The 57,671-nt window shown below is 55.5% G+C and carries 50 protein-coding genes and 1 tRNA gene (1 of these 51 running past the window's edge); 29 read left to right on the top strand and 22 right to left on the bottom strand.

Annotated features, from left to right (window positions below; all coding sequences use genetic code 11):
• The 7 genes from RQ738_RS01290 to RQ738_RS01260 form a co-directional block, all read left to right on the top strand.
• On the top strand, positions 1–122 hold the 3' portion of the coding sequence (locus tag RQ738_RS01290; RefSeq protein ID WP_314161569.1) for an SHOCT domain-containing protein. 109 nt of this gene lie to the left of the window's left edge; the window shows 122 of its 231 coding nt (coding positions 110–231); the start codon falls outside the window, past its left edge; the stop codon is at positions 120–122.
• 181 nt (positions 123–303) lie between these two features.
• Positions 304–1,650 carry an APC family permease gene (locus RQ738_RS01285; protein WP_314161568.1) on the top strand — a complete coding sequence of 449 codons (1,347 nt, stop codon included), beginning with the start codon at positions 304–306 and terminating at the stop codon, positions 1,648–1,650.
• Positions 1,651–2,108: 458 nt separating this feature from the next.
• The gene (locus tag RQ738_RS01280) at positions 2,109–2,531 is read left to right on the top strand and encodes a hypothetical protein (protein ID WP_314161567.1); all 423 of its coding nucleotides are present in this window, start codon (positions 2,109–2,111) and stop codon (positions 2,529–2,531) included.
• Between the two features lie 119 nt (positions 2,532–2,650).
• The gene (locus tag RQ738_RS01275) at positions 2,651–3,910 is read left to right on the top strand and encodes a TolC family protein (RefSeq protein WP_314161566.1); all 1,260 of its coding nucleotides are present in this window, start codon (positions 2,651–2,653) and stop codon (positions 3,908–3,910) included.
• The gene (locus RQ738_RS01270) at positions 3,907–5,157 is read left to right on the top strand and encodes an efflux RND transporter periplasmic adaptor subunit (protein ID WP_314161565.1); all 1,251 of its coding nucleotides are present in this window, start codon (positions 3,907–3,909) and stop codon (positions 5,155–5,157) included. Before RQ738_RS01275 ends, RQ738_RS01270 begins: the two co-directional genes overlap by 4 nt.
• An 11-nt stretch (positions 5,158–5,168) precedes the next feature.
• A complete protein-coding gene (locus tag RQ738_RS01265) occupies positions 5,169–8,321 on the top strand; it encodes a CusA/CzcA family heavy metal efflux RND transporter (RefSeq protein WP_314161564.1) in 3,153 nt (1,050 codons plus the stop codon).
• Positions 8,322–8,382: 61 nt separating this feature from the next.
• Entirely contained in the window at positions 8,383–8,778 is a 396-nt protein-coding gene (locus RQ738_RS01260) for a hypothetical protein (protein ID WP_314161563.1), read from the top strand.
• A 138-nt stretch (positions 8,779–8,916) separates the two neighbouring features.
• Here the strand turns inward: RQ738_RS01260 and RQ738_RS01255 are convergent, their stop codons facing one another.
• Together RQ738_RS01255 and RQ738_RS01250 are read right to left on the bottom strand one after the other, a co-directional pair.
• Complete coding sequence (locus RQ738_RS01255; protein ID WP_314161562.1) at positions 8,917–9,591, bottom strand: TVP38/TMEM64 family protein; 675 nt, start codon at positions 9,589–9,591, stop codon at positions 8,917–8,919.
• Between the two features lie 233 nt (positions 9,592–9,824).
• Positions 9,825–9,901, bottom strand: a tRNA-Arg gene (locus tag RQ738_RS01250).
• A 275-nt stretch (positions 9,902–10,176) separates the two neighbouring features.
• Here RQ738_RS01250 and RQ738_RS01245 point away from each other — a divergent pair.
• Entirely contained in the window at positions 10,177–10,671 is a 495-nt protein-coding gene (locus tag RQ738_RS01245) for a c-type cytochrome (RefSeq protein WP_314161561.1), read from the top strand.
• A 200-nt stretch (positions 10,672–10,871) separates the two neighbouring features.
• On the opposite strand, the gene RQ738_RS01240 is transcribed toward RQ738_RS01245, so the two are convergent.
• The 3 genes from RQ738_RS01240 to RQ738_RS01230 all read right to left on the bottom strand — a co-directional run bounded on the left by RQ738_RS01240 (position 10,872) and on the right by RQ738_RS01230 (position 13,498).
• The gene (locus RQ738_RS01240; protein WP_314161560.1) at positions 10,872–11,630 is read right to left on the bottom strand and encodes an alpha/beta hydrolase family protein; all 759 of its coding nucleotides are present in this window, start codon (positions 11,628–11,630) and stop codon (positions 10,872–10,874) included.
• Between the two features lie 62 nt (positions 11,631–11,692).
• Positions 11,693–13,207 (bottom strand): YifB family Mg chelatase-like AAA ATPase, encoded by a 1,515-nt coding sequence (locus RQ738_RS01235; RefSeq protein ID WP_314161559.1) that lies wholly within the window; start codon positions 13,205–13,207, stop codon positions 11,693–11,695.
• 45 nt (positions 13,208–13,252) lie between these two features.
• A complete protein-coding gene (locus RQ738_RS01230) occupies positions 13,253–13,498 on the bottom strand; it encodes an accessory factor UbiK family protein (protein ID WP_314161558.1) in 246 nt (81 codons plus the stop codon).
• Positions 13,499–13,775: 277 nt separating this feature from the next.
• Between RQ738_RS01230 and RQ738_RS01225 the strand changes: the two genes are divergently transcribed.
• The 13 genes from RQ738_RS01225 (at position 13,776) to RQ738_RS01165 (ending at position 25,208) form a co-directional block, all read left to right on the top strand.
• Positions 13,776–14,474, top strand: a complete 699-nt coding sequence (locus RQ738_RS01225) for a TorF family putative porin (RefSeq protein ID WP_314161557.1) — start codon at positions 13,776–13,778, stop codon at positions 14,472–14,474.
• A gap of 61 nt (positions 14,475–14,535) precedes the next feature.
• Entirely contained in the window at positions 14,536–14,874 is a 339-nt protein-coding gene (gene glnK, locus RQ738_RS01220) for a P-II family nitrogen regulator (protein WP_314161556.1), read from the top strand.
• Positions 14,875–14,891: 17 nt separating this feature from the next.
• Entirely contained in the window at positions 14,892–16,163 is a 1,272-nt protein-coding gene (locus RQ738_RS01215; protein WP_314161555.1) for an ammonium transporter, read from the top strand.
• A 525-nt stretch (positions 16,164–16,688) separates the two neighbouring features.
• Positions 16,689–16,970: a type II toxin-antitoxin system mRNA interferase toxin, RelE/StbE family gene (locus tag RQ738_RS01210; protein ID WP_314161554.1), complete on the top strand. Its 282-nt coding sequence runs from the start codon at positions 16,689–16,691 to the stop codon at positions 16,968–16,970.
• Between the two features lies 1 nt (position 16,971).
• Positions 16,972–17,232, top strand: coding sequence for a helix-turn-helix transcriptional regulator (locus RQ738_RS01205; RefSeq protein ID WP_314161553.1), 261 nt, complete (start codon positions 16,972–16,974; stop codon positions 17,230–17,232).
• A 510-nt stretch (positions 17,233–17,742) separates the two neighbouring features.
• Positions 17,743–19,641, top strand: a complete 1,899-nt coding sequence (locus tag RQ738_RS01200; RefSeq protein ID WP_314161552.1) for an adenylate/guanylate cyclase domain-containing protein — start codon at positions 17,743–17,745, stop codon at positions 19,639–19,641.
• 41 nt (positions 19,642–19,682) lie between these two features.
• Entirely contained in the window at positions 19,683–20,240 is a 558-nt protein-coding gene (locus RQ738_RS01195) for an SH3 domain-containing protein (RefSeq protein WP_314161551.1), read from the top strand.
• Positions 20,241–20,242: 2 nt separating this feature from the next.
• A complete protein-coding gene (locus tag RQ738_RS01190; RefSeq protein ID WP_314161550.1) occupies positions 20,243–21,142 on the top strand; it encodes a M48 family metalloprotease in 900 nt (299 codons plus the stop codon).
• A 221-nt stretch (positions 21,143–21,363) separates the two neighbouring features.
• Positions 21,364–21,981, top strand: coding sequence for an ATP-binding cassette domain-containing protein (locus RQ738_RS01185; RefSeq protein WP_314161549.1), 618 nt, complete (start codon positions 21,364–21,366; stop codon positions 21,979–21,981).
• Positions 21,978–22,769 (top strand): ABC transporter permease, encoded by a 792-nt coding sequence (locus RQ738_RS01180; RefSeq protein WP_314161548.1) that lies wholly within the window; start codon positions 21,978–21,980, stop codon positions 22,767–22,769. The genes RQ738_RS01185 and RQ738_RS01180 overlap by 4 nt, the downstream gene beginning before the upstream one ends.
• A gap of 67 nt (positions 22,770–22,836) precedes the next feature.
• Positions 22,837–23,811: a hypothetical protein gene (locus RQ738_RS01175; protein ID WP_314161547.1), complete on the top strand. Its 975-nt coding sequence runs from the start codon at positions 22,837–22,839 to the stop codon at positions 23,809–23,811.
• A 32-nt stretch (positions 23,812–23,843) separates the two neighbouring features.
• Positions 23,844–24,299, top strand: a complete 456-nt coding sequence (locus tag RQ738_RS01170; RefSeq protein ID WP_314161546.1) for a DUF4124 domain-containing protein — start codon at positions 23,844–23,846, stop codon at positions 24,297–24,299.
• Between the two features lie 24 nt (positions 24,300–24,323).
• Entirely contained in the window at positions 24,324–25,208 is an 885-nt protein-coding gene (locus tag RQ738_RS01165; RefSeq protein ID WP_314161545.1) for an NAD(P)-dependent oxidoreductase, read from the top strand.
• A 31-nt stretch (positions 25,209–25,239) separates the two neighbouring features.
• On the opposite strand, the gene RQ738_RS01160 is transcribed toward RQ738_RS01165, so the two are convergent.
• The 3 genes from RQ738_RS01160 to RQ738_RS01150 all read right to left on the bottom strand — a co-directional run bounded on the left by RQ738_RS01160 (position 25,240) and on the right by RQ738_RS01150 (position 29,909).
• Entirely contained in the window at positions 25,240–25,797 is a 558-nt protein-coding gene (locus tag RQ738_RS01160; RefSeq protein WP_314161544.1) for an SPOR domain-containing protein, read from the bottom strand.
• Positions 25,798–25,814: 17 nt separating this feature from the next.
• Positions 25,815–27,584 (bottom strand): arginine--tRNA ligase, encoded by a 1,770-nt coding sequence (gene argS, locus RQ738_RS01155; protein ID WP_314161543.1) that lies wholly within the window; start codon positions 27,582–27,584, stop codon positions 25,815–25,817.
• 114 nt (positions 27,585–27,698) lie between these two features.
• The gene (locus tag RQ738_RS01150) at positions 27,699–29,909 is read right to left on the bottom strand and encodes a primosomal protein N' (RefSeq protein WP_314161542.1); all 2,211 of its coding nucleotides are present in this window, start codon (positions 29,907–29,909) and stop codon (positions 27,699–27,701) included.
• A 552-nt stretch (positions 29,910–30,461) separates the two neighbouring features.
• On the opposite strand from RQ738_RS01150, the gene RQ738_RS01145 reads away from it, so the two are divergent.
• Complete coding sequence (locus RQ738_RS01145; RefSeq protein WP_314161541.1) at positions 30,462–32,132, top strand: HDOD domain-containing protein; 1,671 nt, start codon at positions 30,462–30,464, stop codon at positions 32,130–32,132.
• 26 nt (positions 32,133–32,158) lie between these two features.
• Here the strand turns inward: RQ738_RS01145 and RQ738_RS01140 are convergent, their stop codons facing one another.
• Entirely contained in the window at positions 32,159–33,349 is a 1,191-nt protein-coding gene (locus RQ738_RS01140; protein ID WP_314161540.1) for a response regulator, read from the bottom strand.
• A gap of 269 nt (positions 33,350–33,618) precedes the next feature.
• Between RQ738_RS01140 and RQ738_RS01135 the strand changes: the two genes are divergently transcribed.
• The 5 genes from RQ738_RS01135 to RQ738_RS01115 all read left to right on the top strand — a co-directional run bounded on the left by RQ738_RS01135 (position 33,619) and on the right by RQ738_RS01115 (position 37,045).
• A complete protein-coding gene (locus tag RQ738_RS01135; protein ID WP_314161539.1) occupies positions 33,619–34,215 on the top strand; it encodes an HNH endonuclease in 597 nt (198 codons plus the stop codon).
• 26 nt (positions 34,216–34,241) lie between these two features.
• The gene (locus tag RQ738_RS01130; protein WP_314161538.1) at positions 34,242–35,129 is read left to right on the top strand and encodes a fructosamine kinase family protein; all 888 of its coding nucleotides are present in this window, start codon (positions 34,242–34,244) and stop codon (positions 35,127–35,129) included.
• Between the two features lie 126 nt (positions 35,130–35,255).
• On the top strand, positions 35,256–36,251 hold the full coding sequence (locus tag RQ738_RS01125; protein ID WP_314161537.1) for a tetratricopeptide repeat protein: 996 nt from the start codon (positions 35,256–35,258) through the stop codon (positions 36,249–36,251).
• A 148-nt stretch (positions 36,252–36,399) separates the two neighbouring features.
• A complete protein-coding gene (locus RQ738_RS01120) occupies positions 36,400–36,825 on the top strand; it encodes a response regulator transcription factor (protein ID WP_314161536.1) in 426 nt (141 codons plus the stop codon).
• A 16-nt stretch (positions 36,826–36,841) separates the two neighbouring features.
• Positions 36,842–37,045 carry a LuxR C-terminal-related transcriptional regulator gene (locus tag RQ738_RS01115; RefSeq protein WP_314161535.1) on the top strand — a complete coding sequence of 68 codons (204 nt, stop codon included), beginning with the start codon at positions 36,842–36,844 and terminating at the stop codon, positions 37,043–37,045.
• A gap of 121 nt (positions 37,046–37,166) precedes the next feature.
• Here RQ738_RS01115 and hemE read toward each other — a convergent pair whose 3' ends face one another.
• From hemE to RQ738_RS01050, 13 genes are all read right to left on the bottom strand, one after another.
• On the bottom strand, positions 37,167–38,231 hold the full coding sequence (gene hemE, locus RQ738_RS01110) for a uroporphyrinogen decarboxylase (RefSeq protein ID WP_314161534.1): 1,065 nt from the start codon (positions 38,229–38,231) through the stop codon (positions 37,167–37,169).
• Positions 38,232–38,358: 127 nt separating this feature from the next.
• The gene (locus tag RQ738_RS01105; RefSeq protein ID WP_314161533.1) at positions 38,359–39,759 is read right to left on the bottom strand and encodes an FAD-dependent oxidoreductase; all 1,401 of its coding nucleotides are present in this window, start codon (positions 39,757–39,759) and stop codon (positions 38,359–38,361) included.
• 28 nt (positions 39,760–39,787) lie between these two features.
• A complete protein-coding gene (gltB, locus tag RQ738_RS01100) occupies positions 39,788–44,257 on the bottom strand; it encodes a glutamate synthase large subunit (protein ID WP_314161532.1) in 4,470 nt (1,489 codons plus the stop codon).
• Between the two features lie 181 nt (positions 44,258–44,438).
• On the bottom strand, positions 44,439–46,028 hold the full coding sequence (locus RQ738_RS01095) for an AAA family ATPase (RefSeq protein WP_314161531.1): 1,590 nt from the start codon (positions 46,026–46,028) through the stop codon (positions 44,439–44,441).
• Positions 46,025–46,282: a WGR domain-containing protein gene (locus RQ738_RS01090; RefSeq protein ID WP_314161530.1), complete on the bottom strand. Its 258-nt coding sequence runs from the start codon at positions 46,280–46,282 to the stop codon at positions 46,025–46,027. The genes RQ738_RS01095 and RQ738_RS01090 overlap by 4 nt, the downstream gene beginning before the upstream one ends.
• 31 nt (positions 46,283–46,313) lie before the next feature.
• Positions 46,314–47,480: a deoxyguanosinetriphosphate triphosphohydrolase gene (locus RQ738_RS01085; protein WP_314161529.1), complete on the bottom strand. Its 1,167-nt coding sequence runs from the start codon at positions 47,478–47,480 to the stop codon at positions 46,314–46,316.
• A 3-nt stretch (positions 47,481–47,483) separates the two neighbouring features.
• Positions 47,484–48,578, bottom strand: coding sequence for a 3-dehydroquinate synthase (gene aroB / locus RQ738_RS01080; RefSeq protein WP_314161528.1), 1,095 nt, complete (start codon positions 48,576–48,578; stop codon positions 47,484–47,486).
• A gap of 70 nt (positions 48,579–48,648) precedes the next feature.
• Entirely contained in the window at positions 48,649–49,164 is a 516-nt protein-coding gene (gene aroK, locus RQ738_RS01075; protein WP_314161527.1) for a shikimate kinase AroK, read from the bottom strand.
• Positions 49,165–49,218: 54 nt separating this feature from the next.
• Entirely contained in the window at positions 49,219–51,342 is a 2,124-nt protein-coding gene (pilQ, locus tag RQ738_RS01070) for a type IV pilus secretin PilQ (RefSeq protein ID WP_314161526.1), read from the bottom strand.
• An 11-nt stretch (positions 51,343–51,353) separates the two neighbouring features.
• Positions 51,354–51,905 (bottom strand): pilus assembly protein PilP, encoded by a 552-nt coding sequence (locus tag RQ738_RS01065; protein WP_314161525.1) that lies wholly within the window; start codon positions 51,903–51,905, stop codon positions 51,354–51,356.
• Entirely contained in the window at positions 51,902–52,501 is a 600-nt protein-coding gene (locus RQ738_RS01060) for a type 4a pilus biogenesis protein PilO (RefSeq protein WP_314161524.1), read from the bottom strand. Before RQ738_RS01060 ends, RQ738_RS01065 begins: the two co-directional genes overlap by 4 nt.
• Positions 52,498–53,070, bottom strand: coding sequence for a PilN domain-containing protein (locus RQ738_RS01055; RefSeq protein WP_314161523.1), 573 nt, complete (start codon positions 53,068–53,070; stop codon positions 52,498–52,500). Before RQ738_RS01055 ends, RQ738_RS01060 begins: the two co-directional genes overlap by 4 nt.
• Complete coding sequence (locus RQ738_RS01050) at positions 53,070–54,140, bottom strand: pilus assembly protein PilM (RefSeq protein WP_314161522.1); 1,071 nt, start codon at positions 54,138–54,140, stop codon at positions 53,070–53,072. The genes RQ738_RS01055 and RQ738_RS01050 overlap by 1 nt, the downstream gene beginning before the upstream one ends.
• Before the next feature lie 201 nt (positions 54,141–54,341).
• Between RQ738_RS01050 and RQ738_RS01045 the strand changes: the two genes are divergently transcribed.
• Positions 54,342–56,918 carry a penicillin-binding protein 1A gene (locus RQ738_RS01045; protein ID WP_314161521.1) on the top strand — a complete coding sequence of 859 codons (2,577 nt, stop codon included), beginning with the start codon at positions 54,342–54,344 and terminating at the stop codon, positions 56,916–56,918.
• Between the two features lie 58 nt (positions 56,919–56,976).
• The gene (locus RQ738_RS01040) at positions 56,977–57,609 is read left to right on the top strand and encodes a hypothetical protein (RefSeq protein WP_314161520.1); all 633 of its coding nucleotides are present in this window, start codon (positions 56,977–56,979) and stop codon (positions 57,607–57,609) included.
• Positions 57,610–57,671 lie beyond the last annotated feature (62 nt).

Raw genomic sequence — 57,671 nt, 5'->3', positions numbered from 1 at the left:
GTGGCAGTGGTAGTAAACCCACGCAAGATGAGTCACCAATGGAGATATTAAAGAAGCGTTATGCGCGTGGCGAAATAGATGAAGAAGAGTTTGATCGGCGACGCAAGGAACTGGAATCATGATATTTATAGCTGAAGGTAATCAGAAAAAAGAGTGAATAATGGCAAAAGAGCATGCCGGTTGCACGTGGATAATAGTGGCATTTAATGTTGGAGCGTTAGAAATTCTGTGTCAATTGCGTAAAGCTGGTAAAAAGAGAGAACTAACACACCGATTAACAAGTTAGGCAACATAGGCGATATAGTGAAAGACCCGCAGGACCGAACCACGAAATATCAGGCTAATAGCTTGACCCTGATTGGGGCTGTGTCCCTGGGCACGGGTGTAATGATCGGTGCCGGGATATTCGCGTTGACCGGTCAGATGGCCCAGATGACCGGGGTGCTGTTCCCTTTGGCATTTCTTTCGGCTGCATTGATCGTTTCATTCAGCGCTTACTCATACGTGAAGATGTCTAACGCCTTTCCATCGGCAGGTGGTATCGGCATGTATCTCTACAAGGCTTATGGTAGCTCCCTAGCGACTGCTTTTAATGCATTGCTAATGTATTTTTCCATGGTGATTGCTCAGAGTTTCCTGGCCCGCACGTTCGGATCATACACAGTTCAGCTTATTGAAGCGGGCGATCATAGCATACTCGTTCCGGGGCTGGGTGTTGGCCTGTTGCTCGTGGCCTTCGTTATTAATTTGTCCGGGAACCGCCTGATTGAAGGGGTAGCCTCATTCATTGGCTTTCTGAAAATCAGTGGCATTATTCTTTTTGGCGTGGTTGGTGTATGGCTGGCAGACAGCCTCGCGGTGGATTTCACACAACCAACCCCCGAGTCAACGACCACCGGCTTTCTTGCTGCCACGGCGCTGGGCATTCTCGCGTTTAAAGGCTTTACTACAATTACCAATAGTGGATCGGAGCTTAAGGACCCCCATCGCAACGTTGGTCGGGCCATTACGATTTCAATTGCATTGTGCGTGGTCATATATACCCTGGTAGGCTTAGCGGTTGCCAGTAACCTGTCACTCAGTGAGATTGTCGCCACGCGAGATTATTCGTTGGCCGCAGCCGCAAAGCCGGCATTGGGAGAGTATGGCCTTTGGTTTACAGTGATTTTGGCAATGATGGCTACAGCTGGCGGAATCATTGCCAGCATTTTTGCGGTATCAAGAATGCTTGCCATGCTCACGGAAATGAAACTGGTGCCCCACAGTCATTTCGGCATGCCAGGCACTATTCAAAAGCACACTCTGGTTTACACCGTGCTACTGGGTCTGGCATTGACGGCGTTTTTTGATCTGACGCGAATTGCGGCGCTAGGCATCATTTTCTACCTGGTCATGGATATCGCCGTTCACTGGGGCGTACTGCGCTATTTACGCAAAGAGATTGGGGCCAGGATATGGGTCCTCATCACAGCCATTGTGCTGGATTTCGTCGTGCTCGCAGGGTTTGTCTGGTACAAGCTGGCTTCGGATTTCTTGGTTGTCGGCGTGGCTGGTGCTGCCATGGTACTGATACTGGTTTTTGAAGGTGTTTTTCTCGGCCGTCGGGCAGCGGCAGAAACCCATGCGCATCATGATCATAAATCAGAATGAAAACATGGACCTAAACCAGGAGGAGAATAATGATGTACGTTATCTGTAATAACGGGTTCACCCATAAGTCGTTTGCTGTCCCATATTTTCGTCATACCTGCGTTGGCCGGAACCTTAATGCTTGATTGCATTGCTTAATCAGTTGCTTACTGGATACCAGCTCGCGACGCTATAACATTAATGATATTGCCCTGGTTGATATGTGGGACAGTAGTGAGGTTAACGTTATCGGAACTAGTGATATATTTCGAAGGCCGGATAGATAACGTGCTGGATATTTAGACAGTTTCGCTGACACAGCATTTTGAACGCTCTCACCACGGATGACGAAAATATGTAAAACATAGTAGGAACCTTCCTGATTAGTTTGAGTCTTAGATTCTATCTACTCGGGGGATTGACATAGTCCTGCTCTGTCACTTAATCTCCTTTTACTGGAATTTTAACCATAATTAACGATGAACCTTACACTGCGCAGCATGACTACCCCAAAGAAAGCATTCAGCTGGTTACTGATGCTGGCCTTTCTGTCATTGGTGTTGTTTCCATACCATTATCACTTGCATCATACTGACACAATGAATGACGCAGGTATGCCTGCAACGACGCACGTTCTGGATACGCATTTTTATTCAGGTGCTAATGCTTTAGATGAGCATCCTGATGATCATGATGAAAGACATACCATTGAACATTCTTCTGATATCACGATTAAGTCCTACAAACTGCAGTTTCCTGTTCTTGCATTACTGCTTTTCATCTCATTACTGATTACGCTTGATACGCGTAACAAGCGCTTGCCACGTCCAACACCGGGTAAAACTCGTCCGCCATTAATCCCCTTTAGCACACCTCTTCTACGCGCCCCGCCGCAATCCTGACAAACATCTCTCTGATTCTTCGGTACTGACCGGGAACATCTGTTGAACACCAGCAGTTGTGTCGGTGCCGTTTGTTCACTTATTAATTGGGCCGACTGACGGTCTAAGGAAGTGTATCCATGCGATTATTGTTAGGGGCTTGTGCCCTGATCTGGGTGGTATCTGCTACAGCCGCCCCAAACATGACGGCGGAAAAGCCATTAACAATGAGCCAAGCCATTGCGATGGTTCTGGAAAACAATCCACAGTTACAGGCTGCTGATTTTGATAGCAATGCGGCAGCCGACCGCGTTAGGCAACGGAGTCTAACTTCACCATGGGAGTTGGGTGTCGAGTTTGAAAATCTGGCCGGCGGCAACGGGGTTAGTGGTAGCAGAAACCTGGAAACCACGCTTAGTCTGGGACGTGTGCTGGAGCTGGGAAACAAGGCTCACTTGCGTGGTGAAGTTGCTCGCTTCGAACTCGGTGTATTGCACCATGAGCAAGATGCACGGCGTCTGGACTTGCTTAGCAATGCGGCGAGACGTTTTCTCGATATTGTCCGGGTACAAGGTGAACGAGACCTGAGTGAAGAGCAGGTTACGTTGATGCAGCGTACCTTGCAGGCGGTAGAGAGACGCTACGAGATAGGCAAGGCGCCAGAGGCGGAACGTAGCCGGGCACAAATTAATCTGGCAAAAGCAGAGCTGGCCCGGGAGGAAACAGAGCATTTACTTGCCAATGGCCGTCGGCAGTTATCTGTGCTTTGGGGGGAGTTGGAGCCCGGTTTTAGTAGTGCGCAGGCTGATCTTTTTCGACTTCATGATGAGCCAGATTACGCGACACTGGAACAACGCATTGAACAAAATCCGGTACTGGCACGTCTAGCCACTGCAGAGCGCCTGGCCAATGCGCGGCTACAATTGGCTCGCTCCAAACGTAACAGCGATGTGGATATTAAGGTTGGCATGCGTCATTTCAATGCCAGTGACAACCTTGGGCTCACCCTGTCCATGAGCATGCCCCTGGGTAGTGGTGGACGCGCACGACCTTATGTATCTGAAGCTGAAAATTTACAACAACGAGAGCCATATTTGGCTCAACAACAGCATATGGCCTTACGTGCTACGCTTTTTGAACTTCACCAGGAATTGCTGCATGCCCGTGACCGACTAATTGTTTATCAACAACGTATTATTCCGGCTGCTGAAAAGGCGTTGGCCGATTACAGCCGGGGTTATACCGCCGGTCGTTACTCATTGTGGGAATTAACCTCAGCGCAGGAAATATTGCTGGAAGCGCGTCGCGAGATTCTGTCCGCAGCTACTGAACATCACATGATCGGAATTGAAATCATTCGCCTTATTGGCGCTACACCTGCTACCGGAGTTAACCCATGAACCGCAATAACTTTCTTACCCTGCTGGTAGTGAGTGCTGCCGCTATTAGCATCTGGCTAATAATAAATAACACCGATTCGTATGATCATGCAGAAGAATTGCACCAGGATTCTGTTGTAGAGATCCCCAAAGGTCCTCACGGCGGCAAGCTTTTTACAAAAAATGATTTCGCTATCGAGTTGACCTTGTACGAGACAGGTGTCCCTCCAGAGTTTCATGTCTATGCCTACAATGGCGGTAAGGCCCTGGCACCTGATGCAATTGACCTGCAGGTTGAGCTGACTCGCCTGGACGGTCAGGTTGATCGATTTACCTTTGAACCGCTAATGGAGTATCAGCGCGGTCAGCCTGAGGTCGCCGAACCACATTCTTTTGATGTATCTATCGTCGCAAGATACAAGGATAAGTCATATCAATGGAAGTTTTCGAGTTATGAAGGCCGCACAGTAATCCCCGGGGTTATGGCCAAACAGGCAGGTGTTGAAACAGAGCCTGCTGGGGCGGCAGTGCTGACGGAAACCCTGTCACTCACCGGGCGTGTACAGGTTGACCCAACACGCATGGCTCAGGTACGCGCTCGTTTTAACGGCGTTGTACAACGTGTTAATCGTAATCTTGGCGAACGGGTCAAGAAGGGTGATGTGCTGGCTACGGTGCAGAGTAACGAAAGTCTTCAGGTTTATTCGGTTAAAGCACCTATTGATGGTTTGATTCTGCGCCGTGATGTTCAGGTTGGCTCAATAACGGGTGATAGTCCCCTATTTGTAGTCGCCGGGCTATCTCAGGTATGGGTAGAGCTGGATGTGTTCAGCCGTGATATGTCGCGGGTTAAACCGGGACAGGATGTAACCATTGAAACACTTGATGGGAAAAGTATCACCGGCAGCATCGAGTGGGTATCACCACTGGCGGCTCATGCCAGCCAGAGTGTGCAGGCACGAGTGGTGTTGGACAACGTTAATGGTCAACTGCGTCCCGGTCAATTCGTTCGCGGACAGTTAACAGTAGCTGAACACCCTGTCGCATTGGCTGTACGTCAGTCAGCTATTCAGGGCTTTCGCGATTTCCAGGTTGTATTTGCCCGCATTGGAGATACCTACGAAGTACGTATGCTGAAGCTTGGTCGTCAAAATGACGAGTGGGCTGAGGTACTTGGAGGACTCAAACCCGGCACCGAATATGTCACGAGTAATAGTTACCTAATCAAGGCGGACATTGAAAAGTCCGGTGCCAGTCACGACCACTGAGGAGTAGCACGATGTTGAATCGTATCATTTCCGCCTCACTGGCCCACCGTTGGCTGGTATTGGTGATCACCCTCGGGCTTATGGCCCTGGGAATATACAACTTTAGCCGTTTGGCCATTGATGCCGTGCCGGATATCACTAACGTTCAGGTGCAGATCAATTCTGAGGCCCCGGGTTATTCGCCACTGGAATCAGAGCAACGCATCACCTTTCCTATAGAGACAGCGATGGCTGGCTTGCCGCGGTTAACCGAGACGCGTTCAGTATCACGTTACGGCCTCTCTCAGGTTACCGTGGTTTTCGAGGATGGGACTGATATCTATTGGGCACGCCAGTTGATTAGTGAGCGTTTGATAGAAGTAAAGGAGCGCCTGCCGCAAGGAATTGAACCGGCGATGGGGCCTATCGCTACAGGCCTGGGCGAAATCTTCATGTACACGGTTGCGGCCAGGGAGGGATCGGAACTGACGCCAATGGAGCTGCGCACAGTACAAGACTGGATTGTGCGACCACAATTGCGCCAGACCCCGGGTGTAGTAGAGGTCAACACCATCGGCGGTTATACCAAGCAGTTTCATGTGCTGCCTGACCCTGACAAATTGCTGGCCCACGACCTGACATTGCAAGACCTGATGGCAGCTTTAGCGCGCAATAATCTGAACACTGGAGCGGGTTATATCGAGCGTTTTGGCGCGCAGTATCTGATCCGCTCGCCGGGCCAGTTGGCCAACCTGGATGAAATCCGGGGTCTTGCCGTCGCCATGCGCAACGGTGTGCCGATCCTGCTCGCCGATGTTGCCACGGTCACCCTGGGACACGAATTGCGTACCGGTGCAGCCACCCAGAACGGCAAGGAGGTGGTACTCGGTACTGTCTTCATGCTGGTCGGTGAAAACAGTCGCGTGGTATCACAGGCGACAGCCGCACGTCTTGAGGCAATCAAGCCTTCGCTACCTGAAGGGGTGGAGCTGACCCCGCTGTATGACCGTACCACGTTAGTAGACAAGACCATCGCAACTGTGCAGAAGAACCTTGTCGAAGGGGCGCTGTTGGTGATCATAGTATTATTATTGTTGCTTGGTAATTGGCGAGCGGCACTGATTACAGCCGCCGTCATCCCTGCAGCAATGCTAATGACCATCACAGGCATGGTGGAATCGCAGGTGTCTGCCAACCTCATGAGTCTGGGGGCACTGGACTTTGGCCTGATCGTGGACGGCGCGGTAATCATCGTCGAGAACTGCCTGACGAGGCTGGCAGCCTACCAGCGTATGCACGGTTCCTTGCCCGATCTGAAGGAGCGTCTTCGCCTGGTGCGCGAGGCTACCGTCGAAGTGGTACGGCCGAGTGTATTCGGTGTGTTGATCATCCTGATCGCCTACCTCCCGATCTTTGCCCTCACTGGTATCGAAGGCAAGATGTTCCACCCGATGGCCTTTACCGTAGTAACAGCATTACTGGCAGCATTAGTATTGTCCGTCACCGCAGTCCCTGCCGCCGTGGCCCTGTTCGTTAGTGGAAAAGTCAAAGAACATGACAATCGCTTGATGGCGGGTTTGCGTCGTGCATATGAGCCTGCATTATATATGGCTTTAAGCAATCGCTGGCAAGTAGTCATGGTGGCCATCAGTCTGGTGGTCGTGTCGGCAATTTATGCCGGACGCATGGGTGCCGAGTTCGTGCCTAACCTCGACGAAGGCGACATGGCTGTGCATGCCCTGCGCATTCCCGGTACCAGCCTCTCTCAGGCAGTAGCGATGCAAGAGGCATTGGAATCACGAATAAGCGAGTTCCCGGAAGTGTCACATGTATTCGCCAAACTAGGCACAGCTGAAGTGGCTACTGATCCTATGCCGCCGAACGTGGCTGACACCTTCGTTATGTTAAAGCCGCGTGAGCAATGGCCGGATCCGGACAAGCCCAAGGCACAATTTGTAGAAGAGTTAGCTGCGGCTGCGCGTGCCATTCCTGGTAATAACTATGAATTCACCCAGCCCATCCAGATGCGTTTTAACGAGTTAATCTCCGGGGTGCGTTCGGACCTCGCAGTGAAAGTCTACGGGGATGACTTCGATACGCTGGTGGAACTCGCAGAACAGGTAGAAAAAGTGTTGGCAACCGTGCCCGGTGCGTCAGATGTACGTATCGAGCAAGCCACCGGTTTGCCAACCTTAATGGTGATGCCTGACCGCGAACGGCTGGCTCGCTACGGACTGAATGTCACAGCAGTGCATGAAACCCTGCGCATTTCAATGGGCGGCGAGAAGGTAGGCCAGGTGTTTGAAGGAGATCGCCGTTTCGATCTGGTGGTGCGCTTGCCTGAATTGTTGCGTACCGACCTGGAGCATCTGTCCCGCCTGCCCATACGATTACCGGAAGATAGTGGTGATGAGGTGAGTGGCGATGCAGATGTGATGAGAGTGGCTCGTGTTACGCCGCACAGCATTCCATTGGGTGAGGTTGCAGATATTTCATTCACTCAGGGACCGAATCAAATTAGTCGCGAGAATGGCAAGCGTCGCATCGTGGTGACTGCTAATGTGCGTGACCGTGACCTCGGGGGGTTCGTTGCCGATGTGCAAAGTGCAGTCGGTGAACGTGTGCAATTGCCCGCCGGGTACTGGCTGGATTATGGTGGCACCTTCGAACAACTTATCTCTGCCTCTAAACGACTCTCGGTAGTGGTGCCACTGACCTTGTTGATCATCTTCGGACTGTTGTTTATGGCGTTCAACTCAATCAAAGATGCGGCACTGGTATTCAGTGGTGTGCCGCTCGCGCTTACCGGTGGCGTGGCCGCTCTTGCACTGCGTGACCTGCCACTGTCTATCTCGGCAGGAGTGGGTTTTATCGCTCTCTCCGGCGTCGCGGTACTCAATGGCGTGGTAATGCTGTCTTTCATACGCGACCTGCGGATTCAAGGCATGGCACTGGAACCTGCCATTGTGCAGGGGGCGCTTAGACGCTTGCGCCCGGTACTGATGACCGCGCTGGTGGCCAGCCTGGGTTTCGTTCCTATGGCCCTGAACGTTGGCACTGGTGCTGAAGTGCAGAGACCTCTGGCAACTGTAGTGATCGGCGGCATTGTGTCATCGACCCTGCTTACTTTGCTGGTGCTGCCAGCGTTATATCGTATGGTTTATCGGAACGCCAAAGATAGCTAACCGAATCGGATAGTTTGAACATAGACAACATGCATAACGGATAAAGCATCAGGAGATGCGAATGAAAGGTTATTTATCCATATTATTGTCAACCATTACGTTGAGTGGATGCGCAATGTTTGCAGGAATTGAAGATTCTGTTACCGATAGTATTATCATCGAAAAAGTCGACTCCCGGTTGGCGAGTGTTGGCAACGTCACAGTCACACAAATAGAGTCTGCGTTGCGCGTGCGTGGTGAGGTAATACGAAAAATTGCAGGCAGAGGCCCTATATACGGACATATACACATCGAGGTTCTTGGGGCTGATGATCGCCTTTTGCTTGACATTGGAGGTGATTACCGACGCCGCAATACCAAAGTGCGGTCAGCCGGATTTTCCGAGATGCTAAACATAGATGCGGCTGCGGCAAAGAAGGTGGTGGTCACACACCATGCGCGGCGTCACAATTATTGATTAAGCAGCATTAAGGGCTGTGGACGATGTTCACATATTGGCCACAGCCCTTCGCCATCAGCAATCTAACCGGTTTTTTTTGGCGATGAGAGGTGATTCTGGTAATGATAAGAAAGAGGCTTACTGATTACGAGAGAATTATTTCCGGTGGTCTGAGAATCGTTTAATAACAAAAATGATGAGTGATATGGCGCTAAGTAACAATATCGTTAATCCGATGCGTTGGCTTTCAGCGGTGGCGAGCTCGCTGCCAAAGTGGGCTAATAAAAAACTTGCCGGAATAATTCCGGCAAGTGTGGCAATCGCGAAACGCCAGTAACTCAATGAGGTGACCCCCGCCGCATAGCTGATCATATCGAAAGAAATAAAGGGTAATAAACGCGAAATAAATACAATAAACATAAGCATGTTATGGGTGCCGCTCAAACTTTTTCCGTAATTATTACCCAGCCATTTACGCGTAACATCAATGCCTGAAATTCGCGCAATATAAAATGCAGCAGTTGCACCAAGAACCGAGCCAATGGCAATATAGATTGTGCCTATGGTATGGCCATAAATTGCCCCGGCAGCCAGCGCTATCGGTGCGCTTGGTACAGGACTCATGATGATGGCAATCATCATTAAGCCGATAATGAGAAAAGGGCCGACGGGTCCTTGTTGTTGTATCCATGGCCTCAGGTTGGCAGTGTTTTCCAGAAAGGCCAGCGCCCCTGCTTGTTCGAGTACGAAATAGAGAGAGATAAGCGCCGCTAAAATTATGCCAATATAAATTAACCGTTTAGTGGAGTAATTTGTTTTTTTGTGAGGCATAGTACGTATGGAATTTATTGACTCTTGAATTTCTGTATATAGCCAGGAGTATATCCAATATTTTCCATTTCAGTAGGGCGTTCCGGGCCAGTGAGATACGTTGAGCTCATAACTTAAAGCTACTAATTACCCCTGTAGTGGAAACCCGGTTAAGAATGAGGTCTTCGCTGGGCACAATATGGGCACAGACAATTTTCGGTGAAGTTAGATTGTCGCTAACTACTTGATTTAAATGGTGCGCTCGGCGGGAGTCGAACCCACGACCTTTGGCTTCGGAGGCCAACACTCTATCCAGCTGAGCTACGAGCGCATAATGTAGAGCTTATTCCCGGTTAACGAGAAGGGTTATTCGTGATAACCCCTGTATTATCTCGGGATGAACTTCGTTCTCCGGCCACAGGAATGACCGGAGCGTGGCAAGCATACCGTTGTGGACTCGCGACGTCTATCTTTGATGGGTATATCACTTATTTTTCCGTAGTTTAGTATTTTATGACGGCCCGATTGTGGCATACTCTGGCCCTGATTTTTCACTGGTGGCCATGTTCGCGGCCACTGTAGCCTACATTTTCAAGGGGAAAGACCATGGGACAGCAAGATAGCCATGTAATGAAGACCCTGACGCAGTTTATTCTGGGTCTGGTCGCGTTTGCCATACTGATTTTTGTCGTCGCACAGTTCATGACGGGCGGTTTCTATAATAACGACCAGTCAGCCACAGGTGAGGCTGATGACTCGGCAATTGCCGAGCGGATTGCACCGGTTGCCGAAGTGACTGAAGCCGGCGATACGGCAGCAGCCGGGGGTGACGAGGTTGCGGCTACCGAGCAGAGTGGCAAGGATGTTTATGCTTCTGCCTGTTTTGCCTGTCATGGTACAGGTGCCGCCGGTGCGCCGAAGTTGGGTGACAAGGCTGCCTGGTCAGACCGCATTGCCAAGGGCATGGATGTGCTGGTTGGCCACGCCATCAACGGCTTCACCGGCGACAAGGGCGTGATGCCGGCCAAGGGTGGTAACCCGGCCCTGTCTGACGATGCCGTCAAGTCTGCCGTGGAATATATAGTGGAAGAAGGCAAGTAATGCCCTGAACCTTCGGTACGAAGGTCAGGGAACTCGAAAAGGTCAGCCTCGGCTGGCCTTTTTTAGTGTCAGTTGCTCTACCATACTGACACTTATAAGGGTTATGTTAGTGTCAGTTGCTCTACCATACTGACACTTATAAGGGTTATGTTAGTGTCAGTTGCTCCACCATACCGACACTTATGTGGGTTTTTTATTGCCTAGAGATAACGACCCGCCCAGGCGCAAATGATATTGGCAAGATAATGCGAGTCCTGCTGGAGCTTGAGGAGGTGGTCGGCGTGTTCGAGGCTGACGATCGAGGCCGGTTTGCCGGCGTGCCGATAAATGTTCTCGGCATGCTGGAAGTCGAGTAATTCATCGTCATGCGACTGGCAGATTAGCAAGGGTTTCTGGTAGGTGCGCAGACTGGAGCCGTCATCCGGATAGGCAAGGTCCTGGAAAAACTTCTCGCCCACCTGGAAATGCATGCCGCCTACGGTAATTTCAGCCTTGCCGGTCTTGTTGACCTCGGGCCGCTTGCCGATGAAGTGGCGCGCGACATGGCCGGGGTCGGCGGGCGCGGCGAGTGTGACCGCGGCCGTGCAGCTGGGGATCCGGCCGGCGGCATGGAGTATGGCCGTGCCCCCCATCGAGTGGCCGATTAACAATTTAACCGGCGCATAGTTGGCGGCCATGTAATCGGCGACGGCGATAATATCCTCAACATCGCTGGCAAAGTTGGTTTGGGCGAAGTCGCCGTCACTGTCACCAATGCCGGTAAAGTCAAAGCGCAGTACACCGATACCCTGTTTCGCCAGCTCTTCACAAATGACATGAAAAGACTTCAGGTTGCGGGAACAGGTAAAGCAGTGACTGAACAGGGCGTAAGCGCGTGGCTTGTTATTTTCCGGCAGGTCAAGTTCAGCGCCAAGCGCCTTGCCCTGACCGCCCGGTATACGGAGTCGCTTTTTTAGCATAAGTGAGGATGTCGGGAATATTTACTGACGCAATGATAAAGCAAAACGCAACCGATTGCAGTTTATCCCCGGCCGCGAAGGGGCCGATCAAGGCGACGATAACCGATAGCTTCCTGCAGATGCGGGGTGGCAATGTCCTCACTCCCCGCCAGGTCAGCAATCGTACGCGCAAGCTTGATGATGCGGTGCCAGGCGCGGGCGGAAAGGCCAAGCTTCTCGATGGCGCTCTCGAGCAGAAGGGCGTCGTCAGGCCGTAGCCGGCAACAGGTGTCAATTTCCTTGTTGCTGAGGGTATGGTTGGTCTTGCCGCAACGCTGCAGCTGGCGTTGCCGCGCCGCCTGTACCCGCGCCCGTACCGAGGCACTGTTTTCCCCCGGCTCGCTATTATGCAGATGTTCGTGCTTGAGGCGCGGCACCTCGATATGCATATCGATGCGATCCAGCAGTGGCCCGGAAATCCGTGCCCGGTAACGCATGACCTGTTCCACGCTGCAATGGCAGCGCCCGGCCGGGTCACCGAGATAGCCACAGGGGCAGGGGTTCATTGCGGCAATAAGCTGAAAGCGCGCAGGAAACTCAGCCTGCCGCGCGGCGCGCGAGATCGAGATATAGCCACTCTCGAGCGGTTCGCGCAACACCTCGAGCACGCGCCGCTCGAATTCAGGCAACTCATCAAGAAACAGGATGCCATGATGGGCGAGCGAGATCTCGCCGGGGCGGGGCTGGCTGCCACCACCCACGAGTGCCACCGCCGAGGCGGTGTGATGCGGAGAACGGAAGGGCCGCTGACGCCAGAGGTCGGGGTCGAAACCCTGCGAGCTGACAGACAACACCGCCGCGGATTCAAGGGCCTCGTCCTCGCTCATGTCCGGCAGAATACCGGGCAGGCGTTTCGCCAGCATGGTCTTGCCGGTGCCGGGCGGGCCGATCATGATCAGGTTATGGCCCCCGGCGGCGGCGATCTCCAGCGCCCGCCGGGCATGATGCTGGGCGCGCACCTCGGCAAGGTCATCAGTGTGAAGCGGCTGACAGTTATCGGGCCGGCCGTGCCGGGCGGGCAGTCGTGCTGTGCCGTTCAGGTGCGCACAGACCTCGAGCAGGTGTTGCGCTGAATATTGCCTGGCATCCTGGATGAGGCTGGCCTCGGCGGCGTTTTCAGCGGGCAGGATAAGCTGGCGACGCGCCTGGTGGGCGGCAATGGCGATAGGCAGGGCACCGCGTATGGAGCGCAACTGTCCGGTCAGTGCCAGCTCACCGCTGAATTCATAATCAGCAAGCTCGGGGGCCTCGAGCTGGCCCGAGGCGTGGAGGATACCGAGTGCGATAGCGAGATCGAAGCGCCCGCCCTGCTTGGGCAGGTCGGCCGGTGCCAGGTTGATAGTGATGCGGCGTGCCGGGAAGTCAAAATTGGAGTTGATTATCGCGCTGCGCACGCGCTCCTTGCTCTCGCGAACCTCGGTTTCAGCCAGCCCCACAATCGAGAGCGCGGGCAGACCATTGGAGATGTGGATTTCAACACTGACCAGCGGTGCGGTGATACCGGCCGCAGCGCGGCTGTAGACAATAGCAAGCGACATACCTGACTTCCTTGTTCGTTAGCACAAGCATCCTGCCCATGCGGTTTATGTCTTGTTTTCGAGTTCCTGCAAACGTGTTATCAGCGCCTCGAGCTTTTCCCGGGTACGGGCCAGCACGGCAGCCTGAACATCAAATTCTTCACGAGTAACCAGGTCCATACGCGACACAGCAGCAGAAATGGCCAGACGCAGGGTCTCGTCGAAGTCTTCGCGCGCCGTTGCCAGGCCGTCCGGCAGGGACTCGCGTAACTGGCGTGTCAGATCATCTATAAGGTTACGTGTTTCGTTCATAAGTCCATCCAGTGTGACTGATGCCCAAGTGTAACCAAAAAATCTGGACAGTGACGATTATTTCAGCACCAAAACGGGGCACCAATATTGTGCACTGAGATTTATTGGTGCAGGTATTTCCCCATATGGCGTCCAGTGAATTGGATAACTTATTGTAATTATTAAAAAATAATTACTTGGCATAGCTTGTGCAATTAGCAGTGCAAGTGGTAAACGACTTCCACCCGGTTTCATTTGGCAGACCCTAATTTTATCAAAAGCGTCAGGAGATAGAGACATGAAAAAGACATTAACAAGCATTGCGGCAGCAACCCTCATGGCCGGCTCAGGCCTGGCTATGGCCGAGGTGGAGTTCAGCGGCAATGTGGCATTAACAACCGACTATGTATTCCGCGGCATTTCCCAGACAGATGGCCCGGCCGTTCAGGGCGGATTCGATATGGCCGTATCAAACGGCCTGTATGCCGGTATCTGGGCATCCAACCTGGACTTTGGTGACGATGCCGATATCGAGGTCGACTACTACGCCGGTTTCGCTGGTGAGCTTAGCAACAAGCTCGGTTATGACGTCGGCGTGATCTATTACGACTACCCGAGCTCTGATGCCGCCAGGGCAGGAGATTACGATTTTACCGAAGTCTATGGTTCCCTGTCTTATGACTTCGGCCCGGCCGCGGTCAGTGCCGGCCTGAACTACTCGAGTGACTTCTTCGGCGGCACCGGCGACGCGACCTACACCACCGTGGGCGTGGACATTCCGCTGATGAACGATTTCGCCCTGGGCCTGCACTACGGCTTCCAGGATATCGATGATGGTCAGGATTACGACGACTGGAAGGTCGGTCTGAGCAAGTCGATGGGCGGCTTTGATTTTGCCCTCGATTACACCGATACCGATCTGAATGACAGTACGAATTGTGGTAATGCAAATATTTGTGATGACCGCTTCATCTTCACCGTTGCAAAGAGCTTCTAAACATTAGCCATGCTTGAGCCCCGCTTGCTGCAAGTGGGGCCAACCGGCAGGAGGAATAAAAATGAAATTAGTAAGCGCAATTATTAAACCCTTCAAGCTCGATGATGTGCGGGAAGCGCTATCCGAAATCGGCGTGCAGGGGATAACAGTTACAGAAGTAAAGGGGTTCGGTCGTCAGAAGGGGCACACCGAGTTATACCGCGGGGCGGAATATGTCGTCGATTTTCTGCCCAAGGTGAAGCTTGATGTCGCCATCAATGATGATCTGGTTGAACAGGTGCTTGAGGCCATTTCAAAGGCTGCCAATACCGGCAAGATCGGTGACGGCAAGATCTTTGTCTTTGACCTGGAGCAGGCCGTCCGCATCCGTACTGGCGAGTCCGGTCCGGAAGCGCTTTAACAACAGGAGTAAGCAAGATGGAAAATAATATTTTTGAATTGCAGTATGCCATCGATACCTTTTACTTCCTGGTATGCGGCGCGCTGGTAATGTGGATGGCAGCAGGTTTCTCGATGCTGGAGGCGGGCCTGGTCCGGTCCAAGAACACAACGGAAATCCTGACCAAGAACGTCGTCCTGTTTGCGATTGCCTGTACGGCATACATGGTTGTCGGTTACGAGATTATGTATGACGGTGGCCTGTTCCTTGAAGGCATCGCCGGTGGCGAAAACCTGACCAAGGATGCGCTTGCCGCATCGGCGGCAAACGGCTTCGGTGGGGATTCGGTATATTCCAGCGCCTCTGACTTTTTCTTCCAGGTGGTGTTCGTGGCAACCGCCATGTCTATCGTCTCTGGTGCCGTTGCCGAGCGCATGAAGCTGTGGGCCTTTATCCTGTTCGCCGTTGTCATGACTGCCTTCATCTACCCGATGGAAGGTGCCTGGACATGGGGTGGCAAGTCAGTATTCGGCATGTTCAGCCTGGGTGATGATTTCGGCTTCTCCGACTTTGCAGGTTCAGGCATTGTGCACATGGCCGGTGCTGCAGCCGCACTCGCCGGGGTACTGTTGCTTGGCCCGCGCAAGGGCAAGTACGGCCCAGACGGACACGTCAATGCGATTCCAGGTGCCAACCTGCCGCTGGCCACGCTGGGGACCTTCATCCTCTGGATGGGCTGGTTCGGCTTTAACGGCGGTTCGGTGCTGAAGCTGGGTGATATGGCAAGCGCCAACTCCGTGGCCATGGTGTTCCTGAACACGAATGCCGCTGCCGCCGGTGGTGTCATTGCCGCGCTCATCATCGCCAAGCTCATGTTCGGCAAGGCCGACCTGACCATGGCCCTGAACGGTGCCCTGGCTGGCCTGGTCGCCATCACTGCCGAGCCTTCCACACCAACCGCGCTGTCTGCCACCCTTATCGGTGCTGCCGGTGGTGCTCTGGTCGTGTTCTCGATTGTCGCTCTCGACAAGATGAAGATCGATGACCCGGTCGGTGCCATCTCGGTTCACGGTGTCGTCGGTATGTGGGGGCTTATGGCCGTACCACTGACCAACAGCGGCGCAACCTTCGGCGGCCAGTTCGCCGGCCTGTTGACCATCTTCATCTGGGTCTTTGCTGCCAGCCTCGTAACCTGGTTCGTGATCAAGGCCGTGATGGGAATCCGCGTCAGCGAGGAAGAAGAGTACGAAGGTGTCGATCAATCCGAATGCGGCATCGAGGCCTATCCGGAGTTTGTATCCACTAAATAATAAAAGCTAAACCTCTCGACCCTCGTGGTTGAATTCAACGGGCGCTTCGGCGCCCGTTTTTTATGCCTCGAACCATCGGAGATGGTTGAGGTTGCCCTGACGCTGGAAGCGTAGGGTACTCACAATGGAGCCGACAGGATCCTGTGAGACAGCATAATGAACCCCCGTAGGGTGGCTCATAGAAGCTTTTCAAGCTTCATTATGAGTACCCTATTCCACTGTCCCAGTGTCATCAGGGTATCTTTGAGTGGTGAAATTATCAGCCACAGATGCCTATATAAACGCAAAAACCTAAAGCCCCACGGACATCGGAGATGGTTGAGGTGCTTATAATTGCCTCGACTCATTGGAAATGGGTGAGGTATCCATAATGAACCTTACAGGACAAAACGTATTTCCAAATAAGGGCTAACAAGGCGTTTGCTGGAGCTCATTTCGTTGCGCTTGGTTTGTTCGGTTTATGGGTAACGTTATGCGTAAAAATGTCATTGACATACCATTATTGGTATATATACTAATAATGGTATGTGGTCCATATATGAACATAGGCGCGTTCCCAAACAACTTGGTTCAATACCAAACGACGTACTTAAACGGTACGAGAAATGGAAGGATATCGTGAGCCTGTCCGGCTCTCAGGGGTTACGTAAAATCAAGGGGTTTCACGACGAATCGTTAAGCGGGGATTGGAAAGGGCATAGGTCATCCCGTTTAAATCAACAATTCAGAGTCATATACAAAGTAGAGAAAGATAGAATTCTCGTCGAAGTTGTAAGCGTGACACCTCACGATTATCGGAGGAAGTAACATGAGAGAGTATTCCAAAGCCAAAAAACGCATCGATGTTTCCGTAGGAGAATCTGTTAAAATCCTGCGCGAATTGCAGGAGCTCAGCCAAAACGAACTGGCTGAATTAACTGGTATTCCGCAGTCAACGATCTCCGCTATTGAAAATAATCGTATTCAACTCGGAGTTGAAAGAGCCAAAGTATTGGCGAGAGCACTGAATTGCCATCCGGCTGTACTGGTCTTTCCTGGCTGGGATGCTGAACATGAATCAGCCGCATAACAACTGCTTCCACGCGACCATCTGCGCTGGCGGTCTTGAAGATCGAGAGTCGCAGTTACGAATTCCATCAGTAATTGCGAGTTGATGTAGAACCGGATAATAGACAATAAGGAGTAGGCATGAATCTGAATGAAAACTCCCGAACGGCATCCTTCTTTTTGACTTTCTTTCTCGGACCATTAGGCCTTCTGTATTCCTCAGTAGTCGGCGGAGTTATTTTAATCGTAATGGCCATCGCTTCTGCTTAGGCAATAATAGGTCCGATTATTTGCTGGATATTGGCTATTTTAATCGGCGATAGTGTAACGCATAAGCACAACAAAAACTTAGAGAAGCTTAAAGAAATGATGGCTGGAAAGGATGCCAACTAAATGTCCTGTGGGTGTAAGTCTAATGAGGAGGTGGAGTTGATGCGATCAAGGCAAGGGTGAATCCCTTGATTTGTTTGTTTGCTTCAAGCCCACCAGTCCTGTATAGAAAGAATAAAAAAACGACACCAAGGAGGCTGTTTTGCGCAACAACTACCTGCCATTGACCTATCTTGCACTAGGCGTGTTGCTGCTCGCGACCGTCGAGTATGGCCTGTTGAATATTCTCGTGGGGACAGAGAATGAACTCAGTGACAGTTTTGTGCGGGTCAACGCCGAACCGCTGCAGCCTGACCCGGATATCATCATTGTCGATATTGATAATTACAGCCTCGACAGAATGGCCAATGATCCGGATATCGATGCCGGACGATACCCCTGGCCGCGTGCCATACATGCCGAGTTACTGGAAGCCATACGGCAACAACAACCGAAAGCTGTTTTGTATGATGTTTTATTCACTGATTTAGACAACAGTGTCAATGCAGGCAGCGATGCGTATTTTGCCGAAGTAGCCAGTGCTACAGATAACCTCTATTTTGCTATCGCGCGGCTACCTGTTTCAGGAGACGATAAAAGCAACATCGACCTGGAGAAGGCAGGAGCGGCGCTCGGTTTTGTACCCACCACGGCGGCGTCAGCCAATGCCAACATCGCACTGGCATTGCCCATTCATATCATCGATGCCCTGCTCAGGCAGCTTGATAGTGATGTCAGCCGTATTGGTATCGTTAATTTCAATGCTGACAGCGATGGCGTTGGTCGGCGCTACGATCTCTATCAGGAGGCCTACGGCTGGCAGATCCCTTCGTTGCCCGCCCGGGTAGCACGGGATTTAGACTATCCCTTACCGCAGGGGGAGAGTATTCGCCTGCACTGGCGTGGTGGTGTGTTCGCCCACCACCGTATCGCCTTTTACGATTTATTCAAAAGCATCGATACCGACAAGGAAGATAAAAACGGCCGGCCCCAGGCACGTGACGCGCACGAACTGCGTGACAAGATCGTGGTGATTGGTGCAACGGCTACCTCACTCGGCGACTTGCGGGCGTCCCCCATCAGCAGCCTGCAACCCGGTGTTGAATTTGTAGCGACCGCCATGGATAACCTGAAAAATCAGCGCTATATGCAAGAGCCGCACAAGGCATTTGCACCGTTGTTGACAGTACTTGTCATTATGTCCCTGTTATTCACATTTCGTTATACGAACAACCATTCAAGAATCTTCTTTGGCTATGTGGGCCTGACGGGGCTTACCCTGCTGGCGAGTTACCTGGCGGTAAATGTATTGGTCATTGTGCCGGTGCTGCGCCCGCTTGTCTTTGGCTGGTTGTTCTATACCCTGGCCGCCTTATATAGCTACCTGAGTGAACGCCGCACCCGGGAGCGTTCTATCCAGATGTTTGGCCGCTTCGTTGACCCACGGGTGGTCAATGACCTGGTCAGTATGGGCGATGCTGGCCTGACGAAATACTTTAATGCACAACGTACCCAGGTCACGGTTTTGTTTTCTGATATTCGCGGTTTCACGACGATGTCCCAGCACCGTGAACCCGAGGAGATTGTCGCCTTACTGAATAAGTATTTTGGCTACCAGACGGCGGTTATATTTAAACATGGCGGCACCGTGGACAAGTTTATCGGTGATGCCATCATGGCCTTCTGGGGTGCGCCCATCAGTGACCCCGGGCATGCGCAACACGCGGTGGAAGCGGCACTGGAAATGATCGAGGTGTTACAGGCCTTCAGGCGGGAAATCGGTGGCGAAATAGGTGAGAGCTTTGATATCGGCATCGGCATACACAGTGGCGAAGCGGTGGTGGGCATGATCGGCTCCGAGAATAAACTTGATTACACCTGTATCGGCGACACGGTAAATACCGCCAGCCGCCTGGAAGGACAAACCAAGGATGTGGCGCGTATCCTGGTCTCTGCGGCGACAAAATCACAATGTGGTGATACACTCGAATTTATCGATCACGGCAGTGTTTCCGTTAAAGGCCGTGATGAGCAGGTCCGGATTTTTGAACCACGCCATTAATCATACACAATAACCACAATATGATTTAAAAGGATACGGCCGTGAATATAAATCTACTTCACACTGCGCTTATCATGCTGCTTCTCAGTACCAGCCTGGCTGCCGCTGACAGAACCGGCATCCTTACTCGTGACAGCGAGCTTCGCAATGCCCCCGGCAAGACGGCAGATTCAATCGCTACACTGGCGGCACAAAGCAAGGTGCGTATTCACCGTCGCCAGGGCGGCTGGTATGAAATCAGCCAGGGTGAAAAAACCGGCTGGGTGCGCCTGCTCACTGTGAAACACGAGAAAAACGGCAAACGGCAGAAACCGGATCCTGAGGGGAAAGGCATCGACGAGCTGATAGGTGGACTCGCCACTGGTCATGAGAAAAGCAATAAGGTTACCGCTGCCACAGCCGTAAGAGGTATCGACGAAGAAGAACTGAAAAATGCCGAACCTGATCCAGCGGCATTAGAGCAGCTGGAACACTATGCCGTGGATGCAGATACCGGGCAGGCGGCGGCTGATGAAGTCGGCTTACAGAATAAACATGTGGAGTACATTACTGCCGGGCGAAGTAAAGATAATGACGACAACCGGAGTGAGGACGAATAGCCATGAAAACATCGATTCGTGCAAGACTCATGCTCGCTGTGTTACTTAGTGCGCTGCCGGGTATGACCGCGGCATTGGATATTGGTGGTTTTGGCAGCCTGCTTGGTGGCGGCAGTGATTCAGGCAATGGGATCGACATTGGACAAGTCGTCAGTGGTATCGGCGATATTGGCCGTACCGTAACGGGCATTAGCGAAGAAGAAGAGATTGAAATTGGCCGCAATGCCGCGGCTGTTCTACTCGGTGCAGCCAAACCTGTTGATGATCCGGCACTGCAGCGTTACATCAACAAGGTTGGACGTTGGGTGGTCTCGCAGAGCGAACGACCGGATTTGCCATGGCGCTTTTGTGTTCTTGATACACCGCACCTGAACGCCTTCGCCTCACCCGGCGGCTATGTGTTTATCACCAGGGGGTTACTGCAAACCATGTCCAGTGAATCTGAGCTTGCAGGTGTGCTGGCCCATGAGGCGGCCCATGTGCTGCAAAAACATCATGTCAAAGCCATCACCAGCTTCAGCAGCAGCGGTGTGTCCGGTATCGTTAAACTCGCCAGTCAGACCAGCGGCGCTCAAGATAATTTCATGGCGACTGAACTGGTCAACGGCCTCAAGGACATGTACCTGCGCGGCCTGGACAAAGAAGATGAATATGAAGCAGACCGCATGGGCGTGGTGATTGCCGCGCGTGCCGGTTATGACCCCTACGGCCTTGCCAGCGTGTTGCAAACCCTCGACAGCGTTAACCCTGACGATGATAGTGTCTCACTTATGTTCAAGACGCACCCAACCCCGTTCGCCAGACTCGATGAGCTTACACCAGTGCTTGACCAATTAGATGATAGTGTTAGCCAGGTTGAGCCGGATAAGCGTTTTAACACCAGCGTTATGGCGCAACGTTAAGGTTATTGAACTACCCGCGGTTATCTAATCAAGGGGCAGAATACTTGAAATGTTGATCATGGCGGCTCTCGAAAGAGCGAGAGGTTCAGGCTTACAGAGCCCCATCAAGCTTCATCATAACCACCCCGCGCCAGCTTGCTAGCAGCGACACCTTCTTGGGGCTGCAGGGTTCTGCCATAATGCTGGCCTTGAATTACTGATCCGGGTTGCAACCAATAAGAATGACGCATTTACGTATAGAAGATGTCTCCACGGCGCAGGTGCCGGCGATGAGCCTGGAAGTGGGGGCCGGTGAATGCGTTGGCCTGTCGGGCCCCTCGGGGGTGGGCAAGTCATTGTTCCTGCGCAGCGTCGCGGATCTTGACCCACATACGGGACAGATCTGGCTGGATGGACAGGAACAGCAGACGATGCCGGCTACGGAGTGGCGCGCCCGGGTGGCGCTGCTGGCAGCGGAGAGTGGCTGGTGGGCAGAACGGGTGGGCGAGCATTTCACCGCGATGGATAACGGGATGTTGCAGGCGCTGGGCTTTAATGAAGACTGCATGGGCTGGACGGTGGAGCGGCTGTCCAGTGGCGAAAAACAGCGCCTCGCGCTGCTGCGCCTGTTGAGCATGCAGCCCGAGGTACTCCTGCTCGATGAACCAACCGCCAACCTCGACCCGGAGAGCGTCAACAAGGTCGAGGCCCTGATCGCCCGCTACCAGGAACAGCACGGTGCCGCGGCGATATGGGTCAGCCATGACATGGCGCAGATCAAACGTGTCGCCGGCCGGCATTACCTGTTAACCCCGCAAGGCCTGGCCAGGGATAGCGGGCCTGAGGAAATGCAGCCATGAATATCATTACACTCTCCGCCTTTGATCTGTCGCTGGCCGCTGTGCTGGTCTTGCTGCTGGCGGGCCTGAGCCTGTGGCTGCAGCTTGGCATCACGCAGCAGTTGCTGGTTGCCAGTCTGCGCACGGTCGTCCAGCTGATGCTGATCGGCGTGGTCCTGAAGGCGCTGTTTGAGAATGTCGACCTTGTCTACATGACCCTGGTTGTCAGCATCATGCTGTTGCTGGCGGGGCGCGAGGTCATGGCGCGGCAAACGCACCGCTTTGTCGGCTGGTGGGGTTTTGGCATGGGCACCCTGTCCATGTTTGTATCGACCTTTGTCGTCACGCTGCTGGCGCTGACCGTCATCATCAATACCGATCCCTGGTATACACCACAGTATTCCATCCCCCTGCTGGGCATGCTGCTGGGCAACACCATGACGGGCATCGCGCTGGGACTCGAACACCTGACACAGACTGCCCGCGAGCAACGCCGGCAAATCGAGGCGCGGCTGATGCTCGGCCACAGCGCCAGTGTCGCCATCAGCAATATTCGCCGCAATGCCATGCGCCTGGGCATGATCCCCATCATTAATTCCATGGCGGCGGCCGGTATCGTCAGCCTGCCGGGCATGATGACCGGCCAGATACTGTCCGGCACGCCGCCGATGGAGGCCGTGAAGTACCAGATCCTGATCATGTTCCTGATCGCCGCCGGTACCGGCTTTGGCACGGTGGCTGCGGTGCTGATGGCCGGGCGGCGCCTGTTTGACGGCCGGACAAGACTGCGCCTGGATCGCCTGAAATAGGTTGCCGGAACCGGCTTGACCGCTATGCTAAAGTAAACACAATCCGACGAAACCAAAAGAAGACGTGATGATAGAAAAAAACAAGTTACAGGAAGCGGCAGACCACGGCATTATCAGCAACGAGCAGGTTGCCCCGTTGCATGCCTTCTTGCACGAAGATGCCAGTGAAGAGGTGGATAGCGAGACCGGTGAGGAGCAGCTGAAGTTTGTCAGGAGCTTCGGCGACATCTTCATTACCCTCGGGGTCGTGTTTGTTGCCGTGGCGCTGAGCCGCTTTGACCTGCAGGGCTATGCCAACCTGATCCCGGTAGCCGCGTTCGCGTTGATCGCCGAGTGGCTGGTGCGGGCACGACGCCTGGCCTTGCCGGGCATCGCCATTCTTCTCGCCATGCTGTATTTCACCAGCAAGCTCGGCAGCTTCGAGACCGGCAAACATGGCCTGTTCAGTATCGGCCTGATGACCGCGGTGGCTGCTGCCTTTTACCTGCGGCACCGGATGCCGTTCAGCCTGTTGCCGATAGCGGCCGGGGTAATCGGTATCGTTACCTACTGGCTGGGCATCGATATCTCTAAACTGGCGCTCGTGCTGAGCGGCTATGGCCTGGCGCTCTTCGCGGTGGCGATGTGGTTTGATGTGCAGGATGCGGCGCGCAAGACACGCCTGAGTGACTGCGCCTTCTGGCTGCATCTGCTGGCCGCGCCCCTGATTGTGCATGGCGTCATGGTCACCCTGCTGAGCCCGGGTGGTATCGAGACACCGTTTAAGGAAATCCTGACCATTGTTTTCTTTATTGGTTTTTTCCTGCTGGCACTGTTTGTCGACCGACGCGCCTTGCTCGTCTCGAGTATTTCCTACGCCATCTACGCCGTTATCCAGTTGACCGAAGGGCATATGATCAGGGTTGAAAATATCACCCTGTTTATCTTTATGCTGTTTGGCCTCTTTATCATCTTTTTCGGTACTTACTGGTACAAGGCGCGCAGCCTGATCTTTGCGCCACTGGCCAACAAGCCTGTGTCGCGTTATGTGCCCCGCATATAAAAGCCGCCGGCCAGCCGGCATTGGAGCCTGCTATGGTGCACTTGCTTAAGCCCGTTATCTGCCTGGCGCTCGTCTTGCTGGCACCGGGCCTGCAGGCCGGGGTCTACAAGTGGGTCGATGACCAGGGGCGTGTGCATTACGGTGACAAGCCGACATCAACGAATGCCGATGAAGTCGATATAAAAGATCAGTATGGTTCCGGGCAGGCCGATCAACCAGCCAGTCGCCGTGAGTTACAGCAACGCTTCCTGCGTGCCCGCGAGGCGGAGCGCAATGAAAAGAAAAAGGCCCGGGCAGAACAGAAGCAAAAAAGAGCCGAGGCGAAGCGCAACTGCGCGCGGGCCAAAAAGGAATACGACAAATACCGATACGCCGGCAGCATCTACGTGAAGGGCAAGGACGGCGAACGCGAGTACCTTTCCCTCAAGGACCGCGCCAGCTATGAAAAATCGCTCGCCGCCAAAATCACAAAATGGTGCAAGCGATAGGATGAACAGTTCACGGGCAGGGTAATGAAAGCATCAATAATAGGTTTGGGTGCCATGGGCGCGCCGATGGCGCGGAATCTCCACCGTGCAGGCTTACTGCAAACGGTGTGGAACCGCAGCCCGGAGCGGGCACAAGAGTTCCAGCAAGACACCGGGATAACCCCGGCGGCGTCGCTGTCGGCCCTGGCCGCGCAGAGCGAGTGCATAATCACATGTGTCTCCGCCGATGAGGACCTGTGCGAAGTCATCAACACCCTCCTGCCACACCTGCACAGCGGCACCATCATCATCGATACCTCGACCGTGGCCATGACCAGGGTGCAAGAGCTGGGTACACTGCTTGCGAGCCGGGACTGTGCGCTGCTGGATGCGCCGGTCTCGGGCGGTGTCGAGGGCGCGCGCAACGCGGAGCTGGTCATGATGGTCGGTGGCGAGGAGGCGGTGCTGGAAAAGGTTCGGCCGTTGTTGATGGCTATCAGTAACCAGGCGATCTGGATGGGACCGACGGGTAGTGGTCAGGCCACCAAGGCCGTCAACCAGATCATGGCGGCGGGCATCAACCAGGCGGTGACCGAGTCACTTGCCTTTGCCGAGGCGATGTCGTTACCGCTGGACAGGGTGATTGACGTGATCGCCGGCGGTGCTGCCGGCAACTGGTTTCTCAGTAAGCGCGGCAAGAGCATGACGGCCGGTGAGTTTGCGCCGGGCTTTCGCCTGGCCCTGCACAAGAAAGACCTGGAGCTGTGCCGGAAGATGGTCGAGTCGGTCAGCGGGCATGATATGCGCCTGCCCGTACTCGAGATGACCTGCCTGCATTATGAACGCCTGATTGAACAGGGTTATGCCGATGAAGATATCTCGGCCCTCTACCGGCTGAAGCAGCAGTTGTTCAGTAAACGCGACGAGTAAACAGGGGCGGCATGATTCTGGCAGGGCGCGCCTAGGTTTTCAGTTTGAGCAACAGGGCTTCGATATTGTTTTCCTGCAGTCGTCTGCGGGCACGGTTGAGGTCATCAAGATTGTGGTAGGGACCGATGCGTACGCGGTGCCAGCTTTCCTTGTTGTTGATCGTGACGGATTCGATATTGGCCTCGAGACCTAGCAGGGCAAGGCTGGCCTTCATGCGATCGGCCTGCTCGAGTGTCTTGAAGGAGCCGGCCTGCAGGATATAGCTACCGGACGCGATCAGCGGCTTGCTCGGCTTTGCCCCCGGGGTGGTGGGCAGTTCCTCTTCCGGGACAGCGATCTCCATTTCGGGCAGGATCGTATAGAAATCGAAGCGGGTCTTTGCTGCCGGCGGCGGCGCCTGGACTGGCTTGCGCACGGCACGCGCATCGGTAGTGGCCGCGCCCTGCTGATCCGCTGTTAGCGTCATGCCGGGATAGTTATCCTTGAGGTAGACAAGAAAGGCGACAAACAGGCCTATCATCAGGCCGGTAGCCAGCCATACCCAGCCGGGCAGTGGTGCCGACCGGTTTGATTTTTTCTTCTTTGCCATTGATCTTGCCGCCATAACTACATGGTATCCGGTGCAGTAACGCCAAGCAATTGCAGGCCGTTCTTGAGGACCTGCCGGGTGGCGGTGATCAGGGCAAGGCGGGCATCGCGCAGGTCGGCATCGTCGACGATAAACTGGTGCGCGTTGTAATAGGTATGAAAGGCTGTGGCCACCTCGCGCACATAGTAGGCGATCTGGTGCGGCTCATGGTTACGCGCAGCCGCCTCAATCAGTTCCGGGTAACGGGTCAGCGCGGTCATCAGATCGGTTTCATGTGACTCGCTGAGCCTGTCGAGCCTGGCCAGGCCGTTGGCGCTGTCCCAGGTGAGGTTCTTCTCTGCCAGCTGGCGATAGACACTGCAGATGCGCGCATGCGCGTACTGCACATAGTAGACGGGATTCTCATTACTTTGTGACTTGGCCAGGTCGAGGTCGAAGTCCATGTGTTGCTCGCACTTGCGCAGCACATAGAAGAAGCGCGCGGCGTCGTTGCCGACCTCGTGGCGCAGCTCGCGCAGGGTGACGAACTGGCCGCTGCGCGTCGACATGGGGACCTTCTCGCCACCACGGTAAAGAACCGCGAACTGTACGAGCAGGACGTCGAGCCTTGACGGGTCATCGCCGATCGCCGCCAGCGCGGCCTTCACGCGCGGCACATAACCATGATGGTCGGCGCCCCAGATATCAATTACGCGATCAAAGCCGCGTTCGAGCTTTTCCATGTGGTAGGCGATGTCGGCGGCGAAATAGGTCTTGACGCCGTTGTCGCGAACGACGACGCGATCCTTCTCGTCGCCATAGTCGGTGGAGCGGAACCACAGCGCGCCGTTGTCGGCATAGACATGGCCGGATTTCTGTAAGCGCTCGATGCACTCATCGATGCGGCCGCTGGTGTGCAACTGGCGCTCGGAATACCAGTCGTCATAGAGCACGCCGAATTCGGCGAGGTCGTCGCGGATGTCCGCCGTGATGCGCTTGAGGCCGGCATCGAAGATAAGCATGTAATCCTCTTCACCAAGCAACGCGCGGCCGCGCTCGATGAGCGCGTCGATGTGTCGCTCCTTGTCACCATCCGGCTCACCTTCATCGGCGGGCAGGTCGGCAAACACGCGCTCGACGCTGTGTTCAAAGCGATCAGCATATTCACTCCGCAGGATGGTGCTGATGTCGCGGACATAATCGCCCTGGTAGCCGTTGGCGGGGAAACGGGCTTCGAAGGCCGCGTCACCAAGCTCGAGGTAACGCAGCCAGACGCTGGCGGCGAGGATGTTCATCTGCCGGCCGGCGTCATTGACATAGTATTCGTTGTGGACGTCGTAACCGGCGGCGCGCAGCAGGTTGGCCAGCGAGGCGCCATAGGCTGCGCCGCGACCGTGGCCGACATGCAGCGGGCCAGTCGGGTTGGCGGAGACAAACTCGATCTGGATGCGCTGGCCGGCACCGAGGCGACCGCGGCCATAGTCGTCAGCCTGTTCCAGGACCGTCTTCACCACCGCATTGAGGGCGTCCTCGGCGAGGGTAAAGTTAATAAAGCCGGGGCCGGCGATCTCGACTTTGGCCACGGCCGGGTCGGCCGGCAGGGCCGTGACGATCATCTCGGCCAGCTGGCGAGGATTCATGCCGGCCGGTTTGGCCAGCACCATGGCGATATTGCTCGCAAAGTCACCGTGGCTCTTGTCGCGGGCACGGTCGATGTTGATCTGATCGGGGATATCACACTTTAGCGCGTCATTGCCGGCAAGCCCGGCGAGCGCGGTGTGAATAAGATGCTGGATAACCTGTTTCATGGCAGTGAACAATACCGGAAGCTGTGGGTGGGTACAAAGTAAGGCGGCTATTATCCTTGCCTGCCGCGGGCTTGCAAGCAATCTCTTGCCCGGGGGCAAATGAATATTTGCTGCCTAGAGGGTGTCGGCAGGGTCGACGTCGATGGACCAGCGTACCTTGCGCCCCTCGGCCAGTTCGTCGAGTGCCGGTAACCAGGCGGTGAGCAAGTGCTGCAGGGGGCCACGTTGCGGGGCCTGCAAGAGTAACTGCGCACGGAAGCGCCCCGCGCGCCGTTCCATCGGCGCCGGCAGGGGACCGAGCAGTTCGACCGAGGCATCGGCCAGGCCACTGGCGAGTTCGTAGGCCTTGCTGAGAAAGCCCAGCGGTCTATCACGATCTGTTGCTTCGGCACGCAGGATGGCCATCGCCGTGTAGGGCGGCAACTCGGCCTCGCGGCGCTCGCGCAGTGCCTGCGCGGCAAACGCGGCATAACCCTCGGTGAGCAGGCTGCGCAGCAGGGGATGTTCCGGGTGATAGGTCTGCAGCAGCACCTGTCCGGGCTTGTCGGCACGGCCGGCACGCCCGGCGACCTGGATAATCAGTTGCGCCATGCGTTCGCTGGCGCGAAAGTCGGCGCCGAACAGCCCCTGGTCGGCGTCGAGGATCCCCACCAGGGTGACGCTCGGGAAGTGGTGACCCTTGGCCAGCATTTGCGTGCCGACCAGGAGTTGTTTCTCGCCGCTGTGGATGCTGTCGAGCATGGTCTGCATCGCGCCTTTGCGGCGGGTGCTGTCACGGTCGATGCGGATGACGCCGACGGCGGGAAACATTTCGGCCAGCGCCTCTTCAATGCGCTCGGTGCCCTGGCCGAGGGCGCGTAGCGCGGTGCTGCCACAATCCGGGCAACTCGGCATCAGCACCTGCTCGGTGCCGCAGTGGTGACAGCGCAGGCGCTGGTGACCGGCATGGAAGGTCAGGCGCGCATCACAGCGCGGGCAGTCGGCGAGCCAGCCACAATCATGGCAACACAGGGTTGGCGCATAGCCCCGGCGGTTCAAAAACAGCAGCGCCTGCTCACCGCGGGCAAGGTGCGCGCGCAGGGTGTCGGTAAGGGTTTTGGAAAGACCGTGCAGCAGTGGCTGGCCGCGCAGGTCGATGGTCTGTATCGGCGGCAGGGCGGCACCGGTTGCGCGCACCGAGAGCTTCAGGGACTGGTAGCGACCCTGCTCGACATTGAGCAGGCTTTCCAGTGCCGGCGTGGCGGAGCCGAGAACGATGGGTATGCCGAGGCGTCGGGCGCGGAGGATGGCTACGTCACGGGCATGGTAGCGCACGCCGTCCTGTTGCTTGAACGAGGTATCGTGCTCCTCATCAATGATGATCACCCCCGGCTGCGCCAGTGGCGTGAACAGCGCCGAGCGGGTGCCAATGACGATACCGGCCTCGTTGGCGGCGGCGGCGAGCCAGGCATCGAGGCGCTCGCGGTCGCTCAAGCCGGAGTGCAAAATCGCGATCGGGCAGGCAAAACGGCGCTGGAACCGGGCCACCGTTTGCGGGGTCAGGCTGATCTCGGGCACCAGTACCAGGGCCTGCTTGCCCTGGCGCAGTATCTCGGCAATGACGCCCAGATAGACCTCGGTCTTGCCGCTGCCGGTGACACCATCGAGCAGGAAACAGGCGAACTCCCCGGCCCGGGCCGTGATGGCCTCGATAGCGGCCTGCTGTTCGCTGTTTACCGGCAGGGGGTCTTCGACTGTGCCGTTTGAGGTGCTGAGACCATAGAGGAGGCGCTTTTCTACCCAGCCCCGTTCGATCAGGGCGCGTAACGGCGGACGCCAGTGGGTATGCTGCGCGGCAAAGTCAGGTGCCGACAGGGGCAGAGGGTGGGCATGGCGTAGCTGGGTAAACAGGGCGGCTTGCTTGGGTGCCCGCTGCAGCTCGGTGGCGCTGGCCGTGCTGCCGCTGGCGGTCAATTGCCAGCGCACCTCGGCCCTGGCCTGTGCCGGTTGCCCCTTGCGCAGCAGAACCGGCAGGGCGTTGGCGAGCATTTCGCCGATTGGCTGGTGGTAATAGTCACTGGCCCACTGCAAGAGAGCAAGCAGCTCTTCTGTCAGCACCGGGGTTTGATCAAGCACGCCAAGCACGTGTCGCAGCCGTTTCGGCTCGATGTCGCTTTCATGCCGGATAGCGAGGATGACGCCGATCTGCACCTGCCGGCCAAAGGGGATACGGACCCGCTGACCGGCCTGAAGGGTATCGATATCAACGCCTTTGGGCGGCAGGTAATCAAAACTGCGGCGCAGGGGGGAGGGGACGGCGATACGCAAGAAAGTCGGCACTGGCATGAGGCGCACTCTAGCATGATGTCCAGGCCTGGACACGGTTCAGCGGCCGGCTTACCGCGCCTAATGAAGGCCGGGGAGCAAGATGTGCCGGTAAGTTGTTGACGGATAATTGAGAATCAATCTTATGCACAAAATCTGTGGATAACTTTGTGGACAGTTTGTCGGCGAAGGCATTTTTCTGCGGGTAAAAGTGCAATTCTGTTAGATTGTACAGAAATCCAGCAATTAGAAAACTTTATATAAATCAGTGTGTTTCACGGTGTTTATAGCGTTATTACGTTATGATGACAGGCCCTGTGGCGCTAATTGCTTGATTGCAAAAGCCGCTGTGTATAAAAATGCCCAGGCACTAAAATAATAGGCATGTTCCACGCAGGTCTATTTGCGGAGGGGGCGGGCTGCCCGGCGACAAATCGTGGCATGATTTGTCGTCAGCTGGCGGGATTTGATCTCATGGATCACGCCGGGCTGTCGATACACCTTATTAACAGTGTGAGGTTCTACCGCATTTTTTCATGGCAGTGTGTTCGGCGCCTGCCAGACGGATTTTTTATGCTCAACAAGACTTTCCGGGAGATCGACAGGCGTATGGAGCAGCTCGGCGATCTGCCGATCTTCAGCGCCACGGTCAACCGCGTGAATCGTGTCAGTAAAGACCAGGACAGCGATGCCATGGGACTGGCCGTGGAGGTGATGAAGGATGCCAACCTGACGGCCAAGCTGCTGCGCCTTGCCAACTCTTCTTATTATAATCGTGGCCTGGGCAAGATCTCGGCGATTTCACGCGCCGTGGTGTTACTCGGTTTCGAGACCGTGAGTAACCTCTGCCTGACCCTGAAACTCATCGACAGCTTTCATAATGAAAACCCCGGTATCGATATGAACGCCCTGCTGGTGAATGCCTTTCTTACCGGCGGTCTGATGCGCGAGGTAGCGGCCAAGGCCGGCGTCGATGATATCGAGCAAAGCTATGTCTGTGGTCTGCTGCATGGCCTTGGTGAGATCATCGTCGCCTATGCCCTGCCCGAGAAATATCTCGACATGCAGGCACTGCGCGAGAAGGGGGAGGACAGCTGGGTGGATATCCAGAAGGCCGTCCTCGGTGGTTCGTTTTCCGACATCGGCCAGCGCCTGGCGAAGAACTGGGAATTTCCGCAGACGGTGGTCAAGACCATGGAACCGGTGGAACTGAACGGGGTAATTACCCGGCGCAACCGCAATGAGATCAATCGTTCCATGGCGACCCTGGCCCAGGCCAGTCTTGATCTCGTCTATGGACGGGCTGATGCAGGCAGTGAAAGCCTCGGCGAACTGCTGTATGACATGGGTGAGCTGGCCGGCGTGCCGCGTGCCGAGATTGAAAAGTCACTGACCAAGACATTCCATACCTGTTGCGAGCTGGCGAATGATTACGGCCTTGACCCGGCCACGCTCATGCCCACCGTAGAGGAAACGGACGATAGCCTGCTCAACAAGACGACACGACAGTTTGCCTACTATGTCGGCACCCAGGCGGGAATCAACCTTGATGAGGAGCGTGAAGCGGTAAGCAAAACGGTCACAGAGAAAGGCAAGAAAAAAGGCGAGAAAAAAGACAAGGAAAAAGACCCTGAACAGGTGGCGGTAACTGCCGCGGAACAGAGCCACCTCGAGAATGCCCCCGCGGTGGCGGAGACGCTGGCCGAGAAATCGGGCACGGCAGGTAATCCCCAGGTGCAGCTGGAGATACTGCAGGAGATCACCGGCCTGATAAGTTCACAGACGGGCGTACATCATGTCTTTGCGAAGCTGGCAGAGGGCATTCAGCGCGGCGTCGGCTTTGACCGGGTGGTGCTGTGTTTGCTCAGCGCCGATCATTCACAGTTGATTGCCCGGATCAGTTTCGGCGATGGCGTGGAGGTGTTGAAAGAATACTTCAACCTGCCGGTGCGCGAGCAACGTAACCTGTTTATTCGCGTGCTGCGCGAAGGCAATGAAATGCTGGTGCAGAATGTCGGTGACAATAGCTGGAAGACGACGGTCCCGGAAGCCTACCAGAAGCACGTCGCGGCACCGGGGTTTATGATTGGCGCCATTCGCGCCGGCAAGCGGCCGGTCGGCCTGGTGTATGCGGATAATGGCCTGTCACGCAGGTTGATCAGTCCGGTTGAGAAACAGGGTTTTGTCCAGTTTATTAACCAGGGGCGCCTGGCACTGCAGATTGCCGAGTTGAACCGCGGCTAGGAGCCTGTCGGGTTTAGGGGGGCGTTTTATTTGTCGAGGCGCTGGCGTATTGCCTCGAGCGCATCGTCGATACCCAGCTTCAACTGCTGATTGCATACCTGCAAGAGCGGGTAGAGTTTACGCAGCAGGCATGCCAGGTAGGGCTGTAGGCGCGCGGCCTCATCCGTATGGCAAAGCCGGATCGCCGTCTCCAGGTCAGGCGCTGCCGCCAGCGGTTCTACGGCGGCGTTCCGCGTTATCTCATCCGCTTCGGTTGAGGCGGTCACATCGGCCTCATCCAGTACGACGCGATTACCACCACTATCAATGGCCTCGTTGAGATACCGCCGGGCAATCTTGAGCAGGTTATCCAGGCTGGTGTCGCGAGTGATGTCGATAGCCGCGATACCGGTACTGATCGTTGCGGGTAAGACAACACCACCAAATTCAACACTGAGGCCATCGATTTGTTTGCGGATGCGCTCGCCAAGCTGACGGGCACCAACACAGTTCGTCGAGGGGGTCAGAAAAGCCAGCTGGGCCACCCCGATGCGGGCCACGGTATCCTCTTGACGGACATTGTCCAGCATGATGCGGGAGACCTGCAGCAAGGTATGTTGCGCCGCCTCCTTGCCGAAGCGGGTAAAGAGCTTGTTAAAGTTATCAATCTGGATCAGCAGCAGGGCGAGTTCACCGCGGTGGCGTTTGGCAAAGGCAAGGTCCTTGTTGCCACGCTGCAGAAAGTAATTTTTGTTGGCCAGCCCGGTGACTTCATCGCGGGTGCCTTGTTCTTCCAGCTGGGTAACGGTCTTGCTGAGTTGCCGATGGGTGTCGTCGAGGCGCAAATGGGTTTGCGCGCGCGTGCGCAGCTGCACAGACTCAAAAGGCTTGCTGATGAAGTCAGAGGCACCCCGGGACAGGGCTCGCTGCTTGGTCTCCTCGTCGTCTTCCGCACCGGTAATGATGATCACCGGCAGGTTCTGGAGCTGCGGGTCATCACTGTTACGGATACGTTCAAGCAGGCCAAAGCCATCCAGGTTCGGCATGGAGAGATCAGAAAAGATCATCTTGATGTCGTTATGTTCCTGCAGGTACTGCCAGGCTTCCTCGCCGTCACCGGCCTCGCTAAGGCGGTATTCCTTGCCGAGGATTTTGATAATGGCGCGTCGCATCAGGCGCGAATCGTCCACCACCAGCAGGTGCGGCTGGTTATCGGTTGCAGGGGGTTGCGTAGTCATTCTTGTTATAAGCGCGCCATTAATAAAGTCCTGTAAAGCATAGAGCTTGCAGCGGACTCTTCAAGTAATAATTTCACATTTATAAACAGCAGGTTGTCAGCATATCAGCGCAAATATCCGGGGGAATGCCGCGGGTTGCGCCGGTGCCGGCGTTTCCCCGGCCATGCAAGGCGGCCAGACATTTTACTTGCCCGCCCCGGCGGATTTGTTCAAAATCAATGCTGTACGGCGAGGTCATCGAATCTGGAGTCACGGAGACAGGATAAGACATGATCAGCTTGAGCCAACAAGTACTACGCACAGACGCCTCGGGGATGCCGCTTGAGTGGGTGGGCTACCAGGATGCGGTGCGCCTCTATCATCTTGGCCAGGTGGCCTACAGTTGCGGCAGCCTGTTGTACCGGCTGCACGGCGGCATTAATGCCGTGACTAACCTGCGCAGTCACATCGAGGTGAGTTCGATTATTGCCACCTACGGCAACAGCCGCGCCCTGCAACGGGCACGGGCGCATTACACGCCCCCGCTGAACAACCCGGCACTGTTCAAACGTGATGCGCGTCTGTGCATGTACTGTGGTGAACACTTTCAGCGCCATGAACTGTCCCGCGACCACGTTACACCCACCAGCCTGGGGGGCGAGGATGTCTGGAGCAATGTGGTAACGGCCTGCAAGCGCTGTAATAACCATAAGGCCGGACGCACGCCAGAGCAGGCCGGTATGGAATTACTGGCCGTGCCGTTCACCCCAACACATGCTGAGTATGTCTATTTGCAGAGTAAACGCGTCCTGGCCGATCAAATGGAGTTTCTGCTCGCCCATTTCCCGCGCCAGAGCCCCCTGCACGATCGCCTGCGCAAGCGCTAACCCAGCTCGCCTGGAGCCCGTTTTTCATGTCAGTCACTGATGCCATTTGTGCCGGGATAAGCCAGGCCACGCAGCAGGAATTTGTGCTCGAAAGGCAAGCGCCCGTGGGTGGTGGCAGCATCAATACCGCGATGGTTGTCACCGGTACGTGCGGACGGCAGTTCTTCGTCAAGCGCAATGCGAGCGACAAGCTGGAGATGTTCAGCGCCGAGGCGGAGGGTCTGGCGGACCTGGCCGAGGCCCGGGCCATCAGGATTCCGGAGGCAGTCTGCGTGGGCGAGGCGGCAGGTGAGAGCTTTATCGTCATGGAATATATCCCGTTTGCTCCCGGCAATGCGGGGTCCGCCAGTGATTTCGGCCGGCAGTTGGCGCAGTTGCATCGATACAGCGCCGATAAGTTCGGCTGGCATCGCGATAACACGATAGGCACCACGCCACAGCCGAATGCGCAAAGCCGGGACTGGGTGGCGTTCCTGCGTGAACAACGACTCGGCTTCCAGCTCGAACTGGCCCACGGCAAGGGCGTGGGCGCGGGGCTGCTCAAAAAGGGCCGGCACCTGCTGGCTGGACTGGATTTCTACTTCGAGACCTACACGCCGGCAGTGTCCATCCTGCATGGCGACCTGTGGTCCGGAAATTATGCCTTTGACAGTGATTCTGCGCCGATCATCTTTGATCCGGCGGTCTATTTCGGGGATCGTGAATCCGACCTCGCCATGACCGAGTTATTCGGTGGCTTCCAGCCGGCTTTTTATGCCGCTTATGAGCGGGCCTGGCCGCTCGATCCGGGCTATGCGCGCCGCAAGAAGCTCTATCAGCTCTACCATATTCTCAATCACTTTAACCTCTTCGGCGGTGGTTACGCAGGCCAGGCCGAATCGATGCTGGATGAATTACTGGCCTGTTTACCTTGAGAATCATCGCGTTATTGACTATATCTTAAAGACACTGGCTGGCTGTTCTTTCGGGTAAAGCGGGTTGTGGTGAAGACATCCGGGGAGTGTTGTATTTAATGAAACTATGGTGGGGATGAAGGTGTTATGAAAAAAATAATTACCCTGGGGATGCTGATGCTGGCCGTGATGGCGCATGCCGATACCAGTGATTACATCTGGAACCAGCAATTTGAGAAGAAATTCGCCCTCGCGCAACAGGGTGATGTAAGGGCGCAGTATGATATCGGCAATATGTACCTGAAGGGTCAGGGTACGGGAAGAAATGCCGAGGAGGCGTTCAAATGGTTCAGCAAGGCGGCGGAACAGGGCTATTCGCGTGCCGAATACAAGCTGGGCTATCTTTACCAGCGGGGAAACGGCGTCGGCAAGGACTACAACAAGGCCCATGCATGGCTGAAAAAGTCGGCAGAGAAAGGTTATACGCCGGCCATGTTCTATCTAGGGAAATTGTATGCGGCCCGGGGTGAAAATAATAGCGCCCTGATATGGTACACACGCGCCAGGGATAATGGATACCACCCGGCCAAACAGGAAGTGGCGAATATGAAGGCAGCGATTGGCAGGGCCAAGGCGCAGGCGACGCCCGCGCCCGCGCCCGCGCCCGTCAGGGCTGCGCCGGTGAAACGCAAACCGGTGGTCGCGCAAAAGCCCGCCCCGGCCAGGCCGGTAAAAGAGGAAAGCAAGAAAGCAAGATACACGCGCGCTGTGGTGGGGACGGGTAATTGGCGACTGGCCGGTAAGCCCGCCAGCATGCTGCCATCGGATGCCAGTGTCTGCCAGATGAGCAGTAGCAAGGTTATCTGTCAGAGTGATGCCCGGGAAGCTGAGGAAAACTATGGTGTTGTCACCTATAAGGTCGCCACGGAGATCAGGGATTTTAACAGCGACGGTGAATTCAGTGTCGAGTATCAGAAGAATGTTACCCTGATCTTTCCGAGTGAACCGGACAACCCCAACCTGGTGATCCCGATTGATTATGGCCTGCAGAAGAAAGAACTGATGCGCTGCCGCCTGAAGGATGCCGCTATTACCTGTTACCGCGGCGAGAAGCGTGAAAAGGTAGTTTACACACAGACGTAAAACATGATCACCCTGATGACAACAGGCCGGCCGCCAGATGCCGGCCTTTTGTTATCCAGCGCAAGTTAGCCGCCAGGGTAAGGGATGTGAATTTGTCACATATCCGGCGCGCCATGATTCACCGCAAGGAAGTTGCCTGGAGTAGAGAATGTCCCTGGAGACTCTGGAGAAAAAAGGGGCGGATATGTCAAGAGTATTACTGGTCGATGAACAACCACTGGTTCGGGTCGCAATCAAAAGACTGTTGCAGGATGAAGGTGGCACGGAGCTGGTAGCGGAATGCAGCAGCGGCCGGGAGGCCATTGAACAACTGCGTCACTGCAGGCCGGAAATGGTAATAATGGATATGGGCATCGAGGTGCTGGGTGTCTTTGATATTGTTCGCCACATGCGAACCATTGATCCCCAACCTGGAATTATTATATTGACCACAACACTTGATGCCTCATTCCCGAGACGCATCATAAAGCTTGGCGTCAGCGCGTGCCTGAGCAAGAGCTGTTCAGCCCATGAATTTTACAAGGCCATAAGAGCCGTGCAGGCCGGCCGGCACTATATTCCTGAGGCTGTCTAACCGTGAATTACAAATCATGTACATGTTTGTCCGCGGCATGGATATTCATGAGATATCTGCAAAGTTGTATCTCAGCCCGAAAACAATCAGCACTTACCGATACAGGATATTTTCAAAAGTCGGCGTCAGGGGTGATGTCGAGTTGACGCATCTGGCTATGCGGTACGGCATGATTGAAAGTGACTATATATTGCCGCTCATACAGCGCAAGGCCGGCTAGGCAACCTGCCCCGGAAACGAGCGTTACAAGCGGCCTGCCGCCAGGGGTGTGACAGCCGCGCATAAGCGACAGCACGGCGGTTAACTGTCGGTGCGGCCCGATAAAAGACCGTACACTGGCGCTAGCCGTGCAGCGGGCGACTTAGTTCATGCACCGCATCGACCAGAACCTTCACATTGTCAGGGTCGATATGCTGGTGAATACCGTGGCCGAGATTGAAGACATGGCCGCTACCGGGACCAAAGTCGGTAAGGATAGTCTGGACTTCCTGACGGATGCGTTCCGGTGAGGCATACAGGGTTGATGGATCCATATTTCCCTGCAGGGCTATCCTGTCACCGACACGCTTGCGGGCCGTGCCGATCTCGGTCGTCCAGTCCAGTCCGGCGGCATCGGTGCCGGTTGCGGCGATATCCTCGAGCCACTCGCCGCCGCCCTTGGTAAATAACACCACGGGAACGCGGCGACCGTCGTGTTCGCGGATGAGACCATCAATGATCTGCTGCATGTAGCGTAAGGAGAATTCGCGGTAATCGCGTGGCGTCAATACCCCGCCCCAGGTATCGAAAATCTGTATCGCCTGCGCGCCGGCCTTGATCTGCGCATTCAGGTATTCAATGACTGTATCGGCCAGTACGCCGAGTAACCTGTGCAGCAGCGCGGGTTGATCAAAGAGCATCGCCTTGCTTCTGGCGAAATCCTTGCTGCTTGCGCCTTCGATCATATAGGTGGCAAGTGTCCACGGGCTGCCGGTAAAACCGATCAGCGGCACGCTGCCATCAAGTTCACGGCGAATGGTGCGCACGGCATCCATAACGTAGCCGAGATCATCCTCCATATCCGGTATGCCGAGCCTGTCGATGTCTGCCGCGCAGCGGATCGGACGATCAAATTGCGGGCCCTCGCCGGTAGAAAACTTCAGGCCGAGCCCCATTGCATCGGGGATAGTCAGGATATCCGAGAAGAGAATGGCCGCATCGAGGTCAAAACGTTCCAGTGGCTGCAGGGTTACCTCGCAGGCCAGGTCAGGGGTCTGACAGAGGGTCATGAAGTCACCGGCCTTTTCACGAGTCGCCCGATATTCAGGCAGGTAACGTCCGGCCTGACGCATAATCCAGACGGGCGTTTGGTCTACCGGTTCGCGCAGCAGGGCGCGCAGCAAGCGATCGTTTTTTAATTCAGACATAAAGGATCCAATACAAGGACAGGGCGGAACAGAGGCCGCAGGGTTGTAAAATAATCAAGCATAATGAAAACCGTTATTATATTTTTTCGCACAGCTTTGCGGATTGCGCCCTGGTGTGGCGCAATCCTTATACTTCCAGGTAGTCGAGGATACCCTCGGCGGCCTCGCGGCCTTCGAAAATCGCGGTGACGACCAGGTCCGAACCGCGCACCATATCACCACCCGCGAAGACTTTCGGATTGCTGGTCTGGTGTTTGAACTCGCCATCCGCAGGGGCGGTGACCCGGTCACGTTCGTCGATATTGACATGGTGATCGGCCAGCCACGCCGGCGGATTGGGGCGGAAACCAAAGGCAATCAGTACGTGATCGGCCGGCACAATTTCTTCCGTGCCGGCGACCGGCTCGGGGCGGCGGCGGCCGCGTTCGTCCGGTTCGCCGAGCGCCGTGGTCACGAACTTGACCCCCTCTACCTTATCATTACCAACAATTTCGATGGGCTGGCGGTTCCAGAGGAACTGCACGCCTTCTTCCCTGGCGTTGGCCACTTCGCGCCGCGAGCCAGGCATGTTGGCTTCATCACGGCGATAGGCGCAGATGACGCTGGCCGCACCCTGGCGAATCGATGTGCGGTTACAGTCCATGGCCGTATCGCCACCACCGAGCACCACCACGCGCTTGCCCTGCATATCGATACAGTCCTCGCTTTCACCGAGCACGCGTTGCGTATTCGAGATTAAAAATGGCAGGGCATCATAAACACCGGGCAGGTCCTCACCGGGGAAACCGCCTTTCATGTAACTGTAGGTGCCCATGCCCATGAAGACGGCATCGTATTCATCAAGCAGTTGTTGCATGTCGATGTCCTTGCCGACTTCCGTATTGAGTCGGAACTCAATGCCCATTTCCTCAAAGATCGTCTGGCGCAGTTTCATGACGTCTTTCTCAAGCTTGAAGGAGGGAATGCCGTAGGTGAGCAGGCCACCGATTTCCGGGTAGCGATCAAACACGACTGGCTGGACGCCATTGCGGACAAGAACATCAGCACAACCCAGCCCGGCCGGGCCGGCACCGATAACGGCGACTCGCTTGCCGGTCGCCTTGACAGCAGACAGGTCCGGGCGCCAGCCCTGCGCGAGCGCGGTATCGGTAATATACTTTTCGACATTACCAATGGTCACTGCGCCGAAACCGGGTTCATTAAGCGTACAGGCGCCCTCACAGAGACGGTCTTGCGGGCAAACACGACCACAGACCTCGGGCAGGGTGTTGGTGCTGTGCGACAGTTTCGCCGCCTCGAAGAGGTTACCTTCGGCCACCAGCTTCAGCCAGTTGGGGATGTAGTTATGCACCGGGCATTTCCACTCGCAGTAAGGATTGCCACAGGCGAGGCAACGTTCAGACTGTTCCCTGGCGTGTTCGGCATCGAATTCGCCGTAGATCTCGCCGTAGCCCTGGATGCGGACTTCGACGGATTTCTTTTCCGGATCGCGGCGCTCGACTTCTAGAAACTGAAAATTATTGGCCATAGTATTGTCTTTGTTAACGTCGCCGGGTTTAAGCGGCGCGACGCTTTAAATCATCCATTAGTGAATTAAGCTCGGCGGCCTTCGGTTTTACCAGCCAGAATTTGCCAATGCGGTCAGAGAAGTTATCAAGGATAAACTGGCCGCGTTCACTACCGGTCTCCTTGACGAAGTCTTCAATGACTTTACGGAGGTGGTTGCGGTAGGCCTCCATGTGTTCCGGCATGATGCGGTAGATATCCACATCCTGGTTGATGCTGTCGATGAAGCTGTTGTCTTCATCGTAGATATAGGCAAAGCCGCCGGTCATGGCAGCACCGAAGTTGATACCGGTTTTGCCAAGCACCGTGACCAGACCACCGGTCATGTACTCACAGCCGTGATCGCCGATACCTTCGACGACAGTATGGCAACCGGAGTTGCGGACGCCGAAGCGCTCCCCGGCCAGACCCGCGGCGTAAAGCTTGCCGCCCGTCGCGCCATACAGGCAGGTGTTACCGATAATAGTGGTCTCATGAGACTTGAAGAGACTGCCTCGTGGCGGACGGATTACCAGCTGGCCACCGGTCATGCCCTTGCCGACATAATCATTGGCATCGCCTTCGAGGTACATATTCAGACCACCGGCATTCCAGACCCCGAAACTCTGGCCCGCAGTACCGGTGAGTTTCAGGGTAATCGGGTTGTCGGCCATGCCGAGGTTACCATGGCGGGCAGCGATTTCACCCGACAGGCGGGCACCGATCGAGCGGTTGATATTGCGCACCACGTAACTGAATTCGCCACCGCTCTGGTTCTCGATGCTGGCGAGCGTGTCCCTGACCATCTGTTCGGCCAGTTCGCCCTTGTCAAAGGGTTCGTTAAACGGTTGCATGCAGAACTGGGGTGCATCCGCCGCCACACCGGCATCCGACAGCAGGGCCGACAGATCCAGCGACTGTTGCTTGCCGGTATAACCATCGAGGGCTTCCAGCAGGTCAGTCCGGCCAATGATCTCGGTGAGTGAACGGGCACCGATCCCCGCCAGCAGCTGGCGTACGTCCTCGGCGATGAACCTGAAGTAGTTCATGACGGCCTCGACCTCACCGCTGTAATACTTGCTGCGCAGGATATTATTCTGGGTAGCGACGCCGGTGGCGCAGTTATTCAGGTGACAGATGCGCAGATACTTGCAGCCCATCGCGATCATTGGCCCGGTACCAAAGCCGAAGCTTTCCGCGCCGAGGATGGCCGCCTTGATGACATCAAGACCGGTCTTCAGGCCGCCATCAGTCTGCAGACGGACCTTGCCGCGCAGGTTATTGGCACGCAGGATCTGGTGCGTTTCTGACAGGCCCAGTTCCCAGGCGCCGCCGGCATACTTGACCGAGGTCAGCGGAGAGGCGCCGGTGCCCCCGTCGTAACCGGAGACAGTGATGAGGTCGGCATAGGCCTTGGCGACACCGGCCGCGATGGTGCCAACGCCCGCTTCGGAGACGAGCTTGACGGAAACGAGCCCGTCCGGATTCACCTGCTTGAGGTCGAAAATAAGCTGCGCCAGGTCTTCAATCGAATAGATATCATGGTGCGGCGGTGGCGAGATCAGGGAGACCCCGGTGTTGCAGTAGCGGTGTTTGGCAATGAGTTCGTTGACCTTGTGGCCGGGTAACTGGCCACCTTCGCCGGGCTTGGCGCCTTGCGCGATCTTGATCTGCATAACCTCGGCGCTACGCAGGTAGGCCGGGGTCACACCGAAGCGGCCCGAGGCGACTTGCTTGATCTTGGAGCGGCGGATGGTGCCGTAACGTTCCGGGTCTTCGCCCCCCTCACCGGAGTTGGAGCGCGCGCCGAGACGGTTCATGGCCTCGGCCAGGGTCTGGTGTGCCTCGGGTGAGAGTGCGCCGAGCGACATGGCGGCGGAATCGAAACGCTTGACGATTTCCTCCATCGGCTCGACGTCTTCGATGCCGATGGCGGTTGTATCCTCACGCAGTTTCAAGAGGTCACGCAGGTTCAGTGGCTGACGTGTATTGACCAGGTCGGTATAGACTTTCCACTTGTTGTAGTCGCCGCTCTTTACGGCCTCCTGCATGCTGTTCACCACGTCCGGGTTGTAGGCATGGTCTTCACCGCCATGGATGTATTTGAGCAGACCACCCTGGGCAATTTTCTTGCGCGGATTCCAGGCCAGCTTACAGAGCTGTTTCTGATCAGCCTCGAAGTCACTGAAGCGGATCCCGGAGACGCGATTGGTGGTCCCGGTAAAACACAGGTCAACCACGTCCTGGTGCATACCGATAATCTCGAACAATTGCGAGCCGCGGTAGCTGGCGATGGTGGAAATCCCCATTTTCGAGGTGATCTTGTAGAGGCCCTTGTTAATGCCCTTGCGGAAGTTACCTTCCAGATCGGTGACATTGTCGTGCTCGATCATGTTACTGCGGACCATGTCATGCAGACATTCATAGGCCAGGTACGGGTAGATGCAGGTGGCGCCATAACCGAGCAGTACGGCACAGTGGTGTGGGTCGCGGGCGGTGGCGGTTTCTACAATGATGTTGGCGTCGCAACGCAGGCCTTCGCGGACGAGATGGTGATGGACGGCACCCGTGGCGAACAGGGCATGCACGGGATAGGTATCTTCGCTGATGTCGCGATCGCTGAGTACCAGGACCACTTTGCCATTCTGGATCGCGACCGCGGCCTTGTTGGCGATATCACTGATCGCGGCCTGCAGGTCGGTACCCCTGGCGTAGTTCAGGGAAATCGTTGCTGTGTCATAATCGGATTCATGCCGGCCAAGCTCGAGGAGTTGCTGGAATTTGACCGGTGAGAGGATGGGCGAGTCGACCAACAGGCGTGCGGCGTGCTCCGGGGTTTCCTCAAACATATTGCGCTCACGGCCAAGGCAGGTTTCCAGCGACATGACGATTTGTTCACGGATCGGGTCTATCGGCGGGTTGGTTACCTGGGCAAATTGTTGCCGGAAGTTGTCATATGGTGAGCGAACCTGGCGAGACAGGACCGGGAAAGGGGTGTCATCACCCATCGAGCCGATAGCCTCCTGGCCGCTCTCGCCGAGCACGCGGATGATCTCCTCGCGTTCTTCATAGGTTACCTGGAACATCTTCTGGTAGATGCCGATCTGCTCGTTTGACATGCTTCCGGTCAGGTGACTTTGTTCGAGTTTGGACTCGAGGTGACGGGAATGTTCAGCCATCCATTTCTTGTATGGCTGGCGGGCCTTGAGCAGATAGTCGATATCCTCCGGCAACAGCAACTGACCGGTCTCGGTATCGGCAGCAAACATCTGGCCGGGCTTGAGACGCCCCTTGGCGATGACATCTTCGGGTGCGTATTCGTAGACACCGATCTCGGAGGCCAGGGTGATGTGGCGGTCCTTGGTCATGACCCAGCGGGCCGGGCGCAGGCCGTTGCGGTCGACGGTACAGGCGGCATAGCGACCATCAGTGAGAACAACACCTGCCGGGCCGTCCCAGGGTTCCATGTGCATGGAATTGTATTCATAGAAGGCGCGCAGATCGGGGTCCATGTTTTCCACATTCTGCCAGGCGGGCGGGATCAACAGGCGCATGGCGCGGAAGATGTCCATGCCACCGGCGAGCAAGGCCTCGAGCATGTTATCCATGCTATTCGAGTCCGAACCGCTCATTGATACCAGGGGCCGAACATCGTCCATCGGGATGGCATCGGTCTCGAACTTGTGCCCCCGGGCTACCGACCAGTTACGGTTTCCCTGCACCGTATTGATTTCACCGTTATGGGCCAGGTAGCGGAATGGCTGGGCCAGGCACCACTGCGGCCAGGTGTTGGTGGAAAAACGCTGGTGAAACACGGCCAGGTTGGTGGCCAGGGCCTGGTTGCCGAGGTCCTTGTAGAACACCGGCAGATATTCGGGCATAACCAGGCCCTTGTAGGAAATGACCTTCGAAGACAGGGACGGGATATAGAACATCTCATCGTCGGGTTCGAGTGCCTTTTCGGTCCGGCGGCGGGCTATATAAAGATGACGTTCGAAAGCGACCGTATCCATATCGTCAGCGGCGTTAACAAAAATCTGTTCAATCACCGGCAGTGAAGTGAGTGCTTCCTTACCGCAAGCGCTATTATCTGTGGGGACTGTTCGCCAGCCCTGGACGTCAAGACCTTCGGCCCTCAGTTCCGTTTCCAGGGTTGTGCGGGCGGCGTCGGCAAGTGCGCTGTCGGTATTGAGAAAGACCATGCCGACCGCGTAAGAGGCCTTGAGCTTGAAACCGAGTTCCCCGGCAGCGGCCTGCAGGAAGGCATCGGGCTTGCCCAGCAGCAAGCCGCAACCGTCGCCGCTTTTGCCATCGGCGGCGACTGCCCCGCGGTGGGTAAGGCGGGCGAGGGCGCCAATGGCGGTATCCAGAAGCCAGTGGCTCGGTTTGCCGTCCATATGGGCGATCAGGCCAAAGCCACAGTTTTCTTTTTCGAATTCTGGCCGGTAGATGCCGGATTTTACTTTATCGGAATAACTCACGTAACGACCCGCTAATTTTGCTGTTAGGCATTTGATTACACCCGGCATTATTTGGGCCGGGCAAAAGGGCAGTAATTATACAGGCGGGGTAGGGTGCATTCAATTCGCGTGCAGCGAAAAAGCCCGGCAAATTACAGATGGATTGCAAGGGTATGCGCCATTCAGGCGCTATACAGAGCGATTATTCAAGCAACTGGATATCGCCGATCAGACGAGGCCAGGGTTTGGTCAGCTGCAGGCCTTTTGGCAGGCTGCTAATGGCCGCACGGGCCTGGTCACGCGTGCTGTAGCTGCCATAGACGAGAATATACCAGTCCTTGTTGTTGAGTTGCGTGTGCAGGATGGCCGCTTGCTCCGGGCTCAGGCGATGACTGCTCATCACCAGGTTGATGGAGCGTCGTTCATGACTGCCCATTAGCTGCAGGGTGAAGTGTCGCGGGTTCTGCCGCGAGAGCCAGTCACGCACTTCCGGTTTATCGGCCACGGGCGCAGGCTTGCTGGCCGGGGTATCTGTCTTTGCCGGGACAGGCGCGGCAGCTCGCTTTGCGGGCTCGTCCTTGCCAGTTGGCGCCGCGGGGGCAGGGGTCGGTGTTGCCGGCTGCGGTACCGGCGGCCGGGGCGCGTCTATCTCGGTAACCGGCCTGGTTTGAATGTCGGGTTTCGGCAGGGCATAGGCGTTAACCGGGTTGGTAGTGCTGTCCACGGGTGACGTGTCCGCAGCAACCTTGCTGTTGTCGCGCGGCTCTTTGACGGTTGAGCGGAGCGGTTTTGCCGGCAGCAGGGGCAATGACCTGGTCGTCTGTTCTGCCCGTGTGACGGAATCGGCTTGCGGCCCATCGCTGCTGGCCAGGTGTGAGGAAAGATTCATCAGCGCATCACGGCTAAAGAACCAGGTAATGCCCGCCGTAATGACAAGAATGACAAGGATCATCATGGCAGAACGTAACCGCCGGCTATTGCCGGCCGTTGCCGTCACGGCTGTCCGGGCCTGCTTGCCGAGCAGCATTTCATGGGCATGCAGATTGATCTTGCCCGGGACCCCGCCCGACAGGCGATAGATCTTTTTGAGCTGCGCCTTGCTGAATGCCGAGTCATCCTTGAGACCGGCGATCGCAAGGCGATGTTGAATGTAGTGGATGGTGTCCTGTTCGTTTAGCGCCGGCATTTCAAGCGTATGGGTAACCCGATAGCGTACATCCTTGAAGGCCGTCGCATTGAGCAGCTCGATTAAGCGGGGTTCGCTGAACAGGACGATGCGCAAAAGGCCTTCATTGGCATCTGACAGCTCCGACAGTTTCATGAGCATGGTGAGCGAGGCGGCGGGAAGTTCATGGGCATCGTCAATAATGAGCAGACTTATAAGCTCACTGCGCTTCATTTCAACGAGGCGTTTCTTGAGCATTTCCAGGCCGCTGCCGAAATTGACACTGTCCTGCGGCAGACCAAAGCCCTCGGCGATCTGGATGAGTAATTGCTCGGGATTCAGCATGGCGTTGGCATCAATAACGCAACTGCGCCATGTTTCATCACCCATGTCGATAAAGTGCTGGAGCAGGCTGGTCTTGCCACTGCCGCGCTCGCCCGTAACAATAAGCAAGAGATCACTGTTTTGTGCCAGGTGGTAAAGCATGTTGAGGCGTTGGATACGCGGGGGATCAGGCAGAAAGAATTCATCCTGAACGTCGTTGGAGAACGGCTCGGTGTGCAGGCCAAGCTTGCTCAAATAGGGCGTAAATGCGTTACCTGAAAAATGCTTGCCGGCTTCAGTCATGATGCGTTCCCCTGACCCTCTACGAAAACAACGCGGTAACCGCGCTTTAGTTGTTTGTCTCTCTCCAGCAGTAAGGCTTCGGTAGCGCTGGCCATGTCGTCATAATGTGTTCTGGTCAGCCGACCCGACGCGCCCTGTTGACCGCTCTCCTTGACCAGGTTCCAGCCGTCAAGCAGGTCTTCCTGTATAAGCAGGTGCAGAAAACGTGGTGCGCGCCCTGCTTCTGTTGGTAGTTGCTGCATATAGATGCGCATTATTATTTTATCAGTAGCCCGGTAGTCAGCATTAACTATTCAGATTGAGTTGTTCGGGTCTAAAGACCTTGCCATATTCTGCAATCGCATAACGGTCAGTCATGCCGGCAATATAGTCGGCGATTATCCGGGCCTTGCCTGACTTGCCGTGATCCGTCTCGAGTTGCAAGGCCTTTTGCCGGTGTTCGGTCGGCAGCAGCTGAGAGTCTTCCATGAAGGCGCCAAACAGGGCAACAACGATCCGCCTGGATTTTGCGCTCATACGCAAGACACGGTAATGCCGGTAGAGGTTTTCCCGCAGGAACCGTTTGAGCGCAAGGTTGTGTTGCTGCATCTGCTCGCTGTACGCCATGATCGCCCCGGGATGTGCGCGAACATCATCAATCGTACCCGGCCCGGCCTCGTTGATATTTGCAGTGCTGGTCTCAATCAGATCCACGACCTGACAACCAATCAGGCGACGTACGATTTCATAGATGGTGCGGCGTCCGTCAAGGTCGGGATGGTGACGCTCGACATCCTCATAGAGTTGATTGAAGAGTTCCACCTCACGGAGCTGTTCGATACTGATCAGGCCTGAGCGAAGCCCGTCATCGATATCGTGACTGTTGTAGGCTATTTCATCCGCCAGGTTGGTCAACTGCGCCTCGAGAGATGGTTGGGTCTTGTTAATAAAACGCAGGCCGACATCACCGAGTTCGCGTGCGTTTTTCAGGGCACAGTGTTTGAGGATGCCCTCGCGTGATTCAAAGGTGAGATTGAGGCCATTGAAGGTTGCATATTTCTCTTCGAGCTCATCAACAACGCGCAGGGACTGCAGGTTGTGCTCGAAGCCGCCATACTCGCGCATGCATTCGTTCAGGGCATCCTGGCCGGCATGCCCGAACGGTGTATGGCCGAGGTCATGCGCGAGGGCGATAGTTTCAGTGAGGTCTTCGTTCAGTCGCAGGGAGCGGGTAATGGTCCGGCCGATCTGGGCGACCTCGATCGAGTGTGTCAGACGGGTGCGGAACAGGTCACCTTCGTGATTGACGAATACCTGGGTTTTGTATTCGAGGCGGCGAAAGGCCGTGGAGTGAATAATCCGATCGCGGTCACGCTGGAACTCCCCTCGATAGGCTGGTGCGTTCTCGGCAAAGCGACGGCCTCTGCTCGTTGCATCCAGGGCAGCATAATCAGCAAGGAGTCGTGAATCCATGGGTCAGGCCTGTTGTGATGCGGTGAGCATCTCTTCAATGGTTTGTTGCAAGAGCGCATGGTCATAGTTGTCACTGATAAAGCACTGGCCAAGATCTTTCATGAGGATAAGACGTATCTTTTTGTCGATGTTTTTCTTGTCTACGGCCATGATATCGAGAAATTGTGCAAGGCTCATGCTGGCGGGCGGCAGTACCGGCAGGCCGGCCTGTTGGATGAGGGCCTTGATGCGCTGTAACTGTGCGGCATCAATCCAGCCCTGGTGGCATGACAGGGTGGCCGCCATGAACATGCCACAAGCGACGCCTTCACCGTGTAACCAGTTGCCATAGCCGCTGGCGGTTTCAATGGCATGGCCGAAGGTATGCCCGAGGTTGAGCAGGGCACGCATGCCGGCTTCACGTTCATCAGCCGCGACCACGGCGGCCTTGTCTGCGCATGAACGCTCGACGGCATAGGCAAGGGCCTCCGGTTTGCGCTGCAGCAGCGCCGGCATGTTTGTTTCCAGCCAGGTAAAAAACCCCGGGTCGTTGATAAGCCCGTACTTGATCACCTCGGCAATGCCGGCGGAAAGCTGACGATCATCCAGCGTGTTCAGGGTCCGGGTGTCGGCGAGAACGCATTGGGGCTGGTGGAAGGCCCCGATCATGTTTTTGCCCAGTGGGTGATTGACACCGGTCTTGCCGCCGACCGAGGAGTCGACCTGGGCCAGCAGGGTCGTCGGGATCTGGATGAAATTGACACCGCGTTGGTAACTGGCCGCGGCAAAACCGGTGATATCGCCAATGACACCGCCGCCCAGCGCGACCAGGGTGCAGCGACGGTTAAAATGCTTTTCCAGCAGCGCAGTGAACACCCGGTTGAGGGTCTCGAGATTCTTGTATTCCTCGCCATCCGGCAGAATGACGGTGGCAGTCTCGTAATCCTGAAAGAGGTGCAGGGCCTTGTCCAGATAGAGCGGCGCGATCGTCTCGTTGGTGACGATCATGACCTGTTTGCCATGCACATGCGGCATAACGAGTTCGGGCCTGTCCAGCAGGCCTTCGCCTATGTGGATAGGGTAGCTGCGGTCTTCGAGTTCAACCTGTAGTGTTTTCATAGTCCCGGATTAATCCGTTCAAGTCTGGATGGATTATATAATGTTTTATGTATCAATGTATTGCGCAAGTTCATCCCGGCAGGTGCGCAAGAATCTGTTCCACGACCCAGCGTACGTTGTGACCATCGGTATCCAGGGTGATGTCGGCGGTTTCGCGGTACAGCGGGTCGCGCATTGCCAACAGATCCGCGATCCGCTGGCGGGGGTTTTCGGTTTGCAGCAAGGGACGGTTGCGGTCCCGGCGAGTGCGCTTGTAGAGCTGGTCAACACTGGCACCGAGATAGATAACCGTACCACGCTGCTGTAGCCACTCGCGATTTTCCTTGCTCAGGATGGCGCCGCCACCGGTCGCCAGAACGATGTCCTCGCGTTGCGTGAGTTCATCAAGCATCTGTTGCTCGCGCTTGCGAAAGCCGGCCTCGCCCTCGATGTCGAAGATAGTCGGGATATCCACACCGGTACGGCTCTCGATTTCCTTGTCACTATCAAGAAACTCGCGAGCCAGGGTTTTGGCCAGTTGCCTGCCGACACTGGTCTTGCCTGCACCCATGGGGCCGACAAGAAAGATATTGTTTGCTTTGCTCATAAAAAAACGGGGTCTGTTACCAGACCCCGATTGTGACGCGAGAGAGAAGAGTTATCAATTAAGCTGTAGAGCATCCTTGATGATCTTCGGCGTGATGAAGACCAGCAGTTCCTGTTTTTCATCAACGTCTTTGGTCTGACGGAACAGGAAGCCCACATAGGGCAGGTCACCGAAGAAGGGTACCCGGTCATTTTCGTTGCGTTTCTCGCGGCGATAGACGCCACCGAGGACGACCGTTTCACCGTTATCAACTAGCACCTGGGTGGTGACTTCCTGGGTATCGATGCTCGGTACCGAAGAGCCGGCAAGGGCGATGAATTGACCGATAGTATCCTGGGTGACGGTCAGGTCCATGATAACACGGTCATCCGGGGTGATCTGTGGGGTCACCTTAAGACTCAGCACGGCTTTTTTGAAACTGATGGTAGCCGCGCCACTGGAGCTAGCTTCCAGGAATGGAATTTCCGTACCCTGTTCGATATAGGCCTCTTTCTGGTTGGATGTGATCACGCGCGGGTTTGAGATGACCTCACCACGACCCTCTTGTTGCAGGGCCGAGAGCTCCAGTTGCAACAGGCTGCCGAACGGCAGCTTCGCGATCGCCAGGGCAAATGAAGCGGCCGCGGCATCGACCGGTGCTGCCGGCAGGTTGACATTGAGGCCGTCGGTATTGGTCAGGGTATTAAAGTTAATGAGGTCCGTGGTACCGGTCAGGTTGCCGGCAATGGCAGTATTGCTTGTGCCAACAGTCTCGCCTAGAGTTTCCTTTCTGCGGTTGGCCACACCGAAGCGAACCCCGAGGTCTTTGCTGAAGTCATCGTTGGCGACGACGATACGGGATTCGATCAGCACCTGGCGGACCGGGATATCGAGTTTTTCCACCAGGCTGCGGATTTCCGCCAGCTTGTCCGCGGTATCCTGAACCAGGAGGGTATTGGTACGCTCATCAATGGTGACATTGCCGCGTTCAGAGAGCAGTGAGTTATCCGTTGACTTCAATAACCCTGCGAGGTCATTGGCCTTGGCATAGTTGACCTGCATGTACTCGGAACGTAACGGGGCCAGGTCCTCGATTTGCTTCTGTGATTCGAGTTCGAGTTTTTCGCGGGCGGCGATTTCCTCGGTCGGTGCGACCAGGATGACATCGCCGGTCCGGCGCATAGACAGGCCCTTGGTCTTGAGAATGATATCCAGTGCCTGGTCCCAGGGCACATTTTTCAGACGCAAGGTCAGGTTGCCCTGAACAGTGTCACTGGTGATCAGGTTGAGACCGGTAAAGTCAGCGATCAACTGCAGGACTGAGCGCACTTCGATATTCTGGAAGTTAAGGGAGAGTTTTTCACCCACGTAGCCAAACTTCTTCTTTTTCAGCTCCTCCTGCTTCTCTTTGCTGATCTGGCGGACATCGATGGTCAGGACATTATCTGCCTGATAGGCAAGGTGTTCGTACTCGGCAATGCCGGGTTCGATAATCATGCGGGTATTGTTGCCGCGTTCGAAGGTTTCGATGCTGGCAACCGGGGTGGCAAAGTCACCTACATCCAGGCGCTGCTCGAGTCTTTCCGGCAAGTCGGCATTGAGGAAGTCGGCAATGATTTTGCCACCTTCTTCGCGCAGGTCGACAATGGCTTTTGGATCGGAAAGGGTGACGACGACACGACCCTCGCCCTTATTGCCGCGACGGAAGTCGATATTTTTGATGCTATGAGTCTCGCCGGTGCGGGCAGCGGATTGACGAGCGGCGGTGGCCACTTCCGTGCCGGTACTGCTGCCACCGGTATCAAGTGTTATCAGAATGCTGTTATCCCGTTTTTCCAGGTTGTAAGGCACCAGGCGCACCAGGTTCAGTACTACGCGGGTGCGGCCGCCGGCTTCAACCGCCGTGACACTACGGGCGACACCGATACCGATAGGCTGGCTCTTTTTCGCCAGGTTACTGGTTGTCTCGGAGAAGGTCAGCGCAATACGTGCCGGGTCATCCGTGGTGAAGCTGATAGGCTCAGCGACATCGCCGGAGAGACTAAGCTTTACCTGTACCTTGTTGCCAGGCAGGGTGGAGTAACTGATGTCCTCCAGTGCCGCTGCCGCATAGGCCGATGCCGACATCACCAGCAGGCAGCTCAGCGATGCCAGTGATGTAAACAGTTTGTGTATATTATTTCTTTTTATTCCACTCATTGTGCGTCCCCTCATTCTTCACTCAGGGCAATAGAGGTTTCGCTTTCGCGCCAGCCTCCAAGTCCATTCGGAATGATTTCTACGAGTTCAATTTGTTCATCAGAGATTCGAACGATTTGGCCATGGTTCTGGCCCATGTAGTTGCCGGTAATAACCCGGTGAATACCACTGTCCGGGTTATTAATCACATTAACGATGGCCCATAACTGGTCATCACGTTGCAGGGTGCCTACCATGCGTAACGAATCCAGGGGATAGTTCTCCAGGGCTTCCTTACGACGATTGGGATCAGGGTGTATGCCGTCGCCGTCTGCGGTTTCGATAGCCTCGTCAATGGCCAGGGTCGGCGCGAACGGGTCACGCTTGCTGTCGGCCTTATAGAGATAGGTTTCATAAGGCTTGATATCAGGTAAAGGCTCGACCGATGTTGTTTTCAGAGCCCGCGCCTTGGTCGTGGCGACAAAGTCTTGCAGGTCCTGATGCGTGGCGCTGTCACAGGCGACCAGAGCCGCACTGACGGCAGTCACTAACAGGGCGCGTGAGAAATGCCTGGTTATGCTCATTTCGCAGCCTCCTGTGTTTCTTCTTCATCAAGGTAACGATAGGTCTTCGCCGTGGCTTTCATCACCAGCTTGCCATCCTTCGCGGGGGTAATAACGAAGTCATGCAGGGTCACGATACGCGGCAGGGCGGCAACACCGCTGACAAAATTACCGAATTCGTGATAGTCGCCGGTAACCCGCAGTTTAATGGGCAACTCGGCATAGAATTCGAGGGGCACCTCGGCGGTTGGCTGGAACAGCTCAAACTCAAGGCCGCTGGCCAGGCCGGTCTGGGAGATATCAACCAGCAGTTCAGCGACCTCTGTTTTACTCGGCAGTTGCTTGAGCATGGCACCGAAGGACTGTTGCATATCGACCATTTGCTGCTTGTAGAGTTCAAGGTTGGCGGCCTTGCTGGCATTGACCCTGAAGTCCTGCTTCAGCTTGCGTTCTGTTTGTTCGAGACGATCAATCTGTGCCTGTTGGTCCTTGGTATCGAACCAGTAACCGGCAAACAGGATTAAGGCGCAGAGCAAGACAATCGCCATGACCTTGGCCGGCAGCGGCCAATTACCCATGTCCTGAAAATCAAGTTCATTTAGTTCATTCAGATTCATTGAACGTCCTCCCCGGTCGTTTCGCTACCAGGACTCGTCTGGCGAACATTGAGGACAAACTTGCTGATGCGCTGACCCTTTTCATCTTTTGTTTCGATTACATTCAGGCGAGGGTCGGATAACCAGTCGGCATTATCGACTTTACGCATATAAGAAGAGACCCGCGCATTGGACTGGGCAAAGCCATCCAGGGTAATGCCTGTGCCCGCATTCTTGATGCTGGTCAGGTACACGCCATCCGGCAGGGTGGTGACGAGTTCGTCAAACACATGCACGACCTGTGGGCGGCTACCCTGCAATTGCTGGATAATATCCATGCGCGCCAGCAGGTGGGCCTTTTCCTTTTCGAGATTCTTGATTTCCTTGATGCGCTTGTCCAGCACCTTGATTTCACTCTCGAGATAATTGTTGCGCGACTGCTGGTTATCGATAATGGCACCCATGCGAATGTGGACGAGCGCAATAATGGCAAGCGTCAGGAGGGCTGCCAGGCCAGCAATGGTTTGAAATTGTTTTTGCCGTTCTTTGCGCAGTTCGTCGCGCCACGGTAACAGGTTAATCCTTGCCATTAGTCAAAACTCCTTAAAGCCAGACCGCAGGAAATCATCAGCGCCGGCGCATCGTTACTCAGCGTCTGCGCCTTGACCCGTGACGACAAGGACATATTCGCAAACGGATTAGCGACACTGGTATTGGTGCCAAGCTTGGATTCGATCAGTTCATCGACGCCGGAGATCGAGGCACTCCCACCTGCCAGTACAATATGATCGACACTGTTGTACTGGCTTGATGAAAAGAAGAATTGCAGTGAGCGACTGACTTGTTGCGCCATGGCCTCCTTGAAAGGTTCAAGGACTTCCGGCACGTAGTTATCCGGCAGACCACCCTGGCGCTTGGCCATACCGGCTTCTTCGTAGGACAGGCCATAGCGGCGCTGAATTTCTTCCGTGAGCTGCTTGCCACCGAATACCTGTTCCCGAGTGTAAATAATCTTGTTGTCGTGCAGCACGCTGAGCGTGGTCATGGTCGCGCCAATATCAATAATGGCGACAGTCTTGCCGATACCGCGTTCTGGCAGCTGGTCAGCGAGTAACTCGGCGGCATTCTCCATGGCATAGGCCTCAACATCGACAATAGCGGCCTTCAGACCACCAATCTCGCAGGCAGCAATACGTACATCGACGTTTTCACTGCGGGAGGCGGCGAGCAGGACATCGACACGCTCATCATTATTGTCGGAGCGGCCAATGATCTCGAAGTCGATATTCACTTCTTCCAGCGGGTAAGGGATATACTGGTCGGCCTCGAGCTCAATCTGGCTGGCCATATCCTCATCGGAAAGCGAGGCCGGCATGGAAATCACCTTGGTGATAACGGCAGAGCCGGCCACGGCGACGGCGGCATTTTTCGTCTTGCTGCCGGAACGCTTGACCGCGCGTTTGATGGCCTCACCGACGGCCTCAACATCGCTGATATTCTTTTCAATTACGGAATTAAGGGGCAGAGGCTCTACAGCGTAGCTTTCCACGCGGTAACGACCACCCGATTGACTCAATTCCAGCAGCTTGACGGCCGTGGAGCTGATGTCGAGCCCCAGTAGCGGGGGCTGCTTTTTTTGGAAGAGACTTGAGAACGCCACCTTTATTTTCCTTTTATCATCCGTGCGCTTAGCGAACTTATATGTTTAACTACATTAAATACCAGAGTCAAGTATTTATCAATAGTAAATTAATGCCTTTTACCAGTATCGCAATGTTTTGGATTACCTTTATAATCCATCCATCGGAATAACACTTTGACGCGGGTCACAACCCGGGAATCAATCGCTTACACGCATTTCATGAAATTTTTCCTTAAATTCCTTCGCCTTAGCCTGATCGGACTGTTCAGTGCCTTCACGCTTGGCGTGGTCGCCACGGCGGGCACATATCTTTATCTGGCCCCGGATCTGCCATCGATCGAGTCACTCAAGGATGTGCATCTGCAGACTCCCCTGCGCGTGCATTCGCGGGATGGCGGTTTGATCGCCGAGTTTGGTGAAAAGAAACGCGCCCCCCTGCGATACGACGATGTCCCGGCGCTTATGATCAAGGCTATCCTGGCCGCCGAGGATAATCGTTTTTATGAACACCCCGGCGTCGATTACCAGGGTATTTTGCGCGCGGTCGCGCACCTGATTAAGACCGGTGAGAAGGGCCAGGGCGGGAGCACGATTACCATGCAGGTGGCGCGCAACTTTTTCCTCTCCCGGGAGAAGACCTACCTGCGCAAGATTAGCGAGATATTCCTTGCCCTGACGATCGAACGGCACCTGAGCAAGCAGGAAATCCTCGAGCTGTATGTCAACAAGATCTACCTCGGCCACCGTTCCTACGGCGTGGCCGCTGCGGCACAGGTTTATTATGGCAAGGATATCAATGAGTTAAGTGTCTGGCAGATGGCCATGATCGCGGGCCTGCCCAAGGCGCCCTCGCGCTACAACCCCATCGTCAATATCCGCCGAGCAACCCTGCGTCGTGACTACATCCTCGGCCGTATGCAGGAACTGGGGTTCATCGATAAGCCGACCTTTGAGCAGGCCGTGGCTACCGCAGATAACGCCAGTCTGCATGGTCAGGATATCGAACTGTCCGCCCCCTACGTGGCCGAGATGGTACGTGCAGAGATGATCGAGCGTTACGGTGAGGAGGTCTATACCTCCGGTTATAATGTTTACACGACGCTGGATACACGCCTGCAGCGATATGCCTACCAGGCCGTCCAGCGCAACCTGCTCGAATATGATCGTCGACATGGTTACCGTGGCGCGGAAGGGCATGTTGAATTCGGGCCGGCGCTGCTGGCTGCCCTGCCCGCCATCGCCATCGAGGCCCCGGCACTGAATCGTCCCAAGGGAGAGACGGCCGTTGCTGTTGAGCTCCCGGAGCTCTCCGCAGAACTGCAGGAGCCGCTGCGGGCCACGCTGAACAAGCACCGCGTTGTTGCTGGCCTGGCCCCGGCCCTGGTCATGCATCTCGAGGATCAGGCCGTGAGTGCAATGACCGGCAATGGTGACATCGTACGTATTGAATGGGATGGCCTGAAGTGGGCACGCGCCTTCAAGGATGAAAACGGACGTGGCCCCCAGCCAAAATATGCAGCGGATATTCTCCGCCGGGGCGACCTGATAAGGGTCAACCAGGACGAGAGCGGCGCCTGGCAGTTAGCGCAACTTCCTGAAGTCGAGGGCGCCCTGATCAGCCTCGGGCCGGAAGACGGTGCGGTGCAGGCGCTGATCGGTGGTTATGACTATTACCAGAGTAAATTCAATCGTGCGATACAGGCACGCCGCCAGCCTGGCTCCAATATCAAGCCGTTTATTTATGCAGCGGCACTGGAAAACGGCTTTACGGCTGCGAGCCTGATTAATGATGCGCCGGTCGTGTTTGAGGATGCCGGGCTGGAAAATACCTGGCGACCGGAAAACTACAGCGGCAAGTTCCATGGACCGACACGATTGCGTGTTGCCTTGACCAAGTCACGCAACCTGGTTTCCATCCGCTTGCTGCGCGCCATGGGTATCAACAAGGCGATCAGCTACCTGGAACAACTGGGTCTGGATAGCACCAGGCTACCAAGGGATTTATCTCTTGCCCTCGGCAGTGCCTCGCTGACGCCGCTGGAGGTAGCTACTTCCTATGCGGTGCTGGCTAACGGTGGCTACCGGGTGGAACCGTACTTTATTGACCGTATTGAAGACAGTGAAGGTAATGTTATCTATCGGCATGAACCATTGCGTGTCTGTCGCGACTGTGAGCAGCAACCTGAAACTGAGGTCGCACCAGACCCGATTGCTGTGGAGGCCAGCGCCGATGTAACAGCGACGACCGGGCCCGATCTGCCTGGGCCGACCGGCGAAGAACGAACACCACGATATGCCCCACGTGTGATGAGCGAACAGGTCAATTACATTATGCGGACCATCCTGCGCGATGTTATTCAACTGGGTACCGGTCGCCGGGCATTGCGTATCGGCCGTCGGGACCTGGCGGGTAAAACGGGCACCACCAACGATCAAAAAGATGCCTGGTTCTCCGGTTTCAATAATGCACTGGTCACCACTGCCTGGATTGGTTTTGACAGGCACACGCCCCTGGGCAGACGCGAAACCGGTGCCAGTGCCGCGCTGCCGATGTGGATTTATTTCATGGAAAATGCCACGAAGGGCATGCCGGAAGAAGACTTTGAAATGCCGCCTGGTCTGGTTACTGTCAGGCTGGATCCGGAAACGGGTCTGCTTGCCGCAGAGGGCCAAAGCAATGCTATCTTTGAGACCTTCCGTACCGAATCGGTGCCAAAGAAAACGGTCGAGGCAGGTGGGACTGCCGACGCCGGCACCGAGGTCAAACAGCCAGCCATCCCGGAACAACTATTCTGACAGCAGCATTGCTGATATAAATGTTGTTAGAAGAATAACCTGAAAGAGGGCCTTCAGCATGGGCCGCAACCCGCCCCGTCGTGATTCACAAACACGCCAGCGTATCGCGCAGGATGCAGCGCGCCTGATGGTCGAGCACGGCATCAAGGACTTTTACTCGGCCAAGCAAAAGGCCGCAGAGGCTATCGGCATTAGTGATCGGCATGTCATGCCGCGCAATACCGAGGTCGAAGAAGCGATCTTTGAATACCAGCGCATCTTTAAATCCCGGGCCCAGCCGCAGCGTCTACAGGTACTCAGACATACCGCCATCAAGGCCATGGGCCTGTTACAGGAATTTCATCCGCGCCTGGTGGGCTCGGTATTGCGTGGCACCGCCGGCGAACACTCTGATGTTAACCTGCATGTATTTGCCGATACCCCTGAAGCGGTCAGCCACTTTTTGAGTCGGCACAAGATCCCGCACGAACAGCGCGAAAAGCGTTTTCGCGTTAGCAGAGATCACTATGAACAGTTTACCGCCTATAGCTTTGTTGCGGGTGATGTGCCGATCGATATTGTCGTCTTTCCTGTAACCGGGCAGCGACAGGCACCGTTATCGCCGGTTGATGGCAAGCCGATGGAGAGGGTGAGTGTGAGTGAGGTGGAGGTGTTGCTGCATGAAATGGAATTCCTTCTTCCTGAAGTGTGATTCCTTCTCCCTCAGGGATAACCAGCGCCTTGGCTGTCGTAGTTTGACAGCTTAGGCGAATG

The organism is Sulfuriflexus sp., assembly GCF_032250955.1.
Lineage (GTDB): Bacteria > Pseudomonadota > Gammaproteobacteria > AKS1 > AKS1 > Sulfuriflexus.
This window is presented reverse-complemented; position numbering and strand designations above follow the sequence as displayed.

Coding starts and splice junctions, on each gene's coding strand:
- RQ738_RS01115 (WP_314161535.1), top strand. CDS start 36,842: ATGTACATGTTTGTCCGCGGCATGGATATTCATGAGATATCTGCAAAG.
- RQ738_RS01175 (WP_314161547.1), top strand. CDS start 22,837: ATGATAGAAAAAAACAAGTTACAGGAAGCGGCAGACCACGGCATTATC.
- RQ738_RS01065 (WP_314161525.1), bottom strand. CDS start 51,905: ATGAGCATAACCAGGCATTTCTCACGCGCCCTGTTAGTGACTGCCGTC.
- RQ738_RS01085 (WP_314161529.1), bottom strand. CDS start 47,480: ATGGATTCACGACTCCTTGCTGATTATGCTGCCCTGGATGCAACGAGC.
- RQ738_RS01060 (WP_314161524.1), bottom strand. CDS start 52,501: ATGAATCTGAATGAACTAAATGAACTTGATTTTCAGGACATGGGTAAT.
- RQ738_RS01255 (WP_314161562.1), bottom strand. CDS start 9,591: ATGCCTCACAAAAAAACAAATTACTCCACTAAACGGTTAATTTATATT.
- RQ738_RS01215 (WP_314161555.1), top strand. CDS start 14,892: ATGGAAAATAATATTTTTGAATTGCAGTATGCCATCGATACCTTTTAC.
- RQ738_RS01055 (WP_314161523.1), bottom strand. CDS start 53,070: ATGGCAAGGATTAACCTGTTACCGTGGCGCGACGAACTGCGCAAAGAA.
- glnK (WP_314161556.1), top strand. CDS start 14,536: ATGAAATTAGTAAGCGCAATTATTAAACCCTTCAAGCTCGATGATGTG.
- RQ738_RS01270 (WP_314161565.1), top strand. CDS start 3,907: ATGAACCGCAATAACTTTCTTACCCTGCTGGTAGTGAGTGCTGCCGCT.
- RQ738_RS01095 (WP_314161531.1), bottom strand. CDS start 46,028: ATGACTGAAGCCGGCAAGCATTTTTCAGGTAACGCATTTACGCCCTAT.
- RQ738_RS01165 (WP_314161545.1), top strand. CDS start 24,324: ATGAAAGCATCAATAATAGGTTTGGGTGCCATGGGCGCGCCGATGGCG.
- RQ738_RS01040 (WP_314161520.1), top strand. CDS start 56,977: ATGGGCCGCAACCCGCCCCGTCGTGATTCACAAACACGCCAGCGTATC.
- RQ738_RS01150 (WP_314161542.1), bottom strand. CDS start 29,909: ATGCCAGTGCCGACTTTCTTGCGTATCGCCGTCCCCTCCCCCCTGCGC.
- RQ738_RS01190 (WP_314161550.1), top strand. CDS start 20,243: ATGAAAACATCGATTCGTGCAAGACTCATGCTCGCTGTGTTACTTAGT.
- RQ738_RS01130 (WP_314161538.1), top strand. CDS start 34,242: ATGTCAGTCACTGATGCCATTTGTGCCGGGATAAGCCAGGCCACGCAG.
- RQ738_RS01105 (WP_314161533.1), bottom strand. CDS start 39,759: ATGGCCAATAATTTTCAGTTTCTAGAAGTCGAGCGCCGCGATCCGGAA.
- RQ738_RS01210 (WP_314161554.1), top strand. CDS start 16,689: ATGTGGTCCATATATGAACATAGGCGCGTTCCCAAACAACTTGGTTCA.
- RQ738_RS01145 (WP_314161541.1), top strand. CDS start 30,462: ATGCTCAACAAGACTTTCCGGGAGATCGACAGGCGTATGGAGCAGCTC.
- RQ738_RS01245 (WP_314161561.1), top strand. CDS start 10,177: ATGGGACAGCAAGATAGCCATGTAATGAAGACCCTGACGCAGTTTATT.
- RQ738_RS01235 (WP_314161559.1), bottom strand. CDS start 13,207: ATGTCGCTTGCTATTGTCTACAGCCGCGCTGCGGCCGGTATCACCGCA.
- RQ738_RS01090 (WP_314161530.1), bottom strand. CDS start 46,282: ATGCGCATCTATATGCAGCAACTACCAACAGAAGCAGGGCGCGCACCA.
- RQ738_RS01125 (WP_314161537.1), top strand. CDS start 35,256: ATGAAAAAAATAATTACCCTGGGGATGCTGATGCTGGCCGTGATGGCG.
- RQ738_RS01180 (WP_314161548.1), top strand. CDS start 21,978: ATGAATATCATTACACTCTCCGCCTTTGATCTGTCGCTGGCCGCTGTG.
- RQ738_RS01120 (WP_314161536.1), top strand. CDS start 36,400: ATGTCCCTGGAGACTCTGGAGAAAAAAGGGGCGGATATGTCAAGAGTA.
- RQ738_RS01140 (WP_314161540.1), bottom strand. CDS start 33,349: ATGACTACGCAACCCCCTGCAACCGATAACCAGCCGCACCTGCTGGTG.
- aroK (WP_314161527.1), bottom strand. CDS start 49,164: ATGAGCAAAGCAAACAATATCTTTCTTGTCGGCCCCATGGGTGCAGGC.
- argS (WP_314161543.1), bottom strand. CDS start 27,584: ATGAAACAGGTTATCCAGCATCTTATTCACACCGCGCTCGCCGGGCTT.
- RQ738_RS01265 (WP_314161564.1), top strand. CDS start 5,169: ATGTTGAATCGTATCATTTCCGCCTCACTGGCCCACCGTTGGCTGGTA.
- hemE (WP_314161534.1), bottom strand. CDS start 38,231: ATGTCTGAATTAAAAAACGATCGCTTGCTGCGCGCCCTGCTGCGCGAA.
- RQ738_RS01240 (WP_314161560.1), bottom strand. CDS start 11,630: ATGCTAAAAAAGCGACTCCGTATACCGGGCGGTCAGGGCAAGGCGCTT.
- RQ738_RS01275 (WP_314161566.1), top strand. CDS start 2,651: ATGCGATTATTGTTAGGGGCTTGTGCCCTGATCTGGGTGGTATCTGCT.
- RQ738_RS01045 (WP_314161521.1), top strand. CDS start 54,342: ATGAAATTTTTCCTTAAATTCCTTCGCCTTAGCCTGATCGGACTGTTC.
- RQ738_RS01280 (WP_314161567.1), top strand. CDS start 2,109: ATGAACCTTACACTGCGCAGCATGACTACCCCAAAGAAAGCATTCAGC.
- pilQ (WP_314161526.1), bottom strand. CDS start 51,342: ATGAGTGGAATAAAAAGAAATAATATACACAAACTGTTTACATCACTG.
- RQ738_RS01260 (WP_314161563.1), top strand. CDS start 8,383: ATGAAAGGTTATTTATCCATATTATTGTCAACCATTACGTTGAGTGGA.
- aroB (WP_314161528.1), bottom strand. CDS start 48,578: ATGAAAACACTACAGGTTGAACTCGAAGACCGCAGCTACCCTATCCAC.
- RQ738_RS01185 (WP_314161549.1), top strand. CDS start 21,364: ATGACGCATTTACGTATAGAAGATGTCTCCACGGCGCAGGTGCCGGCG.
- RQ738_RS01230 (WP_314161558.1), bottom strand. CDS start 13,498: ATGAACGAAACACGTAACCTTATAGATGATCTGACACGCCAGTTACGC.
- RQ738_RS01135 (WP_314161539.1), top strand. CDS start 33,619: ATGATCAGCTTGAGCCAACAAGTACTACGCACAGACGCCTCGGGGATG.
- RQ738_RS01205 (WP_314161553.1), top strand. CDS start 16,972: ATGAGAGAGTATTCCAAAGCCAAAAAACGCATCGATGTTTCCGTAGGA.
- RQ738_RS01160 (WP_314161544.1), bottom strand. CDS start 25,797: ATGGCAAAGAAGAAAAAATCAAACCGGTCGGCACCACTGCCCGGCTGG.
- RQ738_RS01170 (WP_314161546.1), top strand. CDS start 23,844: ATGGTGCACTTGCTTAAGCCCGTTATCTGCCTGGCGCTCGTCTTGCTG.
- RQ738_RS01225 (WP_314161557.1), top strand. CDS start 13,776: ATGAAAAAGACATTAACAAGCATTGCGGCAGCAACCCTCATGGCCGGC.